Here is a 57,671-nt window from a genome sequence, read left to right as displayed (position 1 = left end):
TTTTAAAGTTATTGTGGGCGACAGCCGGCGACGTCGTAATCAACAACTATCGTGGCACCTGTCGCATCTCCCGATATTTGTAAGTAGCCCCAGTAACGAGACTGTTCATTGATTTCATAGAACAGACATTGTTGGTTACCTTGAGTGAAGGACACGGCCTCATGATCGGAGCCATCAGTTTTTGGCCAGTGACCATCACCGAAATAAATTTTGGCATCAGAGGGGGCATTGATAAGTGTAATGGCAACGGTTTTTGGACCGCGGTCCATGCCCGCGAAAGAGTGGCCACGCGTACCGCTTATGCAACGTGGTTCACTTGGCGTTAGCCTTCTTGAATAGACACCATCGAAGTCGGCACAGGCGTCTGTTAATTGCGGGTGATCAACATTCACAGTAACGGTGGTATTGGCCGTCATGTTGTCATTGTCTGTCACGGTTAAGGTAACTTGGTAGATGCCTGCCTGCTCGTATCGATGAGTTGGATTGGCAAAATTGCTTTGCGTACCATCACCAAAATCCCATTGATAGGCGGTGATCTGCCCATATTGGTCGTCAGAGCCCGCGCTGCTGAAATCGACTTGTTGGCCAATTTGTAGCTGCGACGTTGAAGCTTGGGCGTGAGCAATGGGTGGCTGAGGTGCTGGTGGAATATTCGAGCACTCAGCAAAGCTGCATAATGCCTCAAGTGCGATTACATCCGTGTTATCAACAATACCATCACCGTTAATATCAAAGCTGCTGTCGATAGGCAGGTTTGCCGCGATAGCCGCGCTTATGGCATTGAGATCATCAGTGTCTACATTGCCATCTTGATCGTAATCGCCAATTGGGAGTACTTGATAGATAACCTGCACACTGGCGCTGGCATTTTTATCATCGGTGACAGTTAGTGTAACTGGGTAGCTACCCGCGCGTTCAAAATGATGTGTAACCACAGCACCTGAGTATGTTAAACCGTAATTTAAATCCCATTTATATTCAATAAGCGTTCCGTCTTGATCGCTAGAGCGAGTACCATCTAGTTCCACCGCAATGCCCGCTCTCACCGTTTGATTGCCACCCGCATCAGCATTGGGTAAACGGTTTGGCGCTGAGTGATCAGCATCACGATGAATATCATAATAAGCTCTAAAACGCAGTGACTCGTAATCTTTAAATGGGTCAATCATAACTTGATAGACACCACCTTGCTCAAACTGGCATAGTTCGGTTTGATTTGGTGCTTCCCAAGGGCGACAGTCATACTGAGATTTAGAAACAGCTTGATTACGACCCACATGAATGTCTGGGTCGCCGTTATAATATTCAACAAGTTCAAATGTAACTAAAGACGCAGCATCAGGCACAGCAAACTCATAGCGATAAACGTGCCCATTCGCGTGAGTAGCGAGCTCTAATTCATCAGCTAAATAAACACGCTCACAGTCGCTACATAATGGCGCATCATTTGGTGAAAGTTCAGTGATCACTGCACTGGTATGTGCCGTCGCGGTATTACCCGAATTATCTGTTACAGTGAGACTAACATTGTAAGTACCAGTGTGTGAGTAGGTATGTGTTGTTTGCGCATCGGTGCTTTGTGTACCGTCGCCAAAATCCCATAAATAAGATTCAATTTTTCCATCCGGATCATTTGAACCTGCACTATTAAATTCAAGCGCATGACCGACAGCCTCATAGCGAGTCTTGCCATTGACATTAGCAAACGGCAATTGATTTTGTGTGCTGGCAATTTCATAGTAAACCTGAATTGATGCATTGCTATAGGTTTCAAATGGCTCGATGAACAGGTCAAAATCTCCCCCACCTTGAAACTCACAGTATTCTGAGATCCCTTTCCAAGTAAAAGGTCGACAGTCGAAATCCGTTTTTGATACAGCATGATTTTTGGCGACGTAGAGATCAAGATCCCCGTTTATTTTGATTGTTCCGTCAGCCATTTTAGGGCCTTGATAGCCACCGGGCACCACAACTACGACGCGTGATGCCTCTTCTGGAACACTAAATTGAAAATCATACGTTTTACCTGGGCGTTCACTCCACGAGCCGTTGCTTTTGTTCGCCCATAAGTTGTCTATGCTCAATAGCAAGTAGCGTTGCTCTCCTTCCTGTAGGTATGGGTCTTCACCCTGAAGCACGCTGAATTTTGAATTACTAAATGACGTAAATGCATGTACAGAGGCAAAGTAAGGTTCAGTCACGTCTGGAATATCGACCGTTACAAGCTCTCTATCTCCTGCTGAGTTAAAAGACACTATGTCGGCCACCCATTGGTCCGAGTCCCCAGTTGGTGCTGTAGGAGCCTGCCCTTTTGAAACATACATATCAGGGTCTTCTGTATGTCCATTAAGGTAAAACAAGATATTTTTAGCATCAAAAGGTAAGTTTACTTCGAAGGTCTCAATCGCCCCTTTATCTGCAAATGGGATATCGTGGCTGGCAAGTAATTTTCCGCTTGGCTCAACATTCAATCCGGATACGCCATCCCAAGGGTGTGCACTATTACTCACATATTGGGAAAGGCCTGTTGCTATCAAATTTTCATTTGACCAAAGTGTATTACGAGCAGGGTTATGCAGCGCTGCGGTCATCCTGTTTACTTGTTCTTGTGTAAACATGGCGTAATTATCGGAGTAATGCATAAAATTTTCGGTGTTGGTGGGCTGCCCTAAGCAATTAGGTGCATTATTTTGCATATCGCTAGGCATAGACATTTGAGGTGTATCGCAGCTTCTGTCGCCTGTCGAAGCACAAAAGGCTTCATTAGTGATTGAACACTGCTTGGTTTCAAAGGTATGGATCAGATTTAACCAGTGACCGAATTCATGAGTGAGTACTGAGCGGAAGTTTTCACTGGTGTTGTTGCCCACATAATGACCGTTGTATACAATACGCGCTGTGCCTTGCTCCGTCATCGCTAGCTCGGGATACCATGCGACTCCTGATTTATTTAGCTTGCCATCATCATATAAATCATGCATTAGATAAACATTCATATAACTGAAGTTATCCCACGCATCAGCCTGTATTTGAGCTAAGGTTTCGTCATCATAATTACCATACCCTTTTTGCTCACGTGCATGGCGAACGATCCCCGAAGTGTCGTTGCCTTGTGGGTCTTTCCCTGCCAACACAAACTCTATATTGAGGTTTTCTCTAATAGCTTGAAACTGTGGTGCTATCTCGGGCGAGTCTATGGATAAACCTTGAAAATCATTATTTAGCTTAGTCAGCGCGTCCTGAATTTTATCATCGGTTAAACATTTTTGTGTTTCATCCGCACAGTTGTATTCATCACCATACACATGAAAAACCACAGGAATATAATAACGTCCTGGAATTGCCACACTGTTTTGGAGTAACTCTTCAGGTAGTGACGTACTTTCCAGGGATTTAGACATCATAGGACGTGAGAGCATTTTTGCTGCACGATATTGCTCAGATTCGCGCTGTAGTGCGGACCAGTCTTGACCATTGTCTTCAATGCCGCAATCGGGTGCTAACGCCTGCTGGAGTTGTTCGTTGTGTGTAAGCTTTATATGGCTCGCCGACTGAAGGGTGGAATTTGTGCCTGCATATGTCGTTAAATGTGCCATACAGGCACCAAACGTACAGATACCGGCTAGGGTTTTTAGTTTCATCTCGTTGTATCCTTGTTGGTAATTAAGCTTCTAATTAAAAACACTTTGATTAGTTTTTAATGGCTCTTTTATTTTTTAAGCTACTGTTTTTTTATTTTTAGCGATTTGATGTTGTTGGTTGTTTGACTACATAAGTTCGGTAGTTCAAGACACCTCAATAATGATTAAAATTGCACAAAATGAGTCATTTCATTCACCTTCTATTTGATCGCGTGTGAATTCATCACCGCTTAGTTTCAGTGTCCCAAGTTCGAGTATTAAGTTGGTAATTACTTAACGCCTTTGGGCAAATGTGTTTGTCCGTTAGACATTTGTGCAAGATAGGGAAGGTGAATTCCTGTTTACCATAAAGTGTTTACACACCCGATCTTGGCAGATATTTGAAATTTTTTTTCTAATATCGCAACAATAGTAAATACAAAGTTAAAATTTAAACTAGGAGTAATACGGCCATTAATGCAACAATTTCGGCGTTAGGTGGAGGGGAGGTGCACTGAAGCGCAGAAAGTAAACTCTATTAAATATATAAAAATCAAAGGCTAATGTGTTGGCTTTTTAATCTTGGTAAGCTTTTCCTTATATTTTTCACCTCCGCGTTAACACTTGTGGCTATTTTTTTAACAAGTTATACATAAACAGACCTATTCAATTGGTCGTGGGTTACTTTTTGATGTAAATGACAGCGATGTCCTTTTCTCTTAAAGCTAGCCAATCCTGTATTCACGTATAACTTAGAGAGTGATTTATGGAAAATATAAAAAGAAAGAGTACCAGTATTGCAATGTGTGCAATCTCAATAATTGGCTCTACCACCCTTTATGCAAGCACCCTCGCTCAAGACAATATGAAGGAGCGATTTATTATCAAACTCAACCCTGAGTATATTTTGGATGAATTAGGAAAAACGCAATATCTTCATAAAGATATGAATGAGGCAAAAGTAACAGTAATTGATAGTTTTGCGTCAAAGGCTGGATTAACGCTCACAAAACGCTTGTTACAGCAAGATGCAATGGTTGCCTATTTAACCCAATCTGAACTCAAGGTTTTAAAGGTCAATCACAGCGTTAAATTTATTGAGGCCGACCCAAAACGTTACCTCCAATCAGAATCCACCCCGTACGGTATAAGCTTAATTCAGGCCAACCAATTACCCGATGTGGGAGCGGCTAATCGCAAGGTCTGTATTATGGATACGGGTTATACCCTAGGACATCCTGATTTACCGCATGCAAATATCACCGGTGATGATGGTTATGGTGAATTTGATTCGGGCAATTGGTTTGAAGACGGCCATGGTCATGGCACTCACGTGGCAGGCACAATCGCAGCGATCGGGGGGAACGATTTGGGCGTTGTTGGTGTTAATCCATCGGGTGAGCTTGGACTTCATATTGTCAAAGTATTCGACTCACAAGGGAGCTGGACATATGGTTCTACAATCGCTGAAGCGGTTTATCAGTGTGCCGCAGCAGGTGCTAACGTCATCAATATGAGTTTAGGTGGCAATAAGCCTTCAGAGTTGGAACGTGAGGCATTTAATACAACTTATCAACAAGGTGTGTTGCATATCGCCGCAGCTGGTAACAGTGGTTTTTTAAACCATCATTACCCCGCTTCTTATGACGATGTGGTATCTGTGGCCGCGGTCGATGAGCAAGGAATGAAAGCGAGCTTTTCTACCTATAACGATCAAGTTGAAGTTGCAGCGCCGGGCGTAAAGGTGAACTCCACAACCAAAAATGGTGAATATGGGAATATGAGCGGCACATCAATGGCAACTCCACATGTGTCCGGTGCAGCGGCACTACTTTGGGGTTATTTCCCAAATTGTACTAACCAACAAATTCGCCAAGCACTCCAAGTAACCGCCTTAGATAAAGGCCCTGTTGGGCGCGATAATGAATATGGCTTTGGCGTGATTCAGGTGCTTGCCGCAAAGCAGTATCTTGACCAACAAGCCTGTGAGCTACCTGTAGGTCTGCCTGTTGCTAATTTTACCTACAGCGGCAACTTACTTGAAGTATCTTTCACAGACACATCCAGCGATAACGATGCCATTGTTAGCCACCAGTGGGCATTTGGTGATGGCACCAGTAGTGTTCAGCAAAACCCAATTCATACCTATGACAAAGAAGGCACCTACATGGTGCGTTTAGTCGTCACGGATAGCGAAGGACATCGCTCATTAAAAATTAAAGCGGTGAACGCCGATGATGGCATTGCGCCGATATGTGATGACCGACCCCAGTGGCAGCGTGATAAACATTATCGTATTGGGGATAAGGTGAAGTACTTGGATAAAAAGTACACTGCAATTCATTGGGGAATGGGTGCAACGCCAGATGTATTTACTCATGTTTGGAAGTTTGATGGGTTATGTGACGACCCCACTCAGAACGCATTGTAAGCATCACCTCTGGCTAGATGATAACTCTTAATATCGTCTACCTGCTCGTGACTTTAAATGTATCAAGTTCGGTTCAAACCATGTATCAGTATCGTCAGTCAGATGTATTGCTATACGTGGTTTGATTATTAGGGATAATCTAATGAAAAACACAATCAATAAACATCAATATTTACTCGTTTTGCTCGCTTTCAGTACATCGTCAGCTTGCGCAGCAGAGCGGGTTGACGCGGATACATTTTTTTCTGCTTTAAAGCAAAACCAGTCTGTTGATACTACAAGTGAACTCACTATACAAACACTACTGCGTGATGCACAAACCTTGCGCCAAGTCTCGCTACCTTCGGGCATTACAAAAATGCGCAAACAACAATACTATCAAGGGCTCCCCTTATTGGGAGAGACATTCGTTGTGGGCCTCAAGAACGATAATATTCATAGTTTATATGGCGATGTAATAACACACATTAGCGACGATATTGCGTCAACAATACCAAAAATTACAGCACAAGGAGCTATTCGAAAGGCATTGGAATATACACAGCTGAGTCGCTCAACGGTTCAAAATACCACAAAAAAGCTGCATGTCTGGTTAGATGATAACAACAAAGCACATTTAGTTTGGCTGGTTTCTTTTTATAGTGACGTCGTCGTGCCGACTCGCCCTTATTTCATTATCGATGCCCACAGCGGTCATATTCTGAAGCAATGGGAGGGGTTAGCGCATGTCTCTGTGCCAATAAAAGCAAGTGGCCCTGGGGGAAATGGTAAAACTGGACTCTACTACTATGGGGCTGAAGATGGGCTTGCAAAGTTCGATGCAATAGAGCGCCAAGGTACTTGCTATTTAGATAGTACCAATGTGACTACCTATGATATGCGTAACACCACAGGCGAACTGCATTTACACGAATTTGCTTGTTCAGAGAATACCACCAGAGAAGTAAATGGTGCGTTTTCGCCCTTAAACGATGCCCATGCTTTTGCACAGCTTACCGATAAAATGTTCAATGAGTGGGTTAACACGTCGGCGCTCACCACAAAAATCAAAATGCGTGTGCACTATGGGCAAGATAGAGCGGCCGCATTTTGGAATGGAGAGTTTGTAACTTTAGGGGATGGCACACAAAAAACCTATCCATCCGCTACATTGAGTGTGACATCCCATGAAATTGCGCACGGCTTTACGGAGCAACATTCGCAATTGGTTTATAGCGGTCAATCTGGTGGGCTCAATGAAGCCTACTCAGACATTACCGCGGCTGCGCTGAATCAATTTGTACACCAACAATTTAACTGGCAGATAGGTGACAAACTGTTGAAAGAGCCTGGAACCGTCAGGTCAATGGATAACCCCAAAATGAGTCACACTAGTCAATATGTTGAAGGTACCGGCGTACACACGAGTTCTGGTATTTTTAATAAAGCATTTTATGAACTTGCGACGATGACCGATTGGACCATAAAAAAAGCATTTAAACTGTTTACACTTGCCAATCAGCTGTATTGGACCAGTGACGCCACGTTTGAGTCGGCAGGAAAAGGGCTTTACCAAGCAGCTTTGGATCTCAACTACTGTGTAAACGATGTTGTTCTGGCGATGGAATCGGTTGGTGTTTATGATTCAGGTGTAAAAAATGACAGCTATTGCCCAAGTCAAGATAATGACGCGGGGCCTACAGCGCTATTTACGTATAATCAAACGCAGTTGCAAGTCAGTTTTACTGATCACTCAACAGACGATAATGGTATTGCCAGTTATTACTGGGATTTTGGTGACGGCCAATCGTCAACACTCGTAAGCCCGACACATATCTATCAACAACCTGGGAGTTATCAAGTTCGTTTGACTGTGATGGATAGCAAAAATATACTCGATCACACGTTGCAAACGATTCACGTTGTCAGCGACAGCTGTCATGTAGCCGCTTGGAAGCCCGATCAGATATATCGCTATCCAGATAAGGCCGCGTATAACAACTTAGTCTATCGGGCTCAATGGTGGACTAAAGGCAATCGACCTGATCTTAATTCTGGCAGTGGTAAAGTATGGCGCTACGTTGAACCCTGTTCGGGCGGCAGTGCGAATTAAAGTTTGAAGGAGGTATTCAAGTTTTGTCTTGCTTTAGCCACCTTTTCTGAAATAGGGGCAATCTAGCCCCTATGATCGCAGACTTCTCGAACAATTTTCTCTTGGACTAATGCCACCTAGCTTGTTTTCATTAGTGATAGAGCTTTGAGTGTCGCTATTTTATCACTCACTCAACCATCATATTTGAGTTTGGTGGCTCGATACTTAACCGGGTCAACTTGTGTTATTTAGGTTCTCAAAGTTGAGTGATTTCACGATAATTTCACAGGAATAATTTTACAGTGAAATTTTTACAGGCTGTGCTATTTTTGTACTCAGGATGATCATCTCACTGGAATAAAAATAATGAAAAACGACAGTAGTTTGATGCGAAAATCCCACTTTTTGGGCACAAAAATACGTAACTTACGTAAGCGTAATCACTTAACTTTGGAAGATTTGTCAGCGCGTTGTGTGCGAGTGGATGCGCAAACAGCACCTTCTGTGTCATATTTATCGATGATTGAGCGTGGCAAACGCACGCCCAGCGAAGAAATGTTAGAGAATTTGTCGGAAGTATTTCAAAAACCTCTCAGCTGGTTTTTAGACAATGAACCCGAGCCCGCGAGTATTACGCCACAAAAGGGCAATCATGGTGGTATTTCTGGCATGGTTCTAGAACCTAACTTTTTATTTTCTAATGATATTTTACAAATTGCTATTCCTGAGATGCTGTCTCAGGCAGGTATCGCTGGCCGACAGTTTGCACAGCTTTTGATCCGTGCTCATCAAGAACACCACCAAAACCATTTTCCCGATTTAGAGCGCGCAGCTGAGGATGTTGGCAAGAAAAACCTCTATTTAACGTCAGACGATTTAATGGCTATAGCCCAGCAATTTGGTTTAAAGATTTGTTGGTTTGAACAAGCGTGTACCAGCAAGATGAATGAAGCAGGGGAGTGCACAAAGCACCTCGTTACCTCCTATTTCGAACAGCCAAATCGTATGCATTTGAATACACTTTTAAAGAGCCGAGACAGCCGACTTAAATATGACCTCGCTGTACATATTGGTCATGCAGTACTGCACAACACTGAAGGGTTACATTGCAAACTCACGATTGGTGGCAGTGATTATAGTGAAGACAATTATCACAATACGCCCAATGCGCAAGATATTCTAAATGCTTGGCGAGATTTTGAAGCCAGTTTTTTTGCCGGTGCATTGCTTTGCCCAAAGCAGCCTTTTAGACAATTGCTGGATAGTGTGGGCTATGAGATCAATGTACATAAACAGCTCAATATTTCTGCCTCTGTGGCAATGCGGCGTATGACCGTGGTATCGCCTTATCCTCACTGGCACTATTTTGATGCCTATCAACCAGGTAAGTTGAAAGCTGTATATCGAGGCAACGGGATTCCATTACCGTGGGGCAATATGCGTGCAGTGCAAGACCCTTGTCAGCACTGGGCGGTGTTTAGGAAATTTGCACAGATATCGACTCAAAGTAGCACCCAGATGTCCATTTTACTGGTGGAAGGGGAGCCGCGTTTGTATTGTTGTGAGTCAGTCCAAGTGGCGGATTTGGCAGGGAACCCCCACGTTTTATGTGCAGGCGTTGACCTTAATCCGGCAATTGCGGCGCAAGGTCTTGATGTTTACAGCGTAGTGGCTGAGCTAAAAGCTTTATGTATCAAGCATGGCGGAGAAAGTGTGATCCCACATCAACTCAAGCAACAGCTAATGAGTGTAGCTAAAATTCTGAATATAGGCTGGGTTGAAAGAGGGTTACAAAGTGAGGTGCGTGTTATTTGTACACGAGGTAAAGCTTGCCCACGCCAGCCAGCATGCTATGAAAGGACATCACAGTGAGATTAGAGTGCCGTCCCATACCCTGTTTAAGTCAATATGTGGAGTGTTTTTCAATTGACAAACTTGTGGGTTGTCACAGCATAGCACCGCAAGGGGTGTTTGATATCATAATTAATGCGCAAACATTGAGTTATGGTGAGAAGAAAACGGTACTTAAGCCCTCCATGTGGCTTGTTGGCCAACACACTCAGGTTTACCATTTACATGCAAAAATGCCTACTTGGGTCTTCACTATTCGGCTTAAGCCTTTTGCTTTGCTACCGTTTAAACAATTCAATGCGTTAGAAATTAAAAATACGGTGGAAAACATCGCGACGAGTTTTGATGGGGTGGCGTTGCTTAGCCCGATCATCGATAACTTACTGAGCGAAGCGCAATCGCCAACCACTATGTTGGCTGTTTGCGCTCAACTTGCGCAGGCTTGGCTGCTGGATGTGTTTGATAAGTCAGCTTTTATATTGCCAACATTATTTCGTTCTCAAGCGAATTGTATTCTAGAAACTAAAGGGGATATACAAATTGCTGCACTGTGCGACAGGTTTGCGTTGAGCAAGGTGACCATGCGTAAGCACTTTTTAGCTCACAGTGGTTTATTACCAAAGGAGCTGAGCAGAATATGGCGCCTTAATCACTTTTTGATGTTGATTCAGTCAGCGCAATCTGCTCCATCAATGGCTTCAGCGGCTTTGGCGGCGGGCTTTTACGATCAAGCGCATCTTATTCGAGAATTTAGAAGCGTGTTTCAATGTACACCAAAAAGTTATTTTAAAGATCAATGCGTTGATAATAATGCTGTATCACAAATGCGCAATCGTTTTTACGGTATGTATGACCCCATTTAGTCAGTAAAATTGATTTGTTAATCGAAGCAAAGGTTATTCGCTTGTTCGTGGTAAAGTGGCTACAAGAAAGTGAATTATTATTAAGTGTAAGCGTATGAGCGTTGACGTCGTAAAAACCGTGATTTATTCAAGTATGCTTGGCGCGACGGCATTGGCGTTAGCTGATGCATGCAGTCGGCCAAAACAACTACAGACGCGTTTTTTAATAGCGTTGCTGTTATTTCTTATGGTGAATGTACTAGGGGAATTATATCTCTATTCAGGGGCCTATCGATTTATGCCCGCTTTAGCAGGCGCGCAGTTACCCATAAGAATGCTGATGGGCCCGGCACTGTATTTTTATGCCTATGCCACCATGTCGCCCAATAAAGCCTTACCAAAAAATGCGTATTTGTTGGCGCTTCTGGGCCCTTTGCTGGCATTTTTGGCCATGGTCCCTTTTGCATTTGGCTTAAGTTCAGCAGAAAAGTTAGCGCTTGCAGACCCTTTAACACGCGATCCAAAACAGTATAAAATTGCGTTGTTGACCTGTTTTAGTACTACCTTCATTTTTATCTTTTTTACCGCGTGTTATTTAGTTGCCACTTTAAAGTTACATCATCGTCACTGCCAGCAGTTAATGGACCGGTTTTCCTCAATCGAACGCAAGTCCATGGGGTGGTTTAGAGTTGTGCTGCTGTTGTGGGGGGCTGTATGGTTTATGCACTCAGTTGAATACATTTTGGTGTTTATGAAGTGGCGTTGGTTTGGTGCAGGTGTCGTATTACCACTATTTGAAGCGCTTGTACTGATGGCATTTGCACATTTGGCGTTAAAGCAGCCGGTACTTAAAGAATCTGACAAGGGCCAGCTGCAAACTTCGGATATCAGGAGCAAAACTCTCGGTGAGCAGAAAATGGCGCAGATTGCCGAGAAGTTAAAAAAACTTATGCTTGAAGAACAAATGTTTATGGTTGAAAACTTATCTCTCAACATGCTATCAAAGGCGACAGGCATAAGTGAAAACCATATTTCTGAGACTTTATCTCAACACCTAAAGACTAACTTTTTTCATTTCGTAAATAGTTATCGGATTGAGTTAGCGACAAGATTGCTGGGTACTACAGAAAAGTTAGTATCCACTATCGCGTATGAGGTAGGTTTTAATTCAAAATCGACATTCAATGCAGCTTTTAAAAAACACACTGGCTTGACACCGTCGACATTCAAAAAGCAGCAAAAAAGCGCGTCTGAGGATAAAATTTTGAATTAATACGTTCGAATAGGCCCATTGCGACGACTCGAAACAGACAATTTTGCATACTGCAGGCATCAAACAGTTTAGAAATTTAAAAGGTGTTATATGACAGTGCAAAATACAGAGCAATACGCTGTGGGCAATAGCTTAAACTATGTAAAGATCACAGGCTTTCTATATTCGTTCATTATTATTCTTGGGTTTGTTCCCACCCTTTTGATAGACAATAGCCTAATTTTTCGAGCTGATGACCCGTTACAAGCAATGGCGCAATTTGAGCAGGCATTTCGGTTGTCAATTTCAGGACATTTTCTCATGTACCTGTGTGTACTGATGTTGTCTTGGGGGCTATATACTATTTTGAAACCTGTTAATAAGCGCTTAGCCTTAATTGGGTTTGCATTTAGAAGTGCCGAAGCAATCCTCGGTTTTGTAACATTGATTTTCTACTTAATGCCTTTGATGATATTGAATGGCAGCGATTATTTAAATGCCTTCAATACCGAACAACTGAGGGCTTTATCTATCTTATTCCTAAAAACAAGTGGAGCGGTTTACTACATTTTGCTGCCTGTAATGGGGATTGGCGCAGCGCTTTACTGTTACTTGTTTTACAGAGCTAATTATGTGCCTAAAGCACTGGCTATATGGGGTATGGTTACTTACGTGTCTATGATTGCTTATGGTGTTATTAATGTAGGTATGATAGATGCGCCTAAATCCTTACAATATACCATGTACCCAGGCGCACTGTTCGAGTTGCTATTTGGTCTTTGGTTGTATTTCAAAGGAATAAAAACAAAGAGTTAGGTTTTGGTAGAACAATCTGTCTCCATTTGAATCGCCTCATTGTTAGGCTAATGCTAGGCTAATGCTAGGCTAACAATGAGGCTTTCATTGATAATATTTTCATCGGCTTAACTTTTTTACAATTACAGCTGCTACTTTTTCGTTACTCTAAAGATAATTTGTTCCTTCAGGATAAGTAACTATGAAAAGTACCGTCACATCAATTTTCAGTAGCCTTGTATTGAGTGGATTACTCAGCATGCCATTACATGCTGCCGAAATTTCACAACAAACCAAACAACAAACAATTACCCAACTTTCTAATGTGTTAATCGATGAATATGTGTTTGAAGATGTCGCTAAGACGCTCTCAAAACAACTACAAACAGAATTTGATGAGGGTAAATTTTCACAATATACCGACGCGGAAGACTTTGCCAAAGCGTTAACGCAATGGTTGCAAACGCAGGCGAAAGACCGCCATCTAAGAGTACGCTTGAATCCAAATTCAAAAAACACCGCAGGCGCTAAAGCTAGGTTTAAAGATGGCCTATTAAAACCAGCGCGCCACGGCGTTAGCTCTCAAGGAGTACTTGAAGTAAGCATGCTTGAAGGTGATATAGGTTATCTAAAACTGAACGCTTTTAGAGGGCTTGAAGACACCAAGCCTTATTTAGATGCAGCGATGCAGGTACTCTCTTCTGCTCAGGCCATTATTATTGATTTACGAAAAAATGGTGGGGGCTCGCCGCAAACGGTTCAGTATTTATGCAGTTATTTTTTCTCTGAAAAGCTGCTATTAAATAGTCTGTACTATCGTAACACGGAGCAAACCCGTGACTTTTACGTATTGGACGAAGTGGGGGGGGAGAAGTTGACTGATGTTCCTCTTTACATTTTAACCAGTAAGCGCACTTTTTCGGCAGCCGAAGAATTTAGTTACAACATGCGCACGCGTGAAAGAGCGACTCTGGTGGGTGAGGCTACAGGGGGTGGAGCCAACCCTGGTGGCATGTTCACAATCAACGAAACTTACAGAGCGTTTATTGCGACAGGGACTGCCATAAATCCAGTCACTAAAACCAACTGGGAAACAGTCGGTGTAGCGCCTCATGTCAAAGTGAAGCCAGAGCAAGCATTGGATAAAGCCATCGCGCTCGCCAAAGATGCCGTTGATAAAAACTGGCAAAGCCAAAAGAAGCAAAGACAAAGTGATATTGCCAAGCTTTTCAAATTAATGACGGAGATACAAAGCGACACAGCATACGATGACAAGGAAAAGCATCATTACTTGGCACAACTGAGTGACTTATTTGTTGCGCTAGACTTGGGTCGTTATGGTTTTTATGAGTTAGCAGAAGACGAGCTAGAAACACACCCTCATCTTGCTGCCTTATTGCTAGAAGCAAATAGCCAACAATTTCCAAAAGATGAATATATTTATGAGCTTTGGGCGCAAGCATTAAACAACGATGGTCAAAGTAAAGCGGCCAAAGAAGTGTTGGAAGCGGGTATTAAGCAAGTACAAAGCGATGCGCAAAAGCAGTATTTAAAAGATCAGTTGACGCTGCTGCAAGGCAACTTGGCACTGTGACCTATTGTTTGTGATGCAGGGCACTGCGCTGCATCACTTTTAGTCCTAACGCGGTCTTGAACTAGCCATGTTCTTTGTAACCTAGATTTTGGAGTAGCTCGGATAAGTGGCGAAGCCACGCCATCCGAGGTTAGTCAGTAGCAAAGTCGAATAACACTTTAACTTACAGTCATGGGCTACTGAAGTATTGGCAGTAACCCAATAGCCAACAATGTACAGGCGATGAGTGAGATGAGTGATCCTGCGCGTACTATAACCTTAACCGCTAGTTCAGTTGTAACGGTGGCTGAAAACCCCGCGCCAGCGATAGGCAACGCTTTACTTGCGCCAGTTACAGACGCAACCGTTATTCCCAGCCAAATCAGTATAAATCCCAAAGCACAGCCATAAGCCACAAACATTTCTACAAATAAAGGCAGTTCAACCAGCGACCAAATAACCCCAAAGATTGTCAGAGCCATGGCACACTGAACAGCGGTCAAATGGCCAGAAAGCGCCATCCGAGCATTTTTTACAATGGGGATCAAGGCCCCTTGTATTAAACCAATCAGGAAAAAGACAACACCAATAAAAATGAGGTGTGCACCTATGTGTGTAAGCTTTATCATGATATTCCCCATGTATGCACAACACTAAGCTCAGTGGTACTAGTTACAACCCAGATATTGCTGATGTGAAACGGGGTACTTTGTTCATTTTGTTTTGTAAATTTTCGTAAGGTACTCATTGTTTATCTCCGTTAAAAAACACAGGGTAAACAACGAAAAACGAAAACTCATTCACCTAGATTCATTTTTTAATTTACTTAATGTTTGAGGAGTGATGCCGAGATAAGAGGCGATATGATACGACTTAACTTGTTTAAATATGAAAGGGTATTCGTCAAGTAAACGCTCATACCTTTGGGCTGCAGTTTCTGACATAAGAGAAAGAACACGTTTATATGTTGCAGAGTAATAGGTGTTATGTATCCATATTCGGGCTAAAATGTCCCACTTTTTTTCTTGTGATATAAACTTATCAAGCGCCGGCAAAGAGGTGACATAAAAAACCGAATCTTCAAGTATTTCAAAGTTAAGCATTGACCCTGTGTTTTCATAAAAGCTCACACTATCATCCATAAAATGGTTTAAACCATGTTTACTTTTTCCGCGAAAATAAAGCTGCCAAGTATGCTCTTTACCATTCATATCACTCAAATATGATCTGGCTAAACCGCTTTTAATAAACCATATTTCGCTAAACACGTCACCGGCATGATGTACCGTCATGCCTTTTTTGACTCGTTTTATATCAAATATGCCGCAAGCATCAGCCCACTCGTCATCATTAACAGGAATATACTGCTCAATTAGTTTTCTAAAATATTTCATAGAGCTTCAGTTTTTGATTTTTGAAAATAATAGGGTGCTAATTAATTAAAAATGATTGTCTAAAATAGCGCAATAGAGTTATTTAGTGTTTATACGTTTTTATTTCACTTCCTCAGCTTGGATATTAATAGTGGTGTGTGTCATTTATTTTCTTTCCTCTTAATAGTGGTGGGTGTCATTTATTTTTTCGTAGATGTCGATTTGTCAAAGTTCTTTGACCGAGTCAATCACGACTTATTGATGCGAAATTTATCACGTCATGTCAAAGATAAACGCTTGCTCAAACTCATTGGCCGTTATTTGAGAGCTGGAATTGATGACAATGGCACGCTAATTCCGAGTTTAGAAGGAGTACCGCAAGGCGGTCCTCTTTCACCTTTATTATCCAACATTATGTTGGATAATTTAGACAAAGAATTGGAGCAACGAGGTCACCAATTTGCCCGTTACGCTGATGATTTTATAATCTTAGTAAGATCAAAACGTGCGGGCGAACGTGTACTTGCCAGTGTTACTCGGTTCCTTGAAACTAAACTCAAATTGCTTGTTAATACGGATAAAAGTCAGGTGGTTAAAACCACACAAAGTAAATTCTTAGGGTTTACCTTTAAACGTGGAGCAATCAAATGGCATGACAAAACCCTGCATAAATTTAAGCGACAGGTACGCATTTTAACTAACCGTAATTGGGGCGTGAGCATGCAATATCAGTTGTTTAAATTAAGCCAATATCTAAGCGGATGGATCAATTATTTTGGTATTGCAAACGCATACCAGCAATGTGTTGACCTAGACCACTGGATAAGGCGCAGGATCAGGATGTGTTACTGGCGACAATGGCGAAAACCGAGAACTAAAGTGAGAAACCTGATGAAGCGTTGAGTTCATGTGCAAGCAGCCGTTGCCTGTGGCATCACAAGTAAAGGACCTTGGCGCAGTTCCAAAACACCCGGTATTCAACAGGCTTTAGGCTTAAATTATCTGAAAAACGAGGGACTATATTCACTCAGAGACGGATGGATAAAAGTGCATTACCCAAACGGGTAATCTGTTAGATGAAACGCCCTGTGCGGACCCGCATGCAGGGTGTTGTGGGGGCTGAGGGCTAGATACCCTCGGCTACCCGATTATATTTTTATTCGTAAAGCCCGATTTCCTTAAGTAATGCTTTGCCTTTGGACTGAACTTTTAGTGAGCCTTCTAGCTTTCCCTTTGAATCTTGCTTCTCAACAACTTTTGCCAAACTTGATGCTTCTAATTGGTAAAAATACTTTTTCTTGCGGGTAAATGCACTATCTATCCATGCAGCATTTCCATTTCCAGCCTGAATTAATAGACTTAATGAAATTGGATGTATTGCCCCGATCGTTTCCGCAACACCTTTAATTTCTCCCGCTAATAGAGCTCGTTTTCCGGCATCATTTTCATGTGTGATGGATTCAAGCTTGGTACTAATAAAACCTGATGCAGCTTCATTAAAGTTGAGCTTTGCTCCAGCGACTTCCCCAGATTTGATTCTAGAAAGCAAGTTCTCAAATTGCCGACGAAAACCAAAAGCTATAATCAGCAATACAGATGGCCATATGAAAGAAGTTACAAAATTCAGCCAAATTTCCGTGTTGTTAGGTTCCAACGTAAACTCCCTTAAAAATATAACAGCATATTAGCGTGAATTCGCGTTAATGTTCTATCCATTATCCCTACAGCACACTAATTTTTAAATTTCATTTCGCCGAATACTATCACCTTAGCCGCCACTTTACCCTCAAAAAGTCAACAATCGCGAAAGGGAAACCGAGAATCTACTTAAACGAGCATTTCAATGAAATAGCATAAGTGGAAAAAGGTAAAAATATCAATCCATTAATACTAAGCGACTCGATAAGTCCTCGCTTAATTGTCCGATTATTAAGGGGGTAGCAAGCAACTTTTTAGGCATACAAAATTACATCTAATGCTTTGAAAACAGGGTCATAGTTAAGTAAATAACGCTTCGCTCGTTTTAATACTTCGTCGTCGCTTGTGTTGTTGAGCCTACAACGAGCGCGCTCTTTGCCAGAAACTGTTACTGTCAGAGTGGTTATTCCAATGCTCAAACTTAGCACGGTAACTTTCCCACGGTTCCTCTAATACTTCACGTTTATCAGTAAGAGAATACGCCATACCTTCCATAAACCATTGCGGAGTATCAAACCACACCTCAATGCTACCAAGTTTTTCATGTTGTAAGTGATGAATAAATTCGTGAGAAAGGAAGCTCGGATCCCAGCCTCTCGGGCCAACGACAATCCCAAATGTACTAATCGTTACAGCCCTCATCTCATTAAGGCCGAAAGAATTAAAACAGGATGAAGTGGCACAAAAAGTTACTCTAGGATTTTTCTCAAACGAAGCTAGCTGTTTTTCTGTAAAAGCATGTGCGGTTGAATAAAGTTTTGATGCAGTATCAAGTTTTGCAGAGTCATCAATACAGATACTCGCATTGACACAGTTCAAGCCATTGAGCTCAGGCGCCAATATGCGGATAGGTTTATATCCGAGCCAAAGCGCCAATGGGCTTAATATTAATGCTATGAGTAGTAATTTAAACTTCATTTTGATCCACTTAGCAACATCCTATAAAGGGATGCAAACCAAAGCGACCGAAGCCGCTTTGTTAATTTTAGGTATTACTCGCTTTCATCCACAATATAATGCTGGTTGTTATGAAGCTCACGCTCAACTTGGTCGTTTAAAAACGAGAAAGTCATTGGGCGGCTTGCTGCATCCAGTCGACCGTCATTTTCAATGGTGTTGTCGCTGATAATATGCGCTGAGGCGGTATTGGTTGCATACAGCTTTATGCCATAGGTGACAGGTTGAATGATTAAATTATCTTTATACGCATGAGGTAACCCCCCGCTAATCTGCGAGTTTTGTTGTGCCGCATTACGAGCGAAAATGCCATTTTCACCTGGGTATACTATTTTGTTATTAATAACTTGCAGGTTATCACCATCGAGCATCATGCCGTTGCCGCCGCTACGATAAATGAAGTTATCTCTTACTTGAACATTATCGCCACCCACTTGAATGCCGGTGTTTTGCCATACGGGGGCAAATGGGCTAACACCTGTGCGATAAATTTTGTTGCTGTAAATTTGTGCGTCGCCTTTTACTGCATTTAATTGAATACCATCAGCCGCGGTTTGCTCTAGTTTGTTGTTGTGGATGCGCACGTTTTCTAGTTTATGGGGGTAGACGGTCGTTGCTACACCATCACATTCTAGTTTTCGACTTAAGCCTGTGTAGCCCACGTACATGCCTTCACCTTCTTCAGTGTGATGGACGTAGTTGTCATGAATATGAATGCCCGTCATGGTGAAGTTTTCAGCCCAAGTTGCAGGGTCGCAGTTAGGGTCGGTTTTGATCAGCATGCCCGCAAAGCGTGCACGGTAAATTTCAATGTTGTCTATTTCAATTTGCTCGCTGAGCTGGCCAACGCTCAGTGTGCCGCCTAAACGAATGCCATATGGTTGCGCTGGATCTTGTGACACAGATGTGACACGTAGCCATTTTGATTGCTCAATGGCAATGCTGTATTCGTAGGGCTTGGTGATCACCACACCATCTGCATTGCGGATCACGATAGGTTGTGCCTGTGTACCTACGATATTTTTGAGTCTTAGCGGTCCTCGTTCCCCAGCGGCTAAACAAACGGTGTCGCCAGGTTGAATATTCATTGTAACTCCATCTACTGAATAGTGTGACGAAGGGATCTCAAAATCACATGAATTGTGTGTGGTTGTATCGGCAAAAGCCGAAGTTGCAAATACTGTGGGTAGGCTTAACACTGCGATAGCTGCGTGTTTCATTACTATGTCCTTATTAGAATGGTCGGTGTCCACAATAATTAAACAAGAATGGGCTGTAGTTGCAAGAATTATTAAAAGAAGGGCAAAAATATACGAAAATGGTATGGAGATTAGAAAATAAAAACGAAAGCGCCATGCGCCTTCGTTTTTTAAACATACATTAACATCAGCTGCGGTTACATTATCTTATTGACACTTGATAGAAGCGTATAGTGGGTAACACTGGTTTTTGCTACCTGTGCTCTTGTTTTCCCACTTTTTAGAGTACCAGTTGTATTCTGCGTATGAAGACTCATCTTCACCACATTTTACTGTGCTGCCGCTTGCTTCTTCACGGTGGCCACGCTCTCTACAGAACTGGTTGCCGTTTAAAGAGTTAACGAAGAAGTTATCAAGGTAGCTACCTACCCAAACGCGTGGGTTGTAATAAGTAGTAGAAGTTGTAGCAAGTAAGCCTTCAACTTTAGCCACTTCAACAACTGCTTTTTCGAAAGTAACACCTTCGCCTTCAACTTGCTCAGCGTTGTTTAAAAGAGTAACAGACTCAGCTTGAGCGAATGTAAGCGTAGAAGTTAAAGCCAAAAGGCTTAATGCGATTGTAGTTTTCATAATAGTACCTGTTGATTTTAGTTTAGTTTTAAATGCAGGTACATTTAACGTGCTTTTGATGTACTTTGTGTTTAACTAATGTTTAGAGCAGGTTAATTTATTAAAGTATTCATATGACAAAGATAAGCGAGGTATTAACCCAGCTTATCTTTAAGTTGTGCATACTGATAATAAGCAAGTTGGCCTAATCGCCTAAATTGAGGAAAGGGTAAATAAGGCAATGGTGTTTGATAAAGCGGTAAATCAGGTACCGTTTTGTTTGCGATTAGTTGTGCCATTCGATAAGCCGCTTGCGCGCTAAATGATACGCCCGCACCACAATAACCAAGAATATAACCAACGTTGTTTTTGAGATGGACATGCGGCATGTCGTCTAATGCGGCAGCGATAAAACCATTCCAATAAAAATCTTGTTTTACATTTGCTAACGTCGGGAAGCAAGCCGATAAGCCTCGCTTGAGATTTTGTAAATACACGGGGGCGTTTTGGTGTTTGGCAAATACCGCACCTCGACCGCCAAATAGCAGGCGGTTATCGGGCAACAAACGATAGTAGTATTTTAGCGTGCGTGTATCCATTGTGACTTGGTGAGTCTTTAGTCCTGCGCTTTCTAGTTCTGTATCCGTGAGCGGTTGAGTCACCAACACGCTGCTCAAAATTGGCAAATAGCGGTTGTTGATTGCGGGATGTGATTGCTTGCTATTATAGGCATTGCCAGTGTAGATCACGGTATTGGCTGAGATTTTAACGTCGTTGATAGTCAATACATGTTTATTTTGCCTTTCTTCGACTTGGTTGACCAACGCGTTTTCGTACAGCATTACACCCGCTTTAATCGCCATATTACGATAACCAAGCAATAATTTCAGAGGATTAATACCAAATCCATCCGGCAGACGCATCGCACCATAAGCTTGCTTGTTTTGCATGTAAGACTGTTCAAGCTCATTGACCGATAAAAATTCAGCATCCCCTCCAAGCTTTTGTAAAAACTGTGCCTGCGCTTCCATTGCTTGCATCGCTTTTTGATTATGGGCGATTTTCAAATAGCCTTTTTCTTGTGGTTCACAGTTAATCTTGTGCTCCTGGATCAGGTCATCCACACGTTGTACTGCTGCACTAAATTCGTCATATATACCTTTGCAGGTATCCAGTCCCCACTTATTGGCCATTTGTGGATAGCTTAAGCGGCCTGAGCCTTTTAGAACGAAGCCCGCATTGCGCGCACTGGCACCAAAGCCAACTTGGTTTGCTTCGAGTACACAACAGTCAATGTTGTGGTGTGTTTTTAAATAGTAGGCGGTGAGCAAGCCACTATAGCCCCCGCCAATAATTGCCACGTCAAAATGGCGATTGCTTGATGGGGGAGAGTTAGGAACGGGTAAGCTTGTTGTGCTTGACCAATAACTGGGTGCAAAGCCACTGGCTTGGCAATGCGCATGAGTAAGCGGATCGTAGAACATATTTTTGTACACTTCTGTTAAAATAATAACGCCATTTCAGCGGCTTGACAGTGACATTCGTGACCACAGATGGTGCACACGTAACCATCATTGATGCAGTTTTCTAACCAGCGGTCGTCATGTATTTTGATTAATTTGCCACCTGCTTTAGTAAAGTATTTAACTGCACCATTACCTGGGCTTTGTTTCCATAAGTGAGCAACACCCGCTAACGCACCTTGTTGGCGTAATGCTACGATAGATGCATGTAATAATGATGGGCCAATACCTTGGCCCTGCGCCTCTGGTGCAACGGCAATGCATTTAAAATAAGCCATTTGCGAAGGCAGAACTGGCCAGTTTTTTGGTGTACACCATTTGTCTATTGACCATTGCTGCGCAGCGTAACTGGTTCTAAATCCTAACAATTGGTTCTGTTCGTCCATGGCAACGAAGCAAGCATTAATATTGTGTTTTGTGCCTGCAGCGACCATTTTTTCAAGTCCTTCATTATCGAGATAATTATCACCATGTACTTGGTTTGCGAGCTTTACAACTGCTGGATAATGTTCAGGACTTAACTCTTTTATGATCATATGTACTGCCTTTGTTGAATTTTCATTATTACCTTACTGTGAATTTAAAAAGAAATCTTCATGAAAATGGGGGTACATTTAGAAAAAATCATGTTGAATCTTTTTAAATATATTAAATAGTTACAAGTTTGTTTGGAATTTAATCAGCTTTTTCTAGCAAAGGTTGCATGTTCGTTGATGACAGAAAGTGATTGACAGCGATGTCATAACGTTAATACTGTGGTTTACAGTGTGAACAATATGTTTCCCACTCGATACAACATAAAGGAAGGAAAGTAACATGAATAAATTAACTCCAGTGGCTTTGGCGCTCAATATTGTGGCCATAGCCAGCGCAAATGCCATGACCATTCAGCCAGATCCACAAAACCCGGGTGGCTACTTGGTGTCGAAAGAAGAATTACAACAAGCGGCACAAAGTAAAACGAGCAACCCTATGTATGCCATTTGGGCAAAAGCCCTTGAAACGGCTGATAATGCCATTGTTGAAGCAATTGTGCCGGGGGCACCAAGCAACCCAAGCAACGTAAAGCGTGTTGAGCGCGTGTTCCCGCAAGCTGAGTGGAATTTTTTAACCAATATGGCTGCGCCTGAATATACCTACACGCGCTTCTTACGCGCGATTGGTAAGTTTCCAGCATTTTGTGGTGATTATACCGATGGTCGCAATGCAGATGCGATTTGTAAAAAATCGATAGTGACTGCATTTGCCCATTTTGCGCAAGAAACAGGCGGGCATATTGCCAAAGACAATGTCTCTGATAACCCGCTTGGGCTAGAGGAATGGCAGCAAGCTTTGGTCCATGTGCGTGAAATGGGTTGGTCGGAAGGCCAAGCGGGCTATACAACAGGGTGTGGTCAGAACGACTGGCAAAATCGTCGATGGCCATGCGGGCAAGGTAAAGGCTATTTTGGTCGCGGTGCAAAGCAGCTGTCATACCATTTCAACTATGGTGCCTTTTCAGAAGCGATGTTTAATGGCGATGCCACTGTATTACTTAATAACCCGGGGCTGGTTGCTGATTCATGGTTGAATCTTGCGTCGGCTATTTGGTTTTTCTTAACACCGCAAGCACCGAAACCAGCCATGTTGCATGTGATTGACCGTACATGGACACCGTCACAAAGAGAACTTGAAGCAGGGATTGGTTACGGCTTTGGCACTACGATTAATGTGATCAATGGTGGTATTGAATGTGGTGCGCAAAATAGAGATAAAGGCCAACCAGTTAACCGTATTCGCTACTGGGAAGGTTTAGCACACTATTACAATATTCCAATTGAGTCAGACGAAGAAAATACCTGTTGGCAGCAAACGCCGTACGGCAGTTTAAACCTCAATGGTGCTGACGATGTATTGTATACCAACTGGGAAGGCGATTGGGCATACTATTCAGACCGTCCTGGTGGCTACTCATTTGAATGTAAGTTGGTTGGCTATCAGACAGCATATTCGGCTTTGGTACCTGGGGATTATGAGAAGTGTGTGACGAATTTCTATCAGTCTCATGCGAGTTGGCCTGCGGTGCGTGTCGTAGATAAGCTAGATCCACCAGATAATGAACCACCGGTAGGTGGCGTTGCTGCGTGGGACGCGAGTAAGGTGTATCTTAAAGGTGATAAAGTGAGCTTCAAAAATAAAATTTATGAGGCGAAGTGGTGGACCCAAGGGGATGAACCTGCAACGACTCAGCCTTGGAAATTTCTAGAAGACGTCAAGAAATAGGTTTAAAAAAAGCCGATAGCGGGCGCTATCGGCTTGGCTGTTGAATGTAGAGTAGGCTAGTTCAACAAGGTTTCTATCGAGCTCTTTCCTTTGTCGTCGGTAAACTTAAAAACAAAGTCTTGCTTACCGTCTTGGTTTACATCGACCAACAAAATATCGTTGCCGTTTTTCGGTAGTTTGTGCTTGATTTTTATGCGCTTGTTACTTAGCAATTGCGTTGAGTCGCCATAGTATACGCTGAGGGTTTTACTGCCACTTTTGAAGATAGCATCATCTTTAGTATCGCCATTAATGTCGCCAACGTAGAGTGATAAGGCATTGTTGTCATCATTCATATCCACGGCCATCTCAACTTCTTTTTCACTCAATGGTGATTGTGAGAAGTTGCCGTCATTTTGTTGTTTATAAAAACCAACTTCTACATCAACATCGGTGTTGCCGCCGCTAAGTGCTATTGATGCAATCGCCCCTAAACCAAAATCGATGTGGAATTTTTGCATTTCTAGTTTGCCGTCACCGTCAAAGTCATATTCAAATTTGAGTTGCCCTATTGGGGTTGAGCTTGGTAAAGCGATGGCTTGGCTTGCAAAGCCACCTTTGGGGTTGCCTAAATACAACTTGTTGGTGACTTCTGCGTCCATCATATCGAATCCGTCACCCGCAGGCATTAAACGTGTGATCAGATCAACATGGCCGTCGTTATTAATGTCCTTGATTTGATTAATTTTACGGGTGCTACCATCAAGCAATGTACCAAGTTCAACAGGCAGTGAGAGGGTTTTGAGTGTATTGTTGAAACCAGCCTTGTTGCTGTAGAGTGCCTGTACTTTTTTATCATTGAAAAAGAGCAAATCTGGCTTACCATCACCATTTAAGTCAGTCGATATTGGGTTCACGTTGTAACTAAATGAGACATCTAACGTGCCTTGTGATATTTTCCCCTCAAAATCGGGTTGCGTGAGATAGGCATATTGAATGAATTCACCATCTGGCGTTTGCACATATAAAGAGGAACTACCTAACTCTGGAACCAGAAAGTCGCTCAAACCATCCTGGTTCACATCAATAATAAAATCCAGCTGTGAGAATTTTGTCAGTTCCATTTGTCCATACAGCGAAGCCGTTTTAACGAGCAAAATGGCTTTATCCTTAGTTGCTAAATAAATGCCATCCTTGGCAATTACAAATGCTTGTTCTTTTTTGCTGCTGGCGTACTGACCATGGTCAAAAGCAATGGCATAGTCGGGTAAAACCAGCTGATAGTTTTCGTTGTTCTGCAAATCAATTTCTTCGAGCTGTTTTAGATCTTTGTTGTAGGCGAACAAAGTAGGGGTTTTCGTCGTTACCAGTGGCATGCTTGTGAAAATAGAGAGTGCTTGAGCAGCCCAGAGGGAGTGACTAAGTGCTATCCCTGCAATACCAATACATAACCTTTTCATGTTGTACCCTATTTATTTGATGCGATGAACAAGAGACTCCATGTTATCGAACAAGGTATTTCAAACAATTAAGGAGATGTAATTAATTGTAAGAAATGTAACGATAAAAATAGCCCGCAATGCATGTTCTAGGTTTGCCCATGTTTGCTAACATCCTAATGAACCGACCCAGCCAAAGCCATCGAAGTTACGCAGTAAATCATTATTTAGCCTCACATTAGCTGTGGTTATTTAGGTTAGTAGTTGATAAACAGCAATTGATGCGGTTGCACAGGCGCGTTACTATACGCCTTTAGCAACAAACCGAGACAAAAAGTGTCTGTAACTCGCCCTTTAGTCGAAACTTTAGCGCAATGCATTGAAAATGTGCTGGATGCGCCGACTTATGCCGATAAAACCTTAACGCAATTACTGCAAGATAATCCACAATGGAGCCTAGAAGAAAGGCACTATGTCGTTGTAAATTACTATCATATCTTCCGCTTTAAGCGTTTGCTTAGCTACTTGCTTGAACAAGAAGCGATCATTAATGACGGCTTTGGATATTGGTTAGCATGTCAGGTTGTGACCCAACAGCCACTACCAACCTGGCTTGATGAACAACAATATAACGTTGCTCACCTTCAGGCTGCGTTGGAACAAGCGCCTCAAGCGATTCGTTTATCTGTACCCGATTGGTTAGACGATATGGCGAGTGCGCAATTGGGTGATAGCTGGCCTGTAGTTGCAGCAGCATTGAATAAAAGTGCAGAGCAGTACCTGCGTGTTAACACTTTAAAGACAGACATTGAAGCATTGAAAAAATCACTCTTCGACGAAGGTATTGTCGTTTCACAAGTGGATCTTGGTACGCATAGTGCGCTAAAGGTGGAGTCGAATAGTCATATCTTCCGTTCAAAAGCCTTTCAAGAGGGTTGGTTTGAAATGCAAGATGCAGGTTCACAGCAAATTGCGCACTTGCTTCAACCTAAAGCGGGTCAGCGTGTGGTTGATGCCTGTGCGGGGGCGGGCGGCAAGAGCTTACATATCGCGTCGCTTATGCAAAATAAAGGCTATGTACTGGCAATGGATATTCATCAACACAAGCTAGATGCGCTTAAAACAAGAGCAAAAAGAGCGGGTGTCCATATGCTTGAAACTCGTTTTATAAAGAACAGCAAAACGATAAAGCGACTCAAAGATAAATTTGATCGTGTACTCTTAGATGTGCCTTGCTCTGGAACGGGTGTGCTGCGCCGAAATCCGGATGCTAAGTGGCACTTACAAAGCGAGAATATTGATAATCTCGTGTCACTGCAAGCTGAAATTCTACAGCGATATAGCCAAATGTGTAAGCCTGGTGGCCGTTTGGTTTATGCAACTTGCTCCATTCTTCCTTGTGAAAACCAACAACAAGTTGAACAGTTTTTAGCGAACAACCCTCAGTTTAAACTGGTAGAGGAATTATCGCTTCTACCCGGTATTAGCAGCGAGTTTGATGGTTTTTACGGTGCCGCGCTAGAGCGCCTTACTTAGTTGCTAATTAAAACTGAGGCGACTATCAATATTGCCAAAGAGCATGCGCCATTAAGGCGCTTTATATGCTCACGGCTTCTGAGCACTTTACCAAGCTTTGCACCTGCTAGCAGCCATAAGCCATCAATCACTGTGACTAACGCAATACAGATCAAGGCCGTCAAAACTATCGCGTTAAGTGTTTGTGCATCGCCAATGTTAAATTGAGAAAATAAGGTGATGAGAGACGCATACGCTTTAGGGTTTATTAAGTTGAGTAAGACACCTTGCTTAAACCCTGGTAAATTACCACTCGATTTATGATTCGGATCGTTAAAATAGAGCTTGTAAGCTAAGTAAACTAGGTAGCTTACACAGGCAATGGATAGCGCAGAGGCAAGCTGTGGTTTGCTTTCAAGCAATGAGCTTAGACCCAAATTCACTAAAACCATCGCAAGAGTGAGCCCTGTTAAAATTCCAGCCAAAAAGGGCAAGTTTCGTCGGTAGCCAAAGTTAGCGCCAGACGCGAGTAGTGAGATAGGTGCCGGTCCAGGGCTGCCGAATAGAAGTAAGGTCATAAAGAGCAAAGAGAATAGAGTGTTGTGCATAGCAACTCCCATAAAGCTATGCCACCAAGCAAAACAGCTTGGGCGCATCGGAGTCTGTATACGGTGATCACATAATTTAAAGCAAGCCGTAGAACGGGCATATTGTTGTTAGAATGGTAAACCGGACACATGACTCTCAGGCGCGGTTCTACGAACTTAAGGTGTATTATTTACTTTTCAACAATACTTAAAGCTTTGATGATAAATGCCATGCTGTCAACTAAATCGAGATTGAAAAATGACAGATGCCCATTTCAAGGTTATGAAGTAAAAGGATTTATTTAGTTTAAAAAGCTGGTTTTTGTAAGTTTCATTGCGTATTGTGGTATACAAAACGAACAAGTATTAAACAAGGATGGGTAATGAATCGGGCGGTTTTGGTTATTGTGCTGTTGTTTTGCTCTGTGGCAACCTCAGCCAATCAGAAAATTAGTGTATTGACGGTGTTTGCAACCCACTATGATCTAGATATTAGTTTGAACTTTGTAGAGCAGAAAATGGATGCAACGGCTACGATTACGGCTCAGAACGAAGGGAGTGGGGCTATTGATGTGATCCCTGTGCGTTTGTATCGAATGCTTCAAGTATCAGAGGTGACTGACTCGAAAGGGGAACCTCTTGAATTTATCCAGCAAGTTGTAAGCAATGAGGACTTTGCTTTATTCCAATCAAATTACATTCGAGTCATACCCAAACAGCCAATTAAACCACAACAACGTTTTCAGTTTTCTGTTCGTTATTCTGGTCACTTAAAAGGCTACACCGAAACGGGTATGAATTATCTAAAAGATGATATTACGTCTGATTTTTCAATAATTCGTATGGATGCCTATGCTTACCCGTTATTGACGGTGCCAAATGATGACATTAATCGAGCGGCTAAATTTTGGCTTAAAAAATATGGCTATCATGCGAAAATAACGGTACCGAAAAGCCATGTTGTTGCCAATGGTGGACAACTGATCGCAAACAAGCAACTTGGTGAACAGGTTCAGTACGAATTTAAAAATATATTACCAGCTTGGAGAATGGACTTTGCAATTGCTCCTTATCAGGTAACGATAAAACCGGGGTATCGAGTCTATTCGCTACAAAACAATCCAAATAGCGAACGTTACCTGCAAGAAGCGACGCAAGTAATGGCTTTGTTTGAGCATTGGTTTGGCAAACGTAAGATAAACAGCGAATTTAGCTTTATAGAAATACCAAAAGGTTATGGGGCTCAAGCTGATGTAAGCGCAGTTATCCAAGATAGCGATGGTTTTGCCGATTTAAAGCGTTTGTATCATGAGCTAAGTCATTTATGGGACGTAAAATCATTGGACAGTTATTCACCTAGGTGGAATGAGGGTAAAGCGACATTTATGGAGCTTTTGGTCGAGCAAAAACTGACTGATCAATCGGCAGAGTATTTGGAAAAACATCTCGATGAGTTACTAAAAAAAGTCCAAGCTCGTTTTGCGAAAAGCCAAAAGTACCAGGCAACGCCTTTTGAGCGATATGGTGAAGCTGGTTTGAATGCTTACGATACTGGCGCATTGTTTTATGCGCTGTTGTATAACCGTGTAGGGCAAGCGCGATTTAATCAAATACTTGAACAACATTACGCGCACTTTTTTGAGCGTGGAGCATATACTCAAGACTTTGTTGTGCAATTAAGAAATCTAAAAGATGATGGCGTCGACAAACTTCTTAATAGCTGGGTAGGCTCAACTATCTATGCAAAGCAAATTCAACAAGCAACGAGCTTCAAACAACTTACACAGCTTACTTTTTCAAATGATGTGTGGTGATTTAAAACTCATCCGACAATGCGATATTGCGTCGGTGTTGAGATAATTTCATTGTGCTTGTTTTAGGCACTTTGGTTGATTACATTGGGATCGTGTTTAAAGGCAGGTTAACGAGGGTTTGAAGTCGTATTTATGCATGTTTATAAGTGTCTAGGTTTTAAAATTGATGTTATATCTGGGGTTGTATTAAATCATCAGCAGCGTTTTTTGCTGCGCGCTAAAACACTACAGGTGCTGAAAATATTGCTAGAAAACCGAGAGCAGGTAGTCACAAAGAAGTACCTGCTTGATACGATTTGGCACGATGTAGTTGTTCAGGAGCAAGTCTTAACGCAATCAATTAAAGAGTTGCGAGATATTTTTGGTAGCGAGGTAATAAAAACTTATCCGCGAGAAGGTTACCAATGGTCTGCACCAGTTCAATTAATATTCACACAACAGCCAATAAAAAAAATCACTCTATTGGCCTTGTTGGCCATATGCTTTATTAGCGTTGTCGCTGCCGGTATTGTTAAGTTTTCGGCGCGCCAGCAATTAACGGTCGCTTTTCTTCCGGTTGAAAATGCCATACCTGATGTCATCCATCAATGGGTGGGATTGCGAGGAATGGCGTATTTGTCTGAGCAATTGAGCCGCTATTCAGCGCTCAGTGTTGTAGAGCACGACCAAACTTTACATGCACTTGAGTATATTAAGTGGCCAGCTCAGGGTAGCGCATTAAGTATGCTCAGGCGTCAATTAAACGCTGATGTACTGGTACAAACTAAAGTGACAGGCTACCCACAAGATTTTCAATTGCACTACACCTTGTACTTTGTGCACGGTGTTGAAAAAGGCGTAGAGTTTGCAAAAACTATCGAAGGCACATTCGACAAATTGAGTGAACGCCTTACTCGTCGTTATGCGAATGAATTGCCTGATCTGCCTCACATCTCGCGAATGGATTTTAGCAATGAATCGTTTGCTAGGGGGGTTGAAATGTATTTGCGCCAGGCCTATGAGCAAGCAATTCCTTTGTTTGAATCAGCACTTTTAAATGAGCCGCAGTTATATGCTGCAAGGCGATATTTAGCGGCGAGTCACGCTAATTTGGGTGAACACCAAACTGCCATTACATTACTTCAACAGAGCATTGAAGCTTTTCACGGTTCAGAGCCTCGAGAGCTGATCCGAGCACATTTGATGATAGGTTATTTAATGATTAACTGGCCGCAAGGTGCGGCACGCTTTGATGAATTAGAAAGTGCACAGTTATACATAGAGCAAGCGCAGGTACTGGCTCAAACTCAACAAGACGAGTTGTTCATTGCTTATACTTATGAAGAACTTGGTAAAATAAAGCGGATGCAGGGCGCGTTGGATGAGGCTACTGAGTTATTAACCAAGGCACTGCAATATCATCACTCTTTCTATGGTCAATATGGGCAAACTAATGCCTTGATTGAATTAGCTAAAGTGGCTGCTGCACAAAGTGATTTTGAAGTTGCACAGCATTATTTACAGCAAGCACAAACTATTGCTGATGAAAATGGCGCGCCTGCAAATCAGATATGGGTGTTGCTTGCAAAAGCGGACATTGCTCAAATCCAAGGAAACGAAAACAAAGCGGAGCAACTTGCATTGTTGGCACAGCAAATTGCGCAAAATAGCGAACAACCTCACCTTGTTACACGCGTCGCGTCGTGGTTTGAGCATCAATCACCTTATACGCTGAATTAATGTTACAGGCTGCAATAGTCCTCATATTTTGGTTGCCAATCAGGCACTGAATCGAGTTGTTTAACTTGCTTTGCTCTGAGTTTGTTGACTTCACCAAGCACGGCTTGGGTATCCAGTACATTGTTTTTACTAAAGTACACCCAATCAACATCTTGATAGTACTGGCGCATTTCTTTGCTTTGCAATATCTGCTCTGGAATGAACCAAAGATTGAAGTTAATTGACATCGCTACTTCTGGGTATACGTCTGGTCCGTGCTCAGCGAACAGTTGGCCATTTACATAATAACGCAGCGTATTGTTCGCAACTTGCAGTACCAAAGTGTTCCAACCTTGCAAACTATTTTGAATGGTGCTGTACGCGTTCTTTTTGGTGAACGGGTTAAGTTTAAATGTTTCCCATGATGTTGCGAATAGGGTTCTATTGCCTGCGCCCCATCCCCCATTGGCTAAGTATTCGAAGTCCATTTCACTGTAATCGGGGTCCATTGGTGCAGCGAGGGGGCTGATGGCATAAAAAGTTTCAACGATGCCATCGCCATCAGGGCCATATTGGGGTTTATCGTTAAAATATACGCGAGCCGCATAGGTTCCTTCGAGGTACTTTCTTTTATGACATACTTGGGTATGGCGTGTGTTTTGTGCTGTACCATCGGTTTTTGAGGTGAGCCGCATAACTATGTTGTTGTGGTCCAATGCATCAGGGTGAAAAGACACGCCTTCTTGCCACCATGTTGCGCCCTTTACGCCTGGGTGGCCAGTCTCTGTCCTTATTTGCCAGCCATTTTTTTGTGCTTGAGAGAAAGTGCTGTAACTAAAGTCATCAAACATTACTTCATTGTTTGCCAATGCAAAATGTGAAGAACAAGCACCCAAGCTAATGACGCTCAATAGGCATGGTTTTATTTTTATCATAATTCAATCCTGTTGTTGGTAGACGGAGTTGGCTAGGTATGAATTAGTGATAGAGAAAAGAGCTATTAAACGCTAATTAAATAAAATTAAATTGATTACAGGTACTTTGAAAATTGGCTTAATGTATTGATTTATAGGCTTATATTTTATGAAAAAGTGAGGGCCATCGACCCATCAATCAGTTACTTTACGTTAAAGCGCGCCCAAAAAAAGACGATGTATTACTCAATGTCGGTTTTGAAATGGTTGAAGCCTCTATTTTTGTAGTTGCTCAGCGCATGAGGATGATCAAGATCACATGTGTGTACCCAGACTCTTTTTGTTTCTCGCATTGACCAAGCAGACTCCAGCGCATGACTCAGCAAGGGACCACCGTATCCTTTGCCAATAAAACTCTGAGTGAGGCCAAAATAAGCAAGTTCCACATTCCCCGCATTTTGCATACTCAGTTCATAATAGCCTGCGATAGCGCCATCTACATAAGCAACCCAAGTCCGAACATTGTTTTCTCTAAGGTATTGTTGCCAAGACTGTAAACTCCAAGAAAGCTTATCACTCCAGTTCCATTGCTTACCGACAAAAGCATATAAAAACTGGTTAAATTCTGGCTGCTTATTTACTACTTCTATGATCGAAAAGTCCTCAGGAATGGAACAAGTTACTAAGTCATCTTTATTGAGCATTTCAAGATAATATGTTCGAATTTGATTTTGGCCTGTCGTCATATTAAGCACCCTCCGTCGTCATTGTTTTTTGCACAGCGCTTAGCTTGTCTTTTGCTTTAGTGTATCTGGGGTCGAGTCTAAGCGCATTTTCTAGGTAAGCAACCGCTTCTTTGTTGAGTCCTTTATGTATTAAGCAAATGGCCGTATTGAAGAGTATTTTTGCTTCTTTTGTCTGAGCACAAGCTTTTTTATAGTAGCTAAGTGCGCTATCTAAGTCTTGCATAACATGGAATAAAACAGCAACATCAAAGGCAAACTTCCCATCTTTGCTTAAGTCGTAGTGGTTCCTAAAAAGCCTATGTAAGGTCGCTTTAAATCCTTCAAAAAATTGAGGGGCTTGGTCGCTGCTTGCTAAATAATGACGGACTTGCACATGTATTTGTTGTAGTAACCAAGGATCGTAACAGCTTATGCGGAGCAAAGCACATAATGAAGAAAGGTCATTGTCTGGCGATTTGAGAGCTTGGCTAAGTGTTAAGTGGAAGTCCATAGGATTGTTATAAGTGAACTCCAGCTCAAAATGATGCTTGAGAGCAACGAGCGCATCATGATTACTTTGATTGCAGAAAAATGCCGAGATACATACTGGGTTTTCATTTTGCTCACTGTGAACATACTCGCCTCCGTTAATTTCGAATAACGTATTTAATGGACCGAGATTGACTTGAGATGAAAAGCTACCGTGAAGTGCCAGTGATGTTGGCGATGCATTGGCTAGGCTATCCACCTGACAGATACTTTTATCAGTCACTAGAAGCAGCAGGTTATTTTGTGAAGCTTCGATAAAAAGAGATATGGCAGATATAAACGTACTGGAATATGAAAAACGAGTCCCTTCTGGCAATTGCTGGACATAGTTAGTTAGTAACTCTGTAGCTGAGTTGTATGGCTCTATTGATGCTTCCGTTAAGTCTATTGTTTGTACTGTTTTATTGATCTTGTCCCGGGTCGCATCTACTTGAAAACGTTGGATACATAACTGGCCATTTTTCATCTCAAATACATCAAAAGGGATACTATCAATCAGGTAGTTAGCAATGAGTATGTGAGTGGACCCGGTAACTAAATTGGAAATACTTTGAGCAAGCTCGTTAGCTGCACATACATTAAGCTGCTCAACTTTCAGTAACCCAGTTTCAATAAATTGCTTCAGTTGAGGGTGTTGGGCCCATTCTCGTATATTGTTCAGACTCAAGTCAGTCATAACATATTGGATGTGAAGCACATCTTTACTTTGGTATTCATACTGCTTAATTTCATTGAGAATGTGAAAAGCAAGTTTGCCACTGCCCGCGCCCAACTCAACTACTTTCATCGGGTTACTTGCAGTTAGCTTATGTTGATTTAAACGATAGTATTTTTGTATGGCTCTAAAATAGAGTTTGGCAAGATAGGGACTATTGGTGATCTGATCGGGCACCGTTTTATTCTCCCAAGCCAAGGTTCCTTGTTCTTGGTAGAACTCAGCTTGCCAATCCCAGATCTGTGAGTCAGACAAACGCACGTGTCGTTCTGTCAGTGATCCCACAGGCATAGATAGCTGCTCTGCGTTGTTTTTTATCGGTGATGTATGCAGTTTATTTACTTCAACACTCGCTTGATTCAATGTATCTTCTTGCCCAAAAGGGTTAGCAATAAAGCGCTTAAACGCTGTACTGCCCTCCGAAGAGGACATGTCCATAACCCCTACAATTCTATACACATTAGCAATATGCCAGCGACGTGCTAGGTGTTCGCTCCCCTTTTTAGCGACTAGGGGAGTGGTGTGATGCCAAAACGGTAAACGTAAAAAAGACAGTGCGCCTTGCGTATGATTTATGTCCCATACGTTTTCCAAATGGCCGTTTTTTTCTGCAATGAAGTATTGATGATCGACATGCTCGTTACTCACCATAATGTGAAAATCAACATAGCCATTTTTTGCCCAGTCAAGCGTAGGGTGATGATCATTATGTGGTCCGACGTAATGGCCTGGCTCAATACAAGAGATCTGGGTGCCGTAACCTGCTTCTAACTTGAGCCCTGTTGCATGTTCTACATAACGTCGCGTTGACTCTGAGTCTAGCATGTCTATCAAACCAATATTTTTGGCTGTTACGTAAAGCGGGTCATCTTTGTCCCAAAGAACATGCGTACGAGCATGCATTGTTTTGCCAAACCAATCGTCGTAATTGACGTCTTGTTTAGTAAGCCAATGCGGGTCGATACTTTTGTTGACAGTGCCCATTTGGTCATAGAATGTGGCGTCAAAGACATCAATTATCCCTTTACAAGCCTCAGACGAGAGTGCTTCTTCAATTAGGTGGTAATTATTTGATTGTTTGGCGAAGTTTATTAATGGCGCGTATTTATCGTCAATTAGTAGGGCCCGAGCACGTTGAGTTAACAAGTCTGACAGGTCTTTGGGAAAACGAAACATGTGTTGCTTATCCATATAAGTTTGAAAGCGCACAAAGCCGTGTGATACCAATTTGCAATAACACTTGGCCATTTTCAGTGATTAAACCTGACGCCCGCAGCGCTAAAATTGCTTATTTAGAACCACCAAATCAGAAAACTTTTGTCTTGTTATTGACTCAGCTTTCTTGGTGAAAAAAATAGACCACTTAGTTCAGCGGATTGGTATTTACAAAAGCCAACTTTGGACTGTTGGCATAAACGTATGTGCTGACTACTTTTCTATTTTTTTGAAGTGGGAGAACTGCACGTAGGGGCAAACTCAACAAGTGGTATCACTTTGCGAGATGGGTCTGCTTTTTCGCGAGAGGGGGTCGTTGTTAACGGTGTGATTGGCGGCGCAATTTTGCAAGCTGGTGCAATCTCGCCAGGTGCTGCAATTTTACATTCTTGTGAGCTGAAGTCAGTGTATTGAGTTGATTCATCTAAATCAAGTTCGTGCAGAATATGTACTTTACCCATAATATTTTCCTTTTATTTGGTTGCTTTGAGTGCAAAGCTAATCCAGTGCTATTTGTACAAATCCGCTAATACTAAATCGCCTTGAGGAATTAGAGCGGACGATAGCGGTATTAGCATTGCTCATTTAAAACTGCTGACTCTCGAAATTTTTGCCTCGCCCACTTGGATGTAGGTACTATGGCGATAGCAAGGTGCGGTAGCGGTTCCACCGACAAGGTTTTCTTAGTTAAGCAGTTTGGTATTGTTTGTTCCTAAAACACTATACATTGTGTTTTTTGTCGTTAGTTATGTCAACTTATATGAATCGATAAGAAAGTTTTAACGGGAGAGTTTGAATGATGCTATGTGGTGAAGAAATTTAGACGAACCTAAAGTCAGGCTTTAGAAACGATAAAAGGGCCTAGCGGCCCTTTGGTGAAGTATCGTTCAAGTTAGTATGAATGCCTTAACCCCTTAAGGCATTCAACCAATTGTTTTGCAAATGCGGCATATCTCGTTAAGTTTCTAAGCTAGCGAGAGGAAAAACCCTGCAATTGCTGCGCTCATTAGGTTAGCCATAGACCCTGCTAAAACCGCCCTGAGCCCTAAGCGTGCGATATCCTTTCTTCGACTTGGCGCCATACCGCCCAGTCCGCCTAGTAAGATTGCTATCGATGACAGGTTAGCAAAACCACATAACGCGAATGTGACAATCGCTTGTGTGTGTTCACTTAACCCATCGCGATAATTCATAAAGTCTAAGTAGGCAACAAATTCGTTAACTACTAGCTTTTGACCGATAAAGCTACCGGCTGTTACGGCTTCATTCCAAGGCACACCAATTAGCCATGCAACAGGCGCGAAAACGTAACCCAAAATCTCTTGTAAAGTTAGAGTCGGATGCTCAAACCAAGCACCGATACCGCCTAACATACCGTTTAGTAATGCGATCAAAGCGACAAATGCCAGCAACATAGCACCAACATTAAGCGCTAAATGCATACCACTTGAAGCACCAGCTGCGGCTGCATCAATCACATTAACAGGTTTATCTTCGTCAACTTTTACGTCAGATAAGTCTTGTTTAGGGGTTTCAGTCTCAGGCACAATCATTTTGGCCATCAAGAAACCACCTGGTGCTGCCATAAAGCTGGCTGCGATTAAATATTTAAGTTCAACACCAATGGCCACGTAACCGGCCATTACAGAGCCTGCTACGGTTGCTAGACCACCTACCATGACTGCGAATAACTCAGAACGCGTCATGGTTGGTATAAATGGTTTTACAATCAAAGGCGCTTCAGTCTGACCAACAAATATATTTGCTGTGGCAGATAACGACTCTGGCTTTGACGTTTTCAGCAGTTTTTGCAAACCGCCACCTAAAATTTTAATGATCCAATCCATAATGCCTAGGTAGTAAAGTACAGCTACCAAAGACGAGAAGAATACGATCACAGGCAAAACCTGTACTGCGAATATAAAACCTAATGAGCTTTTATCCGCAAGCGGTCCAAACAGGAAACCAATACCATCATTGGCGTATCCAATAACCGCAGAGACTGCACTGGACATACTCGCTAAAGCATTTTTACCTGCTTCAACAAAGAGTACAAAGCCACCGATGATGACTTGCATTGCAAACGCAACGCCCACTGTTCTTTTGTTTATAGCACTACGGTTTGTGGAACAGCCGTATGCTACGCTTAGCAGCATTAACATGCCCACTAAGCTCATTATTGTTGTCATGCTTTAAACTTCCCGTTTTATTCTTGCAGTAAATATTTTATTTTACTTTTAATTATATCAATCGCAACGCGATTCATACCACCACGGGTGACAACCAAGTCAGCATTGTGCTTTGAAGGCTCAATAAATTGATAAAACATCGGTCTTACCGTTGCTTGGTATTGTTCAACCACAGACGGTAAGCTCCTACCGCGTTGCTCAATGTCTCGTTGCATTCGACGCAGTAAACAAATATCTAAAGGTGTATCAATAAACACCTTGATATCAAACTCTTCACTTAATGCGGGATCGCTTAACAGTAGAATTCCTTCTATAATTAATATCTTAGCAGGAGTTACTGTGCGCGTTTTATCGCTTCGAGTGTGTTGGGCATAGTCATAAGTAGGGACCTCAACAGCCTTACCTTGACGTAGTTGCTCAAGATGTTCTCGTAGCAAATCATGTTCAAACGCATCCGGATGGTCATAGTTAGTTTGTGTTCTATGCTCAAACGGCAAATGCGATTGATCTTTGTAATAAGCGTCTTCTTCGATAATGGCAATGGCACCCGACTCGAGTTCATTAACCAATTCATTGTATATAGTTTGCGTAAATAGAGATTTGCCGGAAGCAGACGCCCCAGCAATGGCTATAATTGTTCGTGTCACTAAAGTTCACACCCAGCAGTTGTTAACGTTGGAAGATCACAATAGCAAAAAAGACACGATTAATCTCTTTTGCCTCGCTTAGGATGCAAATTTAACGACTTTGCATGTGACAAAACAGGACTTATGTCCTCTGGGCCAAAATCAGCAACTTCAGGCTGTTATTGAATTTTATGATGCTTTTGTGACAGCGGACTTATGTCCTGTACGATCTTTTGGAGCGACAATAAAGTAGCAACCCTTGGGAGCAAGAGTTGAATAAACATACGAATGTAAACCCATTTTTTGTAGCAAAGAGGTAAACAATGGCAAGAGCAATTATTTTAATGGCTGACAGCCTAGGCATTGGCGCCGCGCCTGACGCTGAGAAATTCGGTGATGTAGGTGCAAATACGTTTGCCCACCTTTTACAAGCATACAAAAAAGAAACGGGTAGCGCGTTAGCATTACCCAACCTTAGCCGATTAGGTCTTGCGGATGCATGCGAAGCAGCTGGTAAAGAACAATGTGAGCTAAGCGAACGTCAAGCGCCAATGGCTGCTTGGGGTTATGCTAAAGAGCTTTCAAGCGGTAAAGATACGCCCTCGGGGCATTGGGAGATGGCAGGTGTGCCAGTATTGTTTGATTGGGGTTATTTTCCAAATACAGTACCTTGTTTCCCACAGGCGTTTGTAGATGAACTGTGCAAACGCGCTGATATTCCTGGCATTTTAGGCAACTGTTACGCCTCAGGAACAACAATTTTAGAGCAACTGGGTGAAGAGCATGTGAAAACAGGCATGCCAATTTGTTACACCTCGGTTGATAGCGTTTTTCAAATAGCCGCTCACGAGCAATCGTTCGGCCTTGACAAGCTTTATCAAGTATGTGAAATCGCACGGGCACTGCTTGATGAAATGAATATAGGACGAGTCATTGCGCGGCCGTTTATAGGCACTTCGAGTGCCGACTTTATTCGTACAGGTAATCGTCGAGATTATTCTGTATTACCACCAGCGCCAACGGTGTTAGATAAACTAGCGGCAGACGGTGGTGAAGTGATCAGTGTTGGTAAAATAGCGGATATTTATGCCCATCAAGGCATTACCCAAAAGCACAAAGCGCCCGGGTTAATGAACTTATTGGAAAAAACCGCTGAGCTAGTAGATAGCGCGCCTGATCGCAGTTTAATTTTCACTAATTTAGTGGATTTTGACGAAAAATTTGGTCATCGCAGAAATGCAGTTGGTTATGCAGAAGCTTTAGCGCAATTCGATGCATATTTACCGACTATACTAGACAAGTTGCAAAGCGATGACTTGTTGTTGATCACAGCAGACCATGGTTGTGATCCAACGGCTCCAGGAACAGATCATACGCGAGAGTATGTGCCAGTATTGGCTTACACCCCGGGTATGAACAGTGTTGGCCTTGGAGAGCGACAAAGTTTTGCAGACATAGGTCAAACCCTTGCCCAGTGGTTTAATTTATCTGCGCTTGAATACGGTGAAGGGTTTGTTACTTCACTACGTAAAGCATAAAGAAGGAAACAAACGATGAGCACACCTCATATTAGTGCAAACAGTGGTGATTTCGCCGAAACAGTTTTAATGCCAGGCGATCCGCTTCGTGCACAATATATTGCAGAGCACTTTTTAGAAGATGCGCGTCAAGTAACTGGTGTTCGTAACATGTTTGGTTTTACCGGTACTTATAACGGTAAGCCGGTAAGTATTATGGGTTCAGGTATGGGCATTCCTTCAATGTCCATCTACGCGAGAGAGCTAATTGTAAGCTACGGCGTAAAAAATCTGATCCGAATTGGTACTTGTGGCGGTATAAGTCAAGACATCAAAATTCGTGATGTTATTTTTGCACAAGGTGCGAGCACAGATTCAAACGTTAATCGTGCGCGTGTTAGAGGCTACGACTTTGCTGCTATTGCAGATTTTGGTTTGCTTGAAAACGGTGTAAATGCAGCACGTAAGCTTGGCATCGAAGCTAAAGTGGGTAACGTATTTACGACTGATACTTTCTATCAAGCAGACGGTGATTTTTACAAAGAGTTAGACAAACTTGGCATTATGGCAGTGGATATGGAAACTGCAGGTATGTACGGCGTTGCGGCAGAATATGGTGCAAAAGCAATGGCACTATTTACTGTGAGCGATCACGTGATTACGGGTGAAGCAACACCTGCTGAAGAGCGTCAAAGCACCTTTAACGAAATGGTAAAAATTGCGCTAGAGTCAATTTAAAAAGTTTCATTTGTAGGGTTAGCAAGCCTACAGATTTAAAGTTCCTTGGTAACGTAATCGCAGAGTTTTGGAGACACGCCTAAAACAAAGCGAATCACACCCAAAAAGCCGCACCTAGTGCGGCTTTTTTTTATCTGTTTGTTAGTAAGCAGGCGCACGTTCGCTTATCCCAGCTATGCTTGTGTTTATCGATAAATGTGAAGGATATAAGTATGGCCATCGCAGCTTCCTTACTTTCTGCATGGATGATGCTCCAAGTAAGTGCACCTCAGGTAGATGAGTTTAAAACTCTAGCGTCAAATGATCCACAACAAGCCTTGCAGGTATATCCAAAATTGCTAGAGCAGGCCTTGAACCCTGAAATCAAAGTAGCAGTGCATTACGAGGCATTACTTGGCGCAATGAACGCGGGTGAGTGGGAGGTGTATGTGAATATCGTGAAGTCTTTAAAAGAACCTAAGCTTTTCAACCTAACACAAACTTATGCATTTAAATTACTCACACGTATTGGCGTTGCTTATCGTCTGAACTATCAGTTACAGCAAGCAAAGTATCATTATAAATGCGCGTTAGATAAATCGGGTAGTGATATAGAGCATACCTTACTAAAGGTAAATTTAGCCATTGTGTATCGGTTACTTGAGCAACCCGCCATGGCATTTCAGTTGATTGACAGCATTGATGTGGAGCAGCTTTCTACTAAAGTGAGAGCGGGCTATTTTGTTGTAAGAGGTAACATACTAGAAGCATTGGGAGAGTTTGATAAAGCGCTGAATAGCTTCGAACAGGCTTATCATCAGTATATCAAGTTAAACAACCAACGTGCTCAAATCGGTGTTATGTACAACATTATGGGCTCCGCATTGGCAAACAAACGGTTAGATCAATTTTCGCAGTATCGAGTGGGTTTCAAAGAAAAAGTGCGCGAATACCATGCAAACTCTTCAGATTATCTTCAGTGGCTAGATACCATTGCAGCAATACAGAAAACGGAAAAAATGTCGGCTGAGCAAGAAAAGTGGTTAAGAGATAACGCGCGTCAATTTACACTGCGCGGCTACAAAGCTGATATTAAGGCGCACTTAATGACAATTAATGCTGAGCATTTGTACTCAGAAGCTCCTTTTAGTGAAGCGAACAAAAATACTTTGCCTGAACTTTTAGGCAAGGTGTGGTGCACTTAGCTTTTGACTTTGTTGACATATCTGCCATGGTTTAAAGAGGTCTTAAAGTGAAATTTGGCTAAGCAGAATGCACTTTATAGTAACCGAATTTGAGTCAATGCAGTGTTTGGGAGATTTAAATGGCGCAATGGAGCAGAGGGAAGGTTTTAGATGTAACATGGTGGACACCCAGCTTGTTTAGTTTACAAATTGCGGCCGATATTCAGCCGTTTAAAGCTGGGCAATTTACCAAACTTGCTCTTGAAATTGACGGCAAACGCGTTTCGAGGGCTTATTCATTTGTGAATCCACCTGAGGATCCGACACTTGAGTTCTACTTAATTGAAGTTACGGACGGCAGCTTATCGGAACGTCTCGCTCAGCTCAAAGCTGGTGATGAGGTATTCGTTGGTTCACAGGCCAATGGTTTTCTCACGTTGGATGAAATTCCCGACGTAGACGTACTTTGGATGCTGAGCACGGGGACCGCCATAGGGCCATTTCTTTCAATATTAGCGCAAGGCCAGTTGTGGGAGCGATTTAAAAGAGTAGTATTAGTGCATGGAGTAAGGACAAACGCGGATTTGACGTATCAAAAGAGGATTAAGGAAATTGAAAGCTTATTTGAACAGTTTAGCTATGTGCCCGTGGTTTCCAGAGAAGAGCCTGAAAACGGCTTAGCTGGCAGAATAACGCGCTTGTGCCAAACTAATGAGCTTGCTCAGTTTTGTTGTTTTTCTAGCTTTCCACATTCAAGCCACTTTATGGTTTGTGGTAACCCTGAAATGGTAAAAGAAACATCGAGTATTTTGGTCGATAAAGGCTTTAAAAAGCATAGGCGAGCGGAAGCTGGACATATTTCAGTAGAACAATATTGGTAATAATAATGACTGATGATAAACGAATAATATTAGTATATCGTGTGGAACCTGGATGCCTTGGACCGAAAGGCTCTGACTTTATTGAAGGTTTTTGCGATTTTGCGAATAAGAGAATCAAACCGCCAGCTTATGCTGTTTTTAATTTTGTGCCACGCTATGACAAATCGTTGCCCGAGCGTGAATATAAAGTCGGCATTAAAAACTTATCTGAACCACAAGCAGAGGCTTACTTAGATAAACTCGGAAAAGATAAAGAGGAATTTGAGGAGCAAATAGATGAACTACTGTCACATGCGATTGAGGCTTATTTGAAACGGAAATAACATTATGCATCTTGCTTGGCGCTGCTTGTTGAATAGGTTGCTTCTAACGTACATAGTCATTTTTTCATCAGTCTGTGCTGCTCAGACAATTAAATATGTTGATGCTACTGTACTTCGTAATAACCCAAATAACCTTTACTTTGTGAAAGTTTTAGAACTTGCGTTGTCAAAAACTCAAGCTGGTTCGGATCTTGATTGGTTGCAGCCTATGGATGCCCTTATCACGCAAAATAGGCAGTTTATTGAGCTCAATAAGGGTAATGTAGATGTCATGTGGACCATGCATTCCAAAGCGCGAGAGAAGCAGGCCTTGGCGATTGAGGTGCCTTTAGCGTTTGGCAGCTATGGTATCCGCTTGCTAGTTATCAATCAGCGCGATAGACGGCTATTTGAACAAGTTAGGAATATTGCTCAGCTGAGCAAAATGACAGCGCTAGTAGGCAGAGATTGGCCAGATAAGTTAATATTGGCTGAAAATAGCTTAGATTTTAATGACTCAGTGAGTGAGGAACACTTGTATGGCTTATTAAGCAAAAAGGCGGGTCGGTACTTCCCTCGTGGGGTCACTGAAGCGACAGCCGAACTTGCGAACTTAGACTCTCCAAATGACTTTGTCATTTATCCCAAACTGGTTTTACAGTACCCAACCGTCATGTATTTTTATGTACGTAAAGATGATCTTAGGCTTGCTCAGCGATTGGAAGATGGGCTAAAAATGGCGTTAGAGGACGGAAGTTTAAAAGCGCTATTTTTTTCGTTTTCGCATCATAAAGAAGCATTTTTGTCTTTTGACTTTAGCAAGGCAACACTCATGCAGCTTGGCAACAGCCAGTTAGATGCAGTAAGTGTTGCTACTATTTTATCAATGCAACAACAGTTAATTAGCGAAGCAACTAAGCTTGCTCAATCAACTCATTAAAGCTGGCATTATCATGCAAGCTGGCAAAAGCGGCTTCATGCAAAAGCTCATTTCTTAAATTCGGTGAATACTCGAGTGCCATACGAATATCAGCCATTGCATCGGCATGTTGATGCAGTATGGCGTAAGCGCAGGCTCGTTGCCAATACGCATAACCATAATCGTTATCCATATCAAGTGCTTGATTACAAAGTTGTATTGCCACGCCGGTTTGACCAAGTTCTAACAGCGCATCCGCTTTGTAAGCAATGGCCTCAACATCCTCAGGCTTGCGTTTTAGGATCTCGTCATAGATCTCTATTTTTGAATTCATATCACTCTCAAGGTTTGCACGCATCCACAGCGAATGCACCTCATTAGTGATGGTGATCTTTTTATGGTTATTTAAGATCTCTTCAGAACGTTCTTTTAGCTTAGATTCCAGTACTTGTAGGCGTTGCTCATATTCTTCAGTGATGTTGCCAACGCGTTCTTTAACCAAGTCTTCTACTTTGTTTTTTATATCACGTAATGAATTCCATCCCACCAGTACGAGCATAGAGGCGGTCGCAGTGATGATGAATAGGACATTGTTGACAGTATCAGTCGTGTAGGTGAGCGCGCGATCAGCAGCATCAAGCTGCGAGTGTGTCACTTGCTTAGTGAGATCTTCTCTTAGTTTTTGTTGATCATAACGCACCGATTTCAGCTCATCTAATATATACCTTTCTAATAAAGGTTTATACATGGGCTCTTTGAGTTCAGAAAGCGCTTGCTGTTGTTCAACGTCGCTTGGTTTGTTGTCAGATTGCGCGGTAACGAAAAAGCTACACAGAAACAAGCAAAGCATAAAAGAGAATGATTTCATAACGGACTATACTTTTATTTTTGTTAATTCGGAATGGTGCATGAAGTTGCGCTAAAATGCAAAGAAACCCAGAATGTTGCATGCAGTATAGGGTTTATATGCAAGTGTTTGTATCATATATATCCAAACTTATAATGAGCTGTTGTTATGGAAAAATTTTTTTGGTTGTTGGCGCTCTACTCGTTCTCTTTCGCAATATGCGCTCAGCCAAAGCTTAATGTCGTGACTGAGGAGTGGGTACCGTACAACTATACCAACGAGCAGGGTGAAATTGTGGGTAGGGCTACCGAGAAGGTCAAGGCTGTGTTGGCAGACGCACAAGTAGAATACGAGATAAGAAGTTACCCTTGGGTGCGATCTATGAAGTTGGCTCAAACTAAAAAGAACACGATGATTTACTCTATTTTCCGTACTCCAGAAAGGGAAGCTTTATTTTTGTGGGCTTGTCCTTTACTTACCCCAGTAAAAGAGTATTTGTTTAAGCTTCGTGAACGCAAGGATATAAAGCTTAATTCACTTGATGATGCGAAAAAGTATGTTGTTTCTTTAGTGAGGGGCAGTATTGCACACGAATACTTGCGCGCACGCGGGTTTAAAAGTGGCGAGAATTTAGACTTAACTTATGATCCCAGTGCGAGTCCTAGAAAGTTGTTGGCGGGCAGGGTTGACTTTATAATTACCACCGAATTTACGGCACATGAGCGCATGAAAGAAATGGGGCTTTCTTTAGATGCGTTAGAAATCGCTTATGAGGTAAAAAATGCCGATGAGAGAAGGGCTTGCTTAGCTTTTAACCGCGATACGGAACCGCAAATTATTGAGCGTGTTCGCAAGGCACTTGAGAGTCACAACAAGCGTTTTGTTAGTCCATAGCGGCTTCAAAGCAATGCTGCTTGCTGTACGACGATGCTATGGCGCTTTGCTAAACGCTCATGGTCTTTGTCGTATCCACCACCAATCACAGTTGCAACAGGTACTCCTCGGCTTTGACATAATTTGAGTACCAGTGCATCTCTTTTCTCGATACCTTGCCAACTCACATTGAGCTTTCCAAGGCCATCTTCTGCCCATATATCTACACCTGCATCGTAGAGCACTAAACTTGGGTTAAGGTCTTCCAACAATCCTTGCAGAGTGTGTTCTACCACTTGCAAATATTGCTTATCCTCAATGTGATTTTCTAAGCCAATATCTAAGTCACTGGATTGCTTTCTAAATGGAAAGTTTTTTTCACAATGAATGGAGCACGTGAACACATATGGGTTATGTTTGAGCATGGCTGCCGTGCCATCTCCTTGGTGTACATCTAAATCAAAAATTAACACATTACGCACATCGCCGCCTTCAATCAATGTTGTTGCACAAAACGCAAGGTCATTCACCATGCAAAACCCAGAACCAAAATCAAAGTGTGCATGGTGTGTACCACCCGCTAAGTGGCAGGCGACACCATGCTGTAAAGCAAGTTGTGCGGTTTTTAAGGTACCTAAAGGTGCAGTGAAAGTCCGAGCCATCAAAGCTTCAGACCAAGGTAGCCCTATACGTCGCATCGCTTTTTCGTTGAGTTTGTTGTGCCACAAATCCCACACATAGTTGTCGCAATGAATGTACTCCAAATCGTTGGGTGAACCTAATTGCGGTTGATGGAGATTGTGATGGATCAAGCCATTTGCTTTACAGCGCTGATATAACCTTGCAAATTTGCTCATCACAAACCGGTGTTTAGGGTCAAAGTTAAACGAGTAATTAGGGTGATAAACCAAGGGTAAATGTGGGTTCAATGTCATGGTGTCATCAATTATATATCAGTCGTATTTACTTGTGGTCGCGCCAAACAGTTTTGGTATAATAACGGGTTTGCGATGTCTTCGCGAGTAACGCCCCATAGTTTAACCTCTAACGAGCACGGTAATGAGTAGTAACAAAACAACTGAAGTATTATCAAAAGGTGATGAGCAGCATTTAGACAAGGCTCTTAGCTATTTGAAGCAAGGAGAGCTTGTAGCCATACCGACCGAAACGGTTTATGGCTTAGCGGCCGATGCCGCGCAGCCTGAAGCTGTTGCAAAAATTTTTGCTGCAAAAGGCCGACCTGCAAATCATCCTCTAATTGTGCACATTGAGCATGCCAATAAAGTGCAGCAGTGGGCATCGGTTGTACCAGATCATGTTGAGGTGTTGGCGAAAGCGTTTTGGCCAGGACCACTCACTTTGATACTGCCAAAGGCTGCTCATGTTTCAAAGGTTGTAACGGGGGGTCACGATACAGTAGGTATTCGTGTACCAAATAATGCCAAAGTATTGGAACTATTAGGGCGTTTAGATTCTGGTTTGGCGGCACCATCTGCAAACCCGTATAAGCGTATTAGCCCGACGAATGCAGAGCAGGTGATGTTTGGGCTTGAAGGAAAAATTGCAGCGGTACTTGATGGGGGGCCCTGTGAGGTTGGCCTTGAGTCAACCATATTAGATGTCAGCGGCGATGTGCCAACAATTTTACGTGCAGGTCCCATTAAGAAATCGCAAATTGAAGCTGTATTGGGGTGCGAAGTATACGCGCCTAAGTCACATAACACGGCGGTTCCGGGCAATGTGAAAGCACATTATCAACCGAGCAAACCTGTGCAGTTAATGACACATAAAGAAATCGCAGATTGTCTGGCGAAATTGGATAGTATCGCTCAACAAGCGATTGCCGTGTTATATTACTCTGAACATATGCAAATCGCACTTGAAGGATATAGTGCCGTTGCTATGAAAATGTCCAGTGATAAAAAGGCCTATGCGCAAGCACTATACTATGCGTTGCATCAACTTGATCAGGCCGACGTTTGTGAAATTTGGATTGAAATGCCACCGCATGAAGAAGCTTGGCAAGATGTACATGATCGCTTAACGCGCTCGGCTGCTAGTCACTGATAAATGCAGTGTTTACACTGCATTTATTACGCTACTGATTAGACCGCAGCTTCTTGTGTTAGCGAAGGGCTTTCAACAGGCTCGATATATTCAATGACCTTTAAGCCGAACCCAGATAGTGCTGGGTATTTGCGTGTATGTCCCATCAACCTGATCTTAGCTACACCCAGATCTGCCAATATCTGTGAGCCAAGCCCTGTGGTTCGTGTATTTTTGATTTGATTGATACAAGGAGGCTGGTAGTCGCTTCCGAACATTTCATGGCCTTGTAAAGTTTTACTCAGTTGTTCGGTGTCTTCACTACCATTGAGAATGACTAACACCCCACCTTCACCACTGATTTTTTCCATTGCAGCTGGTACTGTCCAGCTATCACTCGTCGCTTTTTTACTCAGCAACAAGTCTAGCAAGGTATGTTGGAGGTGTACCCGCACTAGAGTGGGTGTTGCTTTGTCTATTTTGCCTTTTGTTAGGGCGTAATGGAGCTGACCTTGAACGCTATCTTTATAGGTTAATAAGTTAAAGTCGCCAAACTGTGTTGGAAAGTTGCATTGTGCAACTCGCTCAATACTCGATTCATTGAGGTTTCTGTATTCAATGAGGTCGGCGATAGTACCAATTTTTAAGTTGTGCTTTTGTGCAAACAACTCAAGATCAGCGCGTCGGGCCATCGTTCCATCTTCGTTTAAAATCTCAACAATCACTGAACTTGGTTCTAAGCCAGCTAAACGTGCGAAATCACAACCAGCTTCCGTATGCCCTGCACGTACTAGTACGCCACCCTCTTTTGCTTTTAACGGAAATATATGTCCCGGTCTCACAATGTCGCTTGGTTTTGCTTTTTTGGCTATTGCCGCTTGCACAGTACGAGCACGATCAGCTGCGGAAATTCCAGTGGTTACACCCTTTGCTGCTTCAATTGAAACGGTAAAATTAGTAGAAAATTGAGCGCCATTTTTTTGTACCATCATTGGTAATTTGAGTTGCTCACAACGTTCCGCTGTCATGGTTTGACAAATGAGCCCTCGGCCATGCATCGCCATGAAATTGATAACTTCAGGAGTAACATGCTCTGACGCGACCATTAAGTCACCTTCATTTTCTCTGTCTTCATCATCCATAATGATCACCATTTTTCCTTGGGCGATGTCCGCAATAATTTCTTCCGTGCTGTTCATTTTCATTCAGATCTGCCTCTTTGTTTGATAGCTTACTGTTATTATTAATTCATTCATATTTGCAACTGTACTTTGAACACGAGGAACAGGTCTCATGATGCTAAATTATGTCAACACCCGATGAATAAGAGAAATGTTACGATTAAAGTGAGTGCAAAACTGTTCAGGGGTTGAAGCCAAGCAGTGAATTGTCTTCAGATCATAATTAATGAGAGAAGTTAAATGAGAATAAGCAGAGTCCTGTCTTTTTATTTTGTGTTTACCTAACATTGACATAATGCTTCGCTCTCGCTTACCTCGCTCATTAGGGCACTTGCCTTGATATCGTTTCAATGATTAATAGCAAAATTCATACAGATGATTGCACAATAACATGGCACAACTATGTGATAATTAGATTAATTCTTCAACAACATTGCCATTAGTTTTGTTAATAGAAGACTGGCTTGTTTTGATGGCCCCCTTATTTGCATTTTTTAGCTGCTTTACCAACTCATGGATATTGGATAAGGGAGGTGAATATCTTCATTTTGACGCATGCTCACCATGGAGCGCTTTTTTGCACTCTGTATTTACTGAGTTTTGTTCAAAATTGATATTGCCTCTCATGGAACAGTGATGATGTTTTGGGATGGGGTTGAGGCTTGGGGTGAGTGCAATAGGTTGCTTTTACGTGTCACAGGTATTCAGTAATTTTCAAAAAATGTGGTTGTTTTTTAGTAACTGCATACGTATTCAGCGGGATAAATAATATCTAGTGCTCTATGTTGTTATCGGTTTGTAAATAATATAAACAATATACGAGCACATTATGACAACATTAAATAATCTATCTAAAACATCACTTGTGGCTGGCGCAACGATGTTGCTACTTGCTAAATCAGCTTATGCGGAACCCACTACATTCGTTCACCTTTTTGAATGGTCATGGCCCGATGTTGCGCAGGAATGCGAGACATTTTTGGGGCCAAATGGGTATGCCGCTGTACAAGTGTCTCCTCCGAGTGAGCATATTCAGGGGAGTCCTTGGTGGACGCGTTATCAACCCGTCAGCTATCAATTGCAAAGCCGCGGTGGTACAGAAGCACAATTTAAAGAAATGGTCGCACGCTGCAAACAGGCTGGGGTGAACATATATGTGGATGCAGTTATCAATCATATGGCTGCAGGGAGTGGCCAAGGTGTCGCAGGCAGCGTTTATGGCGTAAAGCAGTTTCCCATGTATAGCCCTCATGATTTTCATGAGACCTGTGCCATCAATGGTGAAGACTACGGTAACAATGCGTGGCGTGTACAAAATTGTGAATTGGTTGGATTGGCCGACTTAGATACCGACTCGGCCTATGTGCAGTCACAACTTGCGGGATATTTAAATACTTTAATGGATTCGGGGGTGGCTGGATTTCGGCTTGATGCCAGCAAGCATATGCCAGCCTCAGATATTGCGTCCGTTTTATCTCAAGTCAATGGCGACCCCCTAGTATTTCAAGAAGTGATTGACCAAGGTGGAGAAGCTGTGAGCGCGAGTGAGTACTTTGCAAATGGCTTAGTGACCGAATTTAAATATAGTACCAAGCTAGGGCAAACATTTAAGGGCGGTAAACTCGCCTGGCTAAGTAACTTCGGTGAAGCGTGGGGTATGATGCCTAGCTACAAAGCGGTGGTGTTTGTTGACAACCATGATAACCAGCGTGGTCATGGTGGCGCCGGTAATGTTGTCACTTTTGAAGACGGTAAGTTATACGACTTAGCAAATGTGTTTATGTTGGCTTATCCGTATGGCTATCCCAAAGTGATGTCGAGTTTTGAATTTCACGGAGATACGGATGCGGGGGCGCCTAATGTGGCTGTGCATGACAATGGTCGGCTGAATTGTTTTGCAGATCAATGGCAGTGTGAACACCGAAGAAGCATGATCGCAGGCGCCATGGATTTTAGAAATAACACAACAGCCACTTGGCAGATAAGTAATTGGTGGGATAACGGAAATAATCAAATCGCGTTTTCTAGAGGTGCGCAAGGGTTTGTTGTTATAAATCGCGAGTCAGGTGTGATGCAGCAATCTTTGCAAACGGGGCTAGCACAAGGAGAGTATTGTGATGTCCTAACTGGTAAGCTAAGTGGCGATAAAGTGTACTGCTCTGGCCGCAAAGTTGTCGTGAAAGCAAATGGCGCAGCAGATATATCACTAGCAGGTATGGACGCCATTGCTATCCACCACAATAGTAAGATTATGGGTGATGAGCCTCCTATCGACAGTCAACGCACCATTGTGTTCATCAAAGCGCAAACGCAAGCAGGGCAAGATATGTTCATTCGTGGTGGTATTGACCATACCTATGCTCAATCCATTGGTAGAAACTGCCGTGATGATGCACAAGCCTGTATGCTTAAAATCAGTCACAACAATATAAAAAATCCAACTACCAATGAATGGAAAGCCGGAGACAACTGGCTCGATTGGGGCGCTTTTGAACAGGGGCAAGCACCTACAGCTCAAGGGAGCCCATTAGATTGGACAACGAATCTTTGGCCTAGCGAGTGGGGGACGAAGAAAACCGTTGAGCAAGACGGATTTGGTGAAACACCTTTGAATGTATATGGTGCGCATTACTGGATGTTTGACGTACAGATGGACTGTCGCAACAGTATCAATGGATGGTTTGAGCTAAAGGCGTTTGTCAAAAACGGCCAAGGTTGGGAAGGCGATATTCAGCAGCCGAATACGCCCTACGCCAGCAATAACCATTTTGCCCAGTGCGGTAAAATTAATGTTTTTGAGTTTGGTCAAAATAGCTATCAATACACTGATTTCTAATTCAACTCTCTGAAAGGCAAGTGTTGCGCTTGCCTTTTTTAATCTATTTGAAGGGACAAAAGCGCTTGTATAGCTGCATAGAAACCTCTTTTTGGGGTTTAATACGCGCATACTCAGCCAGTTGCTTTACAAATTGCTCACGTATCCAAGGGACGTTCAGCATGTCGACATACAGGGCCATGGATTGTTTTTGCCCATACTCAAATAAAAACTCACCATGCTCAAGTGCATAGGAAAAACGCTCGTACTGTGTTTGATTGGGGGCTTGCAATGCACTGACAAGCGTGCGCATGAGCACTAAATGGTAGAAATAATGATGATTATTGCCCTTGATCGCAAAGATGTTTTCTTTCACGCTATTTTGATAGCGCCAAAATTGGTCATATTCTTTCAATAGCAGCACTGTATTTAATAAATTCAAGCCAATGCGCGCGGCGCTTTCTGTTTGTTTGGCTAAACTGGCATCTCGAAACAGCGCTTTGTATAAAGGCTTTGCCTGATTTAATTGGCCACTATCGAGGTAGTTATTCGCTAAATTAACTTTGATCCGCTGGTTTTGCGACTCGGTGACTGCGAGTTGTTGCGCCTTTTCAAGTGTTTTTTGCGCGAGTTCATGTTCGTCATTGTGTACCATCGCTGACTGTAAATTCAGTAAGGTATGAAATTGGAAAAAATCGTCGTTTTTATTGAGTAAAAGTGCACAATCGTAAGCCAGTTGTGCTTGCTTGTAGTGGCCATTTATTCGTAATAATACCCCAAGGTTACTGAGTAATTTTGCATGGCGATTGGGAATAATCGTTTCCCAGGAGCTATCAGCCAGTTTGAGTGCAATGTCATTGGCCAGCTTGGGTTGATTACTGAGAATGGCTGCGCGCAGTGTGAGTTGGTAAAACTGGGCAGAGCCTTTGTTAGCTGGTAGGGCTTGGTAATGGTAAAATTGCTGGGCAACAGCATCAGGTTGGAAGGCTAGCTGAGTTTTCAGCGTATTAAGATCGGGCTGAGTACCTTGTATTAACGCGATTAAAAATGCAAAATTTAGCAGCACTCACTACTCCACGGGTTGTTCAAAATTTACTTGTTCATAAACCTGAAACTTAGTCAGCGTTTGATGTTTTAGCATAAGTCACCAGTTTACCACTGAATAATAAATAATAAAGGAAATAACAATAATGTGGATCAATAAAAGTCCTCTTTTGGGGCGCTTTGTAACTTTGCTACCTATTCAGATGGCGCATGTTGAACTGCTGCAAAGAGCGGTTGAAGATGGCCAAAGTTGGAAGCTTTGGTATGCGAATGTGCCAAGGCCTGAACAAATGCCAAATTATGTTGCTAGTGCAGTAAAAGGTATGGAACTTGGCAATATTGCTTATGTTGTGATTCATAATGAAACAAAGCAGGTGGTAGGTACAACGCGATACTATCAAGTGGATGACGTAAATCGTCGGGCGGCCATTGGCTACACTTGGTATGCAAACGCAGTAAAAAGAACCGCAGTAAACACCGAAGCAAAATTACTCCTCCTGCAAAACCTGTTTGAGTCTTGCGACGCCATCGCCGTTGAATTTAGAACCCACTTTTTTAATCAGCCTTCCCGCAGTGCCATCGAACGTTTAGGCGCGAAACTGGATGGAATTATACGAGCACACCAAATTATGCCAGATGGCTCGCTTAGAGATACCGCAGTCTATTCAATCATCGCTTCAGAGTGGCCAGCCGTGCGCAATAACCTTGAGTATAAACTAACTAGGAGTGACTGATCTTTGCCGTGTGTTTTTGCTGCAGCCATTTGGTTATTTTGGCAAAACAGAGCCCGCGCCGCATAGTTTGGCTATCAGTTTTAAAATCCGGACAGAGGTAAGCCATATGTCGACGCCTAGCCAAATAAAATGGGAACTAACTTACGGTGCTTAAGTCGAATAAATTTAAGATGATATAACCAATAACCAATAACCAATAACCAATAACCAATAACCAGAAGAAAATACTTATGTTTCCTGTGGATGTATTTATAACTTATACCTTTGCGTGTGCCTTGTTGGTGATTTCACCTGGCCCAGATAATTTACTGGCGATAGGGCGAGGATTAAGTCAAGGAAAGTTAGCTGCTATTGTATCTGGTGTATCATCAGGGACTGGTATAGTTTTTCACGTGTTCGCGGCAACTTTGGGGCTAACCATTTTGTTGCAAACCTCCACCTTGGCGTTTTATACCGTGAAATTTATAGGTGCAGGTTACTTGATCTGGCTAGGTATCAAGGTACTTAGAAGTAAAAGTTTATTTACGCTTAATCAGCAGGTAGAAAAGCGCTCACTGTATTCAATTTTCGCGACAGGCTTTTTGTCTGCCGCGCTGAACCCTAAACCGGGGTTATTTGTATTGGCGTTTGTACCACAGTTTGTTAATCCAGAATTGGGCTCAGTCACCACGCAAATGTTTGTGTATGGTATTTGGTTTGCTACTTTAACAGCGCTGGGTTTTTGCTTGATGGGGATTTTTGCCTCTAAATTAAGCACATGGTTAACGCATAAACCTAGGGTTATTGCCGGGTTGAACATAGGTGCTGGGTTGACGTTTGTGTCGTCGGGTCTTGCGGTTGCATTCATGAAGCAGCGTTGAGCTTGAAAAATCCGATGTATGCCACTATCTCAGGTATTATTCCCTTTAGGACCAGCATAGTACTGGTGCACTTAACTTATTGAAGGCATAACTATGAACCCAATTTTAGCTATTTTAAAAGAACATAATATTAGTGATGAGCAAGTTAACGAACTATTTCAAACACTGACCGAAAACCCTATGATGGCGATGGGCGTGATTGCTAATTTAGGCATTCCTCAAGAAAAATTACAGCAACTCATGGGCTTAGTGATGCAAAATCCCGCGTTGATCAAAGAAGCGGTTGATGAGCTAGGTTTAGACTTTGCAAAAGTAGAAGCAGCTAAAGCTAAGCTGAAGCAGTAAAATAACCTGAACTAGGGATAAGCAATATGCTATAGCACTGTATGATTTGGTCTGGTAATGGACTGATATAACTAACTTTGCCATATCCATTATCCCGAGTTCAGATTAAAATAAAATATTTGGCGGTATCTTTTGCCGCTAAATATTTTATTTTTTTCGATTATTCCTTTTCTTACCTTTCTTTTTAAACAAAGCTACTTGAACGGCGCAAGTTTTCTAAAACCTTGGCGCTCAGTAATGCCTGGAGGTTCCGTGTCCATATATCGTATTAAAGTGCCTAAAGGTAATATTGCTTTGTAAAGGCCTGAGAAAGCGCAACAGCAAAAAGCAATGAACGTATAAGCTTCCAACTTGCCAGAGAATACGAGGGTGAGAGAAGGGGGCGAGGCGAAGTTGCTCCAGTAGTTATAAAAAAGGCCAGCGATGCTGGCCTTGGTGGTAAGTAACGAATTGATATTACATGAACCGCATCGTTCTCCGTCTGGTTACTGCGCCTAACATGACGAATAGTATCAAAGCGCCAAATGAGCCAGATGATGAGTTTTTCTCGCTCGATTCACTCGGTTTTGTAATTGATACGGAGTCGATTGCGACGGTTACTTCAACATTGGCGCTTGCTTCTGCCCCCTGAATATCTGCAATGGTATAGTGAATGAGCGCAATGCCTGAGAAGCCAGCTTTTGGCGAATAGTGCAAGGCGTTATCAACAATATCCACGGTTCCGGTGTCAACACTTGCTTGCGTAATGTTAAGTGCATCGCCGTCTTTGTCGCTGTCATTTGCCAACACATCGATAACAATACTTTGTGTGTCTTTTGTAGTGGCTTTATCTGCTATAGCAACGGGAGCGGTATTTACAAACGTTGTGATAACTGCCACACCATTTGCAGAACCCCCTTGGCTATCCACCAGCAAGTAATTAAGTTCTATATCACCAGCAAAATTGTCGGGGGACGTAAAGTAAACGGCATCACCTGCCAACTCTATCAGGCCAAGTTCACTACTTGCACTGTGCAATGTGAGTGCGTTATTGTCAGGATCTGTATCGTTACTCAATAGTTCAAGTAAAGTACGTTTACCAGCAATCACTTTATAAGCATCGGCATTGGCAACTGGCAGTTGATTACCATTTAACACAACCGCCATACCGCTTGGATCAACCACCTGTTTATTGGCTTTACCATCATCGTCATTTGGTCCGCCGTCAACAATGTGCAGTTTGATACACCAGTTGCCAGCATGTAAGCCACTTTTCCATTGCGTGCTATCTAATGACGGGCAATATCCAGATGAACCAGGGGCTGACATCACATCATCACCATTGCCAACATTAAAGTTCACCCATTGGCCATTTTGATATTTTCGATAAATCGCATTCACAGGAATAGGCTCACTTTGAGGCAGTACGATGGTAAATACATCACCTGCGTTCATTAGCCCTGAAGCCACAAAATCATATAAACCGCCCACGTTTTGTGCGCTATCATCTTGTGGTAATTCAGAGGCAAGTAACTGAGCGCCCCCCGAGTTATTGTTTGCGACCGCTACACCTTTACGCAGCTGTGTGCCAGGTTGAGCTTCAATCAAGAAACCACCTGAGTTACTCGCCATACTTTGCAGTACGTTAGGTTGGCCAATCGCGTCTAGGTAATCCGGAATACCATCACTATCAGAGTCGCTGTAGCCTTCCTCATTGTCAGGGATCAAGTCACCATCAGAGTCTTGCGATGTTAAACTTGCGAGCTGTTCAATAACTTCAATATACACCTCTTTACTCGCGCTTAACGCCGGTTCCCCATTATCACTTACTTTCACAGTAAATTGGTAAAGGCCAGCTGCTAATTCAGTGGGTGAGAAGGCAAAGGTGTCAGGCGAGTTACTGGTATTAACGACTTGCGTTTGTGCGCTTTGCCATTCAACTGTTAGCGTATCTTCAGCATTCACGTCTTTTGCAATCGCTTGGAGTACGATTTCACCTTGATCTTTAGCGACTAACGTACGTTGCTCACCTTGCTGGGTTACCGAAGTAGTTACTTCAGGAGCCACATTGCCTTGCGCTATTGTCACTTTCGCTTCACTAGCAGCTGGCGCGGTATTGAGGCTAGCATTTAGTGTAACAATCAGAGTTTCATCAGGCTCTTGCAGTTGACTGTCTTGATACACTTCAAATGAGATAACACCTGTACGGCCTTGTGTAATTTCGACTTCACCCGACTGAAGGTTATGGTCAAGTTCACTCGCAGTACCAGATACAGTATAGGGTACTGAAACTGGGTAACTAGGCGCGTCACCATTAAGTGCTACGGCTAATGTATAGCTGCCACCTTCACTAACTGTCATACCTCGGTCGATAGAAACCTGTGGCTGAATGGTCACATTTTGAGTTGCGATCGCTTGTCGGCCTTGCGCATCTTCTGTTTGCCAATAAACAAGGTGTTTGCCTGGTTTGAATACGCGTTTGCCGTTAGTTAAAGAAACAGCAAGGGTATTTCCTTGTGCATCTGTGGCACTCGCTATACCTAAATCGACTTTAGTAAATAAACCGCTTGCATTCACAGTAATGTCATCAGGTGCAACGATTTGAGGCGCATCAGCTAAATTTGACACTAAGCTAATTGTCGCAACTGCATTTGATCGTGCCTGCTCTGGGTCGCTAATGACATAGCTCACAGTGACATTTGCAGAAGCGGAGTTTGCCGCTTGGTAAACCAATTGGCCATTCTCAATGGTTACGCTACCGATAGAAGCTTGTGCACCGACGATCGTCAATGGCTGTTGATCCGCGTCATTATCATTGACCAAAACATCTAGGCTATAGCGATTTGACTCATTAACCGTCAACTCGAAGCTGTCGTTCTGAGCTTTCGGTACATCGTTGATTGACTTCACCGTAACAGAGATCTGCGTCTCAGCCGATTTGGCACTGCCATCATCGGCGAAGTAGCTAAAGGTATCTGTGCCGTGATAGTTGGCATCAGGCGTATAACTGATCACATTGCCTTGAATAATTACAGTGCCTGATTGAGGTTGTTGTACAATACTCAGTGCCAGTTTATCTCCATCCACATCATCGGCTTGCGGCACAAAAGTAGTGGTACCATCTTCATCCACATTGATGGTTTGTGGCTGAGTACGAGGTGGCGTATTGGTAAAGGCCACTGCAATGTTAAATGGCGCTAAACTCGCTGATAACTCAGCATCACTGACGCTGATCTCGATATTGTTTGTCACACCAACATCGGCACGAGCAGGGTTACCAGACAGCGCTCCAGTTGCCGTATCAAAGCTCGCCCAACTCGGTTTATTGACGATACTAAATGTGAACGTACTGCTATCTACATCTGTTACTGTTGGCGTAAAGCTATATTGGCCGTCGGCCTTAATA

General features: G+C 42.6%; 45 protein-coding genes and 1 pseudogene (1 of these 46 cut by a window edge). 24 read left to right on the top strand and 22 right to left on the bottom strand.

The window, feature by feature from the left end; all coding sequences use genetic code 11:
• Positions 1 to 8 precede the first annotated feature (8 nt).
• Positions 9 to 3,641: a PKD domain-containing protein gene (locus ACW689_RS04930; RefSeq protein ID WP_476288912.1), complete on the bottom strand. Its 3,633-nt coding sequence runs from the start codon at positions 3,639 to 3,641 to the stop codon at positions 9 to 11.
• Between the two features lie 745 nt (positions 3,642 to 4,386).
• Between ACW689_RS04930 and ACW689_RS04925 the strand changes: the two genes are divergently transcribed.
• The 7 genes from ACW689_RS04925 to ACW689_RS04895 all read left to right on the top strand — a co-directional run bounded on the left by ACW689_RS04925 (position 4,387) and on the right by ACW689_RS04895 (position 14,456).
• A complete protein-coding gene (locus ACW689_RS04925; RefSeq protein WP_476288910.1) occupies positions 4,387 to 6,051 on the top strand; it encodes a S8 family serine peptidase in 1,665 nt (554 codons plus the stop codon).
• 142 nt (positions 6,052 to 6,193) lie between these two features.
• On the top strand, positions 6,194 to 8,143 hold the full coding sequence (locus ACW689_RS04920) for a M4 family metallopeptidase (RefSeq protein WP_476288908.1): 1,950 nt from the start codon (positions 6,194 to 6,196) through the stop codon (positions 8,141 to 8,143).
• A gap of 345 nt (positions 8,144 to 8,488) precedes the next feature.
• Positions 8,489 to 9,994 carry a DUF3612 domain-containing protein gene (locus tag ACW689_RS04915; RefSeq protein WP_476288906.1) on the top strand — a complete coding sequence of 502 codons (1,506 nt, stop codon included), beginning with the start codon at positions 8,489 to 8,491 and terminating at the stop codon, positions 9,992 to 9,994.
• Entirely contained in the window at positions 9,991 to 10,836 is an 846-nt protein-coding gene (locus tag ACW689_RS04910) for a helix-turn-helix domain-containing protein (protein ID WP_476288904.1), read from the top strand. Before ACW689_RS04915 ends, ACW689_RS04910 begins: the two co-directional genes overlap by 4 nt.
• A 94-nt stretch (positions 10,837 to 10,930) precedes the next feature.
• Positions 10,931 to 12,088: a helix-turn-helix domain-containing protein gene (locus tag ACW689_RS04905; RefSeq protein WP_476288902.1), complete on the top strand. Its 1,158-nt coding sequence runs from the start codon at positions 10,931 to 10,933 to the stop codon at positions 12,086 to 12,088.
• A gap of 90 nt (positions 12,089 to 12,178) precedes the next feature.
• Positions 12,179 to 12,883, top strand: coding sequence for a DUF4386 domain-containing protein (locus ACW689_RS04900; RefSeq protein WP_476288900.1), 705 nt, complete (start codon positions 12,179 to 12,181; stop codon positions 12,881 to 12,883).
• Positions 12,884 to 13,064: 181 nt separating this feature from the next.
• On the top strand, positions 13,065 to 14,456 hold the full coding sequence (locus tag ACW689_RS04895) for a S41 family peptidase (protein WP_476288898.1): 1,392 nt from the start codon (positions 13,065 to 13,067) through the stop codon (positions 14,454 to 14,456).
• Between the two features lie 176 nt (positions 14,457 to 14,632).
• Here the strand turns inward: ACW689_RS04895 and ACW689_RS04890 are convergent, their stop codons facing one another.
• Together ACW689_RS04890 and ACW689_RS04885 are read right to left on the bottom strand one after the other, a co-directional pair.
• Positions 14,633 to 15,064: a hydrogenase gene (locus ACW689_RS04890; protein ID WP_476288896.1), complete on the bottom strand. Its 432-nt coding sequence runs from the start codon at positions 15,062 to 15,064 to the stop codon at positions 14,633 to 14,635.
• A 171-nt stretch (positions 15,065 to 15,235) separates the two neighbouring features.
• Complete coding sequence (locus ACW689_RS04885; RefSeq protein ID WP_476288894.1) at positions 15,236 to 15,829, bottom strand: Crp/Fnr family transcriptional regulator; 594 nt, start codon at positions 15,827 to 15,829, stop codon at positions 15,236 to 15,238.
• 183 nt (positions 15,830 to 16,012) lie between these two features.
• On the opposite strand from ACW689_RS04885, the pseudogene ACW689_RS04880 reads away from it, so the two are divergent.
• A pseudogene (locus ACW689_RS04880) lies at positions 16,013 to 16,876 on the top strand (reverse transcriptase domain-containing protein); the annotation flags it as partial.
• An 88-nt stretch (positions 16,877 to 16,964) separates the two neighbouring features.
• Here the strand turns inward: ACW689_RS04880 and ACW689_RS04875 are convergent.
• The 6 genes from ACW689_RS04875 to ACW689_RS04850 all read right to left on the bottom strand — a co-directional run bounded on the left by ACW689_RS04875 (position 16,965) and on the right by ACW689_RS04850 (position 22,330).
• Positions 16,965 to 17,462, bottom strand: coding sequence for a hypothetical protein (locus tag ACW689_RS04875; protein ID WP_476288892.1), 498 nt, complete (start codon positions 17,460 to 17,462; stop codon positions 16,965 to 16,967).
• 401 nt (positions 17,463 to 17,863) lie between these two features.
• Positions 17,864 to 18,424, bottom strand: a complete 561-nt coding sequence (locus tag ACW689_RS04870) for a hypothetical protein (protein WP_476288890.1) — start codon at positions 18,422 to 18,424, stop codon at positions 17,864 to 17,866.
• A gap of 74 nt (positions 18,425 to 18,498) precedes the next feature.
• On the bottom strand, positions 18,499 to 19,683 hold the full coding sequence (locus ACW689_RS04865) for a right-handed parallel beta-helix repeat-containing protein (protein ID WP_476288888.1): 1,185 nt from the start codon (positions 19,681 to 19,683) through the stop codon (positions 18,499 to 18,501).
• Positions 19,684 to 19,869: 186 nt separating this feature from the next.
• On the bottom strand, positions 19,870 to 20,292 hold the full coding sequence (locus ACW689_RS04860; protein ID WP_476288886.1) for a hypothetical protein: 423 nt from the start codon (positions 20,290 to 20,292) through the stop codon (positions 19,870 to 19,872).
• Between the two features lie 134 nt (positions 20,293 to 20,426).
• Positions 20,427 to 21,755, bottom strand: coding sequence for an NAD(P)/FAD-dependent oxidoreductase (locus tag ACW689_RS04855; RefSeq protein WP_476288884.1), 1,329 nt, complete (start codon positions 21,753 to 21,755; stop codon positions 20,427 to 20,429).
• Positions 21,756 to 21,772: 17 nt separating this feature from the next.
• On the bottom strand, positions 21,773 to 22,330 hold the full coding sequence (locus tag ACW689_RS04850) for a GNAT family N-acetyltransferase (protein ID WP_476288882.1): 558 nt from the start codon (positions 22,328 to 22,330) through the stop codon (positions 21,773 to 21,775).
• 280 nt (positions 22,331 to 22,610) lie between these two features.
• On the opposite strand from ACW689_RS04850, the gene ACW689_RS04845 reads away from it, so the two are divergent.
• Entirely contained in the window at positions 22,611 to 24,056 is a 1,446-nt protein-coding gene (locus ACW689_RS04845; RefSeq protein ID WP_476288880.1) for a chitinase, read from the top strand.
• Between the two features lie 56 nt (positions 24,057 to 24,112).
• Here ACW689_RS04845 and ACW689_RS04840 read toward each other — a convergent pair whose 3' ends face one another.
• Positions 24,113 to 25,495: an FG-GAP repeat domain-containing protein gene (locus ACW689_RS04840; protein ID WP_476288878.1), complete on the bottom strand. Its 1,383-nt coding sequence runs from the start codon at positions 25,493 to 25,495 to the stop codon at positions 24,113 to 24,115.
• Between the two features lie 315 nt (positions 25,496 to 25,810).
• Between ACW689_RS04840 and ACW689_RS04835 the strand changes: the two genes are divergently transcribed.
• The gene (locus tag ACW689_RS04835; RefSeq protein ID WP_476288876.1) at positions 25,811 to 27,010 is read left to right on the top strand and encodes an RsmB/NOP family class I SAM-dependent RNA methyltransferase; all 1,200 of its coding nucleotides are present in this window, start codon (positions 25,811 to 25,813) and stop codon (positions 27,008 to 27,010) included.
• Here the strand turns inward: ACW689_RS04835 and ACW689_RS04830 are convergent.
• Positions 27,007 to 27,597 carry a LysE family translocator gene (locus tag ACW689_RS04830; RefSeq protein ID WP_476288874.1) on the bottom strand — a complete coding sequence of 197 codons (591 nt, stop codon included), beginning with the start codon at positions 27,595 to 27,597 and terminating at the stop codon, positions 27,007 to 27,009. The two genes, ACW689_RS04835 and ACW689_RS04830, sit on opposite strands and share 4 nt — an antisense overlap.
• 362 nt (positions 27,598 to 27,959) lie before the next feature.
• Between ACW689_RS04830 and ACW689_RS04825 the strand changes: the two genes are divergently transcribed.
• Entirely contained in the window at positions 27,960 to 29,390 is a 1,431-nt protein-coding gene (locus ACW689_RS04825) for a M1 family aminopeptidase (protein ID WP_476288872.1), read from the top strand.
• Between the two features lie 132 nt (positions 29,391 to 29,522).
• Positions 29,523 to 31,109: a winged helix-turn-helix domain-containing protein gene (locus ACW689_RS04820; RefSeq protein WP_476288870.1), complete on the top strand. Its 1,587-nt coding sequence runs from the start codon at positions 29,523 to 29,525 to the stop codon at positions 31,107 to 31,109.
• Between the two features lie 2 nt (positions 31,110 to 31,111).
• On the opposite strand, the gene ACW689_RS04815 is transcribed toward ACW689_RS04820, so the two are convergent.
• From ACW689_RS04815 to udk, 6 genes are all read right to left on the bottom strand, one after another.
• Complete coding sequence (locus ACW689_RS04815) at positions 31,112 to 32,023, bottom strand: glycoside hydrolase family 16 protein (RefSeq protein ID WP_476288868.1); 912 nt, start codon at positions 32,021 to 32,023, stop codon at positions 31,112 to 31,114.
• 221 nt (positions 32,024 to 32,244) lie between these two features.
• The gene (locus tag ACW689_RS04810; RefSeq protein WP_476288866.1) at positions 32,245 to 32,748 is read right to left on the bottom strand and encodes a GNAT family N-acetyltransferase; all 504 of its coding nucleotides are present in this window, start codon (positions 32,746 to 32,748) and stop codon (positions 32,245 to 32,247) included.
• Position 32,749: 1 nt separating this feature from the next.
• A complete protein-coding gene (locus ACW689_RS04805) occupies positions 32,750 to 35,167 on the bottom strand; it encodes an SAM-dependent methyltransferase (RefSeq protein WP_476288864.1) in 2,418 nt (805 codons plus the stop codon).
• 260 nt (positions 35,168 to 35,427) lie between these two features.
• Positions 35,428 to 35,667 (bottom strand): hypothetical protein, encoded by a 240-nt coding sequence (locus tag ACW689_RS04800; RefSeq protein ID WP_476288862.1) that lies wholly within the window; start codon positions 35,665 to 35,667, stop codon positions 35,428 to 35,430.
• A 504-nt stretch (positions 35,668 to 36,171) separates the two neighbouring features.
• Positions 36,172 to 37,395, bottom strand: a complete 1,224-nt coding sequence (locus ACW689_RS04795) for a NupC/NupG family nucleoside CNT transporter (protein WP_476288860.1) — start codon at positions 37,393 to 37,395, stop codon at positions 36,172 to 36,174.
• A 17-nt stretch (positions 37,396 to 37,412) separates the two neighbouring features.
• The gene (gene udk / locus ACW689_RS04790) at positions 37,413 to 38,042 is read right to left on the bottom strand and encodes a uridine kinase (protein WP_476288858.1); all 630 of its coding nucleotides are present in this window, start codon (positions 38,040 to 38,042) and stop codon (positions 37,413 to 37,415) included.
• Between the two features lie 302 nt (positions 38,043 to 38,344).
• On the opposite strand from udk, the gene ACW689_RS04785 reads away from it, so the two are divergent.
• The 6 genes from ACW689_RS04785 to ACW689_RS04760 all read left to right on the top strand — a co-directional run bounded on the left by ACW689_RS04785 (position 38,345) and on the right by ACW689_RS04760 (position 43,562).
• Positions 38,345 to 39,559 (top strand): phosphopentomutase, encoded by a 1,215-nt coding sequence (locus ACW689_RS04785; protein WP_476288856.1) that lies wholly within the window; start codon positions 38,345 to 38,347, stop codon positions 39,557 to 39,559.
• Between the two features lie 15 nt (positions 39,560 to 39,574).
• Positions 39,575 to 40,276, top strand: a complete 702-nt coding sequence (gene deoD, locus ACW689_RS04780) for a purine-nucleoside phosphorylase (protein ID WP_476288854.1) — start codon at positions 39,575 to 39,577, stop codon at positions 40,274 to 40,276.
• 212 nt (positions 40,277 to 40,488) lie between these two features.
• Positions 40,489 to 41,460, top strand: a complete 972-nt coding sequence (locus ACW689_RS04775; RefSeq protein ID WP_476288852.1) for a hypothetical protein — start codon at positions 40,489 to 40,491, stop codon at positions 41,458 to 41,460.
• Between the two features lie 119 nt (positions 41,461 to 41,579).
• Positions 41,580 to 42,320: a ferredoxin--NADP reductase gene (locus ACW689_RS04770; protein ID WP_476288850.1), complete on the top strand. Its 741-nt coding sequence runs from the start codon at positions 41,580 to 41,582 to the stop codon at positions 42,318 to 42,320.
• 5 nt (positions 42,321 to 42,325) lie between these two features.
• Positions 42,326 to 42,643 (top strand): hypothetical protein, encoded by a 318-nt coding sequence (locus ACW689_RS04765; RefSeq protein ID WP_476288848.1) that lies wholly within the window; start codon positions 42,326 to 42,328, stop codon positions 42,641 to 42,643.
• A 4-nt stretch (positions 42,644 to 42,647) separates the two neighbouring features.
• Positions 42,648 to 43,562, top strand: coding sequence for a hypothetical protein (locus ACW689_RS04760; protein WP_476288846.1), 915 nt, complete (start codon positions 42,648 to 42,650; stop codon positions 43,560 to 43,562).
• Here ACW689_RS04760 and ACW689_RS04755 read toward each other — a convergent pair.
• Positions 43,537 to 44,409 carry a tetratricopeptide repeat protein gene (locus tag ACW689_RS04755; RefSeq protein ID WP_476288844.1) on the bottom strand — a complete coding sequence of 291 codons (873 nt, stop codon included), beginning with the start codon at positions 44,407 to 44,409 and terminating at the stop codon, positions 43,537 to 43,539. The two genes, ACW689_RS04760 and ACW689_RS04755, sit on opposite strands and share 26 nt — an antisense overlap.
• 147 nt (positions 44,410 to 44,556) lie before the next feature.
• Here ACW689_RS04755 and ACW689_RS04750 point away from each other — a divergent pair, with 147 nt between their 5' ends.
• Complete coding sequence (locus ACW689_RS04750) at positions 44,557 to 45,282, top strand: substrate-binding periplasmic protein (protein ID WP_476288842.1); 726 nt, start codon at positions 44,557 to 44,559, stop codon at positions 45,280 to 45,282.
• Positions 45,283 to 45,287: 5 nt separating this feature from the next.
• On the opposite strand, the gene ACW689_RS04745 is transcribed toward ACW689_RS04750, so the two are convergent.
• Positions 45,288 to 46,196, bottom strand: a complete 909-nt coding sequence (locus ACW689_RS04745) for a histone deacetylase family protein (RefSeq protein ID WP_476288840.1) — start codon at positions 46,194 to 46,196, stop codon at positions 45,288 to 45,290.
• A 124-nt stretch (positions 46,197 to 46,320) separates the two neighbouring features.
• On the opposite strand from ACW689_RS04745, the gene ACW689_RS04740 reads away from it, so the two are divergent.
• Positions 46,321 to 47,328, top strand: coding sequence for an L-threonylcarbamoyladenylate synthase (locus ACW689_RS04740; RefSeq protein WP_476288838.1), 1,008 nt, complete (start codon positions 46,321 to 46,323; stop codon positions 47,326 to 47,328).
• 38 nt (positions 47,329 to 47,366) lie between these two features.
• On the opposite strand, the gene ribBA is transcribed toward ACW689_RS04740, so the two are convergent.
• A complete protein-coding gene (gene ribBA, locus ACW689_RS04735) occupies positions 47,367 to 48,512 on the bottom strand; it encodes a bifunctional 3,4-dihydroxy-2-butanone-4-phosphate synthase/GTP cyclohydrolase II (RefSeq protein WP_476288836.1) in 1,146 nt (381 codons plus the stop codon).
• An 805-nt stretch (positions 48,513 to 49,317) separates the two neighbouring features.
• Between ribBA and ACW689_RS04730 the strand changes: the two genes are divergently transcribed.
• Entirely contained in the window at positions 49,318 to 51,324 is a 2,007-nt protein-coding gene (locus tag ACW689_RS04730; RefSeq protein WP_476288834.1) for an alpha-amylase, read from the top strand.
• Between the two features lie 43 nt (positions 51,325 to 51,367).
• On the opposite strand, the gene ACW689_RS04725 is transcribed toward ACW689_RS04730, so the two are convergent.
• Positions 51,368 to 52,369 carry a tetratricopeptide repeat protein gene (locus tag ACW689_RS04725; RefSeq protein WP_476288832.1) on the bottom strand — a complete coding sequence of 334 codons (1,002 nt, stop codon included), beginning with the start codon at positions 52,367 to 52,369 and terminating at the stop codon, positions 51,368 to 51,370.
• Positions 52,370 to 52,493: 124 nt separating this feature from the next.
• Between ACW689_RS04725 and ACW689_RS04720 the strand changes: the two genes are divergently transcribed.
• From ACW689_RS04720 to ACW689_RS04710, 3 genes are all read left to right on the top strand, one after another.
• A complete protein-coding gene (locus tag ACW689_RS04720) occupies positions 52,494 to 53,081 on the top strand; it encodes a GNAT family N-acetyltransferase (RefSeq protein ID WP_476288830.1) in 588 nt (195 codons plus the stop codon).
• Positions 53,082 to 53,311: 230 nt separating this feature from the next.
• A complete protein-coding gene (locus tag ACW689_RS04715) occupies positions 53,312 to 53,941 on the top strand; it encodes a LysE family translocator (RefSeq protein WP_476288828.1) in 630 nt (209 codons plus the stop codon).
• A gap of 93 nt (positions 53,942 to 54,034) precedes the next feature.
• Positions 54,035 to 54,286: a DUF2999 family protein gene (locus ACW689_RS04710; RefSeq protein ID WP_476288826.1), complete on the top strand. Its 252-nt coding sequence runs from the start codon at positions 54,035 to 54,037 to the stop codon at positions 54,284 to 54,286.
• A gap of 456 nt (positions 54,287 to 54,742) precedes the next feature.
• On the opposite strand, the gene ACW689_RS04705 is transcribed toward ACW689_RS04710, so the two are convergent.
• Positions 54,743 to 57,671, bottom strand: the 3' portion of a protein-coding gene (locus tag ACW689_RS04705) for an Ig-like domain-containing protein (protein WP_476288824.1). Its footprint extends 7,970 nt past the window's final position; the window shows 2,929 of its 10,899 coding nt (coding positions 7,971-10,899); its start codon lies off the right edge, out of view; the stop codon is at positions 54,743 to 54,745.

Source organism: Pseudoalteromonas sp. ABE4_541, from assembly GCF_056312285.1.
This window is presented reverse-complemented; position numbering and strand designations above follow the sequence as displayed.

What these genes read in the sequence shown, in the direction of transcription:
- ACW689_RS04800 (WP_476288862.1), bottom strand. Translation starts at nt 35,667, where the DNA reads ATGGGTAAAGTACATATTCTGCACGAACTTGATTTAGATGAATCAACT.
- ACW689_RS04765 (WP_476288848.1), top strand. Translation starts at nt 42,326, where the DNA reads ATGACTGATGATAAACGAATAATATTAGTATATCGTGTGGAACCTGGA.
- ACW689_RS04820 (WP_476288870.1), top strand. Translation starts at nt 29,523, where the DNA reads ATGCATGTTTATAAGTGTCTAGGTTTTAAAATTGATGTTATATCTGGG.
- ACW689_RS04865 (WP_476288888.1), bottom strand. Translation starts at nt 19,683, where the DNA reads ATGAAACACGCAGCTATCGCAGTGTTAAGCCTACCCACAGTATTTGCA.
- ACW689_RS04815 (WP_476288868.1), bottom strand. Translation starts at nt 32,023, where the DNA reads ATGATAAAAATAAAACCATGCCTATTGAGCGTCATTAGCTTGGGTGCT.
- ACW689_RS04775 (WP_476288852.1), top strand. Translation starts at nt 40,489, where the DNA reads ATGGCCATCGCAGCTTCCTTACTTTCTGCATGGATGATGCTCCAAGTA.
- ACW689_RS04920 (WP_476288908.1), top strand. Translation starts at nt 6,194, where the DNA reads ATGAAAAACACAATCAATAAACATCAATATTTACTCGTTTTGCTCGCT.
- ACW689_RS04760 (WP_476288846.1), top strand. Translation starts at nt 42,648, where the DNA reads ATGCATCTTGCTTGGCGCTGCTTGTTGAATAGGTTGCTTCTAACGTAC.
- ACW689_RS04830 (WP_476288874.1), bottom strand. Translation starts at nt 27,597, where the DNA reads ATGCACAACACTCTATTCTCTTTGCTCTTTATGACCTTACTTCTATTC.
- ACW689_RS04925 (WP_476288910.1), top strand. Translation starts at nt 4,387, where the DNA reads ATGGAAAATATAAAAAGAAAGAGTACCAGTATTGCAATGTGTGCAATC.
- ACW689_RS04745 (WP_476288840.1), bottom strand. Translation starts at nt 46,196, where the DNA reads ATGACATTGAACCCACATTTACCCTTGGTTTATCACCCTAATTACTCG.
- ACW689_RS04845 (WP_476288880.1), top strand. Translation starts at nt 22,611, where the DNA reads ATGAATAAATTAACTCCAGTGGCTTTGGCGCTCAATATTGTGGCCATA.
- ACW689_RS04870 (WP_476288890.1), bottom strand. Translation starts at nt 18,424, where the DNA reads ATGAAGTTTAAATTACTACTCATAGCATTAATATTAAGCCCATTGGCG.
- ACW689_RS04755 (WP_476288844.1), bottom strand. Translation starts at nt 44,409, where the DNA reads ATGAAATCATTCTCTTTTATGCTTTGCTTGTTTCTGTGTAGCTTTTTC.
- ACW689_RS04795 (WP_476288860.1), bottom strand. Translation starts at nt 37,395, where the DNA reads ATGACAACAATAATGAGCTTAGTGGGCATGTTAATGCTGCTAAGCGTA.
- ACW689_RS04915 (WP_476288906.1), top strand. Translation starts at nt 8,489, where the DNA reads ATGAAAAACGACAGTAGTTTGATGCGAAAATCCCACTTTTTGGGCACA.
- ACW689_RS04750 (WP_476288842.1), top strand. Translation starts at nt 44,557, where the DNA reads ATGGAAAAATTTTTTTGGTTGTTGGCGCTCTACTCGTTCTCTTTCGCA.
- ACW689_RS04930 (WP_476288912.1), bottom strand. Translation starts at nt 3,641, where the DNA reads ATGAAACTAAAAACCCTAGCCGGTATCTGTACGTTTGGTGCCTGTATG.
- ACW689_RS04805 (WP_476288864.1), bottom strand. Translation starts at nt 35,167, where the DNA reads ATGTTTCGTTTTCCCAAAGACCTGTCAGACTTGTTAACTCAACGTGCT.
- ACW689_RS04825 (WP_476288872.1), top strand. Translation starts at nt 27,960, where the DNA reads ATGAATCGGGCGGTTTTGGTTATTGTGCTGTTGTTTTGCTCTGTGGCA.
- ACW689_RS04720 (WP_476288830.1), top strand. Translation starts at nt 52,494, where the DNA reads ATGTGGATCAATAAAAGTCCTCTTTTGGGGCGCTTTGTAACTTTGCTA.
- ACW689_RS04905 (WP_476288902.1), top strand. Translation starts at nt 10,931, where the DNA reads ATGAGCGTTGACGTCGTAAAAACCGTGATTTATTCAAGTATGCTTGGC.
- ACW689_RS04715 (WP_476288828.1), top strand. Translation starts at nt 53,312, where the DNA reads ATGTTTCCTGTGGATGTATTTATAACTTATACCTTTGCGTGTGCCTTG.
- ACW689_RS04900 (WP_476288900.1), top strand. Translation starts at nt 12,179, where the DNA reads ATGACAGTGCAAAATACAGAGCAATACGCTGTGGGCAATAGCTTAAAC.
- deoD (WP_476288854.1), top strand. Translation starts at nt 39,575, where the DNA reads ATGAGCACACCTCATATTAGTGCAAACAGTGGTGATTTCGCCGAAACA.
- ACW689_RS04885 (WP_476288894.1), bottom strand. Translation starts at nt 15,829, where the DNA reads ATGAAATATTTTAGAAAACTAATTGAGCAGTATATTCCTGTTAATGAT.
- ACW689_RS04890 (WP_476288896.1), bottom strand. Translation starts at nt 15,064, where the DNA reads ATGATAAAGCTTACACACATAGGTGCACACCTCATTTTTATTGGTGTT.
- ACW689_RS04810 (WP_476288866.1), bottom strand. Translation starts at nt 32,748, where the DNA reads ATGACGACAGGCCAAAATCAAATTCGAACATATTATCTTGAAATGCTC.
- ACW689_RS04895 (WP_476288898.1), top strand. Translation starts at nt 13,065, where the DNA reads ATGAAAAGTACCGTCACATCAATTTTCAGTAGCCTTGTATTGAGTGGA.
- ACW689_RS04740 (WP_476288838.1), top strand. Translation starts at nt 46,321, where the DNA reads ATGAGTAGTAACAAAACAACTGAAGTATTATCAAAAGGTGATGAGCAG.
- ACW689_RS04770 (WP_476288850.1), top strand. Translation starts at nt 41,580, where the DNA reads ATGGCGCAATGGAGCAGAGGGAAGGTTTTAGATGTAACATGGTGGACA.
- ACW689_RS04785 (WP_476288856.1), top strand. Translation starts at nt 38,345, where the DNA reads ATGGCAAGAGCAATTATTTTAATGGCTGACAGCCTAGGCATTGGCGCC.
- ACW689_RS04710 (WP_476288826.1), top strand. Translation starts at nt 54,035, where the DNA reads ATGAACCCAATTTTAGCTATTTTAAAAGAACATAATATTAGTGATGAG.
- ACW689_RS04730 (WP_476288834.1), top strand. Translation starts at nt 49,318, where the DNA reads ATGACAACATTAAATAATCTATCTAAAACATCACTTGTGGCTGGCGCA.
- ACW689_RS04840 (WP_476288878.1), bottom strand. Translation starts at nt 25,495, where the DNA reads ATGAAAAGGTTATGTATTGGTATTGCAGGGATAGCACTTAGTCACTCC.
- ACW689_RS04855 (WP_476288884.1), bottom strand. Translation starts at nt 21,755, where the DNA reads ATGTTCTACGATCCGCTTACTCATGCGCATTGCCAAGCCAGTGGCTTT.
- ACW689_RS04860 (WP_476288886.1), bottom strand. Translation starts at nt 20,292, where the DNA reads ATGAAAACTACAATCGCATTAAGCCTTTTGGCTTTAACTTCTACGCTT.
- ribBA (WP_476288836.1), bottom strand. Translation starts at nt 48,512, where the DNA reads ATGAAAATGAACAGCACGGAAGAAATTATTGCGGACATCGCCCAAGGA.
- ACW689_RS04850 (WP_476288882.1), bottom strand. Translation starts at nt 22,330, where the DNA reads ATGATCATAAAAGAGTTAAGTCCTGAACATTATCCAGCAGTTGTAAAG.